This is a genomic window from Microbacterium sp. S1037 (assembly GCF_048381605.1).
In the GTDB taxonomy this organism is placed as follows: Bacteria; Actinomycetota; Actinomycetes; order Actinomycetales; family Microbacteriaceae; genus Microbacterium; species Microbacterium testaceum_B.
In genome coordinates, this window is record NZ_JBLWIG010000002.1 from 120,768 (window position 1) to 176,882 (window position 56,115).

The window sequence follows — 56,115 nt, forward strand, 5'->3', positions numbered from 1 at the left end:
GCCGGACCCGACGACACCCCCGGCGGCCGCTTCCGGTTGGTCGGCTTCCGCGACGAGATGGGCTCCGACTTCGACCCCGCCCTCGTCGAGAGGGGCGACTACTCGTCGGACTCCGGGGCCGCCGCGATGGCACGCCTGCTCGAGAAGGCCCCTGACATCGACGCCGTCTTCGCCGCGTCCGACTCGATGGCGGCGGGCGCGGTGCAGACGCTCCGGCGTGCCGGACGTCGCGTGCCCGAGGACGTCGCTGTCGCAGGTTTCGACGACTCCGGCCTGGCGGCCACGCACGAGCCCGCGCTCACCACGATGCGCCAGCCCTGGGAGCAGCTCAGCGAGCGCATGGTGACCCTGCTGCTGGATGCCATCGCCGGACGGCCCGCCGCCCCGGTCGTCCTCGCGACCACTCTCGTCCCGCGCGACTCCGCGTGAGCGGCCCGTCGTCACGCGACCGCCGGGGTCGAGCGCGCCCCCGTAGAATCCTGGGGTGACTTCCGGCCGATCCTTCTACATCACGACGCCGATCTACTACCCGAGCGACGTCCCCCACATCGGCCACGGCTATACGACCGTGGCTGTGGACACGCTCGCGCGCTGGCACCGCCAGGCCGGTGACGACACCTGGATGCTGACCGGCACCGACGAGCACGGCCAGAAGATGATGCGTGCCGCGGCCGCGAACAACCACACCCCGCAGGGGTGGGTCGACAAGCTCGTGGGCGAGTCGTGGTTCCCCCTGCTGAAGACGCTCGACGTCGCCAACGACGACTTCATCCGCACGAGCCAGCCGCGCCACGAGGAGCGCGTGGCCAAGTTCGTGCAGGCGCTCTACGACCGGGGGTACATCTACGCCGGCGAGTTCGAGGCGCTGTACTGCGTCGGGTGCGAGGAGTTCAAGACCGAGGCCGAGATCGTCGACGGCGAGGGCCCCTTCGAGGGACTCAAGGTCTGCGCGATCCACTCGAAGCCGCTCGAACTGCTGCAGGAGAAGAACTACTTCTTCAAGCTCAGCGAGTTCCAGGAGCCCCTGCTCGAGCTCTACAAGACGGTGCCCGACTTCGTGCGCCCGGAGTCGGCGCGCAACGAGGTCGTATCGTTCGTGAAGAACGGCCTGAAAGACCTGTCGATCTCGCGGTCGACCTTCGACTGGGGCATCCAGGTGCCGTGGGACGACTCTCACGTCATCTACGTGTGGGTCGACGCTCTGCTGAACTACGCCACGGCGATCGGCTACGGCACCGACCCCGAGGAGTTCGCGCGCCGCTGGCCCGCGTACCACGTGGTGGGCAAGGACATCCTGCGCTTCCACGCGGTCATCTGGCCCGCGATGCTGATGGCAGCAGGCCTCGAGGTGCCCCGCGGCGTCTTCGCGCACGGCTGGCTGCTCGTCGGCGGCGAGAAGATGTCGAAGTCCAAGCTCACCGGCATCGCCCCGACGGAGATCACCGACGTCTTCGGCTCCGACGCCTACCGGTTCTACTTCCTCTCCGCGATCGCGTTCGGTCAGGACGGGTCGTTCTCCTGGGAAGATCTCTCGGCCCGTTACCAGGCCGAACTCGCCAACGGCTTCGGCAACCTGGCATCCCGCACGATCGCGATGATCGAGCGGTACTTCGAAGGGATCGTGCCGCCCTCGGGCGCGCTCACCGAGATCGATCGCGCGATCCAGCAGACGGTGGCGGATGCCGCGACGAACGCGGACGCGGCCATCGAGAAGTTCCGTATCGACGAGGCGATCGCCGCGATCTGGACGATCGTCGACGCGCTCAACGGGTACATCACCGACAACGAGCCATGGGCTCTGGCGAAGGACCCCGAGAAGCGCGAGCGCCTCGGCACGGTGCTGTACACGGCCGCCGAGGGACTCCGCGCGCTCGCCGTGCTGCTGTCGCCGGTCATGCCGATCGCGACCGAGAAGCTGTGGATCGCGCTGGGTGCCGCCGAGAGCATCGGCCGTCTGCACGAGCAGCCGCTGCGCGACGCCGGTCAGTGGGGCGTGCTGCGTCCCGGATCGTCGGTGAACGGGCTCTCGCCGCTGTTCCCGCGCGTCGAGCAGGCATGAGCACCCCCGTCGAGCGGCCCCGCGGCACCATTGAGGGCGGCGACCCGAGCCAGTACGTGCGGGAGCGTTCGACGGACGGCCGTCGCGACGTGAGCTACCCGCCCGCGCCCGAGCCGCTCGGCGTGCCCGTCTACGACAACCACACGCACCTCGAGATCGAGGACGGCGAGACAGGACTGTCGCTCGACGAGCAGCTCGAGCGTGCCCTGGCCGTGGGAGTGCACGGCGTCGTCCAGGCCGGCGGCGACGTCGACTCGTCGCGCTGGTCGGCATGGGCGGCCGACACGCACCCTCGGGTGCTGGCCGCCGTGGCCATCCACCCGAACGAGGCTCCCGTCTACGAGCGCGCGGGTGAGCTGGATTCCGCGATCGCGGTCATCGACGAGCTCGCCGCCGCTCCCCGGGTGCGAGCGATCGGTGAGACGGGCCTCGACTTCTTCCGAACCGACGCCGATGGCATCCCGGCTCAGATCCGCTCGTTCGAGGCGCACATCGCGCTCGCGAAGAAGCACGGGATCGCCATGCAGATCCACGACCGCGACGCCCACGACGCCGTGCTCGAGACCCTCGAGCGCGTCGGCGCACCCGAGAAGACCGTGTTCCACTGCTTCTCCGGTGATGCCGAGATGGCGCGGATCGCCGCCGACCGCGGCTACTACCTCTCGTTCGCCGGCAACGTGACCTTCAAGAACGCGCAGAACCTGCGCGACGCCCTCGCGGTGACGCCGCTCGAGCGCATCCTCGTCGAGACCGACGCGCCGTTCCTGACGCCCGCGCCCTACCGTGGCCGCCCGAACGCGCCGTACCTCATCCCGGTCACGCTCCGCTTCCTCGCGGCCGAGCGGGGGATGGATGCCGACGAGCTCGGTGCCCATGTCGCCGCGAACACCCTCGAGGTGTACGGACCGTTCTGACCCCGGCACCGCGAAGGCCGGCACCCCGCGGGGAGCCGGCCTTCGTCATTCGGGTCGAGATCAGCGCTTCTCGTCGTCGAGACGGGCTTCTTCGGCGCGCTCCAGGCGATCCTTCTCCTTCTGGGCTGCCTCGCGCTCTTCGCGGATCTCTTCGTGCGACTTCGAGTTGTTGGTCATGTTCCGGTCCTCTCAGGCGGTCTTCTTCGGTTTGCGGACGAAAAGGGTCTCGGTCTGCTCGAGTTCCATGCCCTTGGTCTCGGGGATCTTCCACAGGACGAAGACGAACGACAGGGCGGCGAAGAACGCGTACCCGCCGTAGGTGATCGCGAGCGACCAGTCGGCCAGCTGCGGGAAGGTCCACGACACGAGGAAGTTGGCGAGCCACTGCGCACCGGCGGCGACGCCGAGCGCCTTTCCGCGGATGCGGCTGGGGAAGATCTCGCCGAGGAGCACCCACACCAGCGGGCCCCACGAGGCGCCGAAGCCGACGACGAACAGGTTCGCCGCGACGAGGGCGACCGGCGCCCAGATGCCCGGGAGTGAGACGTCCTGGCCCGAGCCGGTGGCGAACGAGAACGCCAGCGCCATCGCACCGAGCGACAGCGTCATCAGGGCCGAGCCGACGAGCAGCAGGGGCTTACGACCGACCCGGTCCACCAGCCAGATGGCGATGAGGGTCACGAGCACGTTCGTGACCGAGGTGATCACGCCGATGAGCAGCGAGTCACTCTCGTCGAAGCCCACCGCCCGCCAGAGGCTCGTGGAGTAGTAGAAGATCACGTTGATGCCGACGAACTGCTGGAACACCGACAGGATGATGCCGATCCAGACGATCGGCTGAAGGCCCAGCGCCTTGCCGGCGATCGATGCGCCCTTGTTCTTGCGGTCGGTCTCGATCGCGCTGGTCAGTTCGTTGATGGTCTTGTCGAGGTCGGCCGGCGGCACCAGGCGCGCGAAGATCGCGCGGGCCTCGTCGGCGCGGCCGCGTGCGAGGAGGAAGCGCGGAGACTCGGGCATCGTGAACGCCAGAAGACCGTAGACGGCGGCGGGGACGACGCCGACGAGGAACATCCACCGCCAGGCCTCGAGCCCCCACCAGAGCTGGTTGTCGGCCGTGCCGCCCGCGGCACCCACGAGGAGGGCGTTGCTGAGCAGGGCGGCGAAGATGCCGAGGGTGATCGCGAGCTGCTGCAGCGATGCGAGGCTGCCGCGGATCTGCCGGGGCGCAACCTCGGCGATGTAGGCGGGTGCGACCACCGAGGCGATGCCGATGCCGAGACCGCCGATGACGCGCCAGATCGTGAGGTCCAGGACGCTGAACGTCAGTGCCGATCCGATCGACGACGCCAGGAAGAGCACGGCGCCGACCATCATGACCTTGAGGCGACCGAAACGGTCCGACAGGGCACCGGCGGCGATCGCGCCGATCGCGCACCCGATGAGGGCGATCGCGACGACGAAGCCGGTGAGGGTCGGCACCTTCGTGTACTCGCTCTCGATCGACTGGACCGCGCCGTTGATGACGGAGGAGTCGAAGCCGAAGAGGAACCCGCCCACCGCGGCGGCGACCGAGAGCACGATGGCTCTTCGACCGAAGGGGCTCCGCATGGTGAAAGCGTTGGCGGGTATCGACTGCGTCTGACTCACCCGCTCAACGTACTCCTGTCACCCGGCGGGTGGCGGGAGGCTGACTACAGTGGAACAATGCCCGTTTCCCTCCTCGGTGCCGCCGAGATCCGCCGACTCGCCACCGAGCTCGACGTCACCCCGACCAAGAAGCTCGGGCAGAACTTCGTGGTCGACGCGAACACGGTGCGCAAGATCGTCCAGGTCGCCGGGGTCTCGGCATCCGACCGTGTCGTCGAGATCGGGCCGGGTCTCGGTTCGCTCACGCTCGCGATCCTCGAGACGGGCGCCTCGGTGGTCGCGGTCGAGATCGACCACCGGCTCGCGGAGCGGCTGCCCGTCACCGCCGCGGCCCACGACGTCCCCGCGGACCGTCTCACGGTGATCGATGCCGATGCTCTCCGCGTCGACGACCTCCCGGGCGAGCCGAGCGTGCTGGTGGCGAACCTGCCGTACAACGTCTCGGTGCCCGTGCTGCTGCACTTCCTCGAGACGTTCCCGTACCTGCGCAGCGGTGTCGTCATGGTCCAGGCCGAGGTGGGGGAGCGCCTCGCCGCCCCTCCCGGCTCCAAGGTCTACGGCGCCCCGAGCGTCAAGGCCGCCTGGTACGGCGCGTGGCGGCTGGCGGGCACGGTCTCGCGTCAGGTGTTCTGGCCCGTCCCGAACGTCGACAGCGTGCTGGTCGCTTTCGAGCGGGATGCCGAACCCCGCGGCACCGAGGAGCACCGGCGACGCACGTTCCAGATCGTGGATGCCGCGTTCCAGCAGCGGCGCAAGATGCTCCGCCAGGCGCTGTCCGGCGTTCTCGGTGGAACCGCGGCCGAGGCCTCGCTCCAGCTCGAGCGGGCCGACGTCGACCCCACTCTCCGCGGCGAGCAGCTCACGGTCGACGACTACGCGCGTATCGCCGCCCTCTGACACACCCGCGGCGCCTGGACGCCCCCAAGCCTTCGCCGCCGTCCCGCGGTGCCGCCGTCCCGCGGTGCTGGTTCATCTGCATGATCGATGGGGCGCGTGAAGCCTCCTGAGGCGACTGGGCGTCGCGCGAAGCGATCGCTCCTGCATCCTGACCAGGGCAGCCGCGCCGCGCCCCGGGCGCAACGAAACCGGGCGAAATTCTCACCGTGTTCATCGCGCGTTCCTGAAACATGCCTGTAACATTCCAGGGCAAGCCGGGAGCATCACGCCGGTCACGAGGTCGTACCCGACGACCCGAGAGGAACGAGATGCGTTACGCCGAGTACCCCCGAGCCGAGAGGGTGCTGCTGCACCTGAGCGACACCCACCTGCGCGCCGGCGGAGCGCCGCTGTACGACCGGGTCGACTCCGAGGCGTACCTCGCCCGGGCGGTCGCCGCGATCGAGGCATCCGGGGTCCGTCCCGATGCCCTGGTGTTCACCGGAGACCTGGCCGACTTCGGCGAGGGCGACGCCTACGACCGCGTCCGCACGCTCGTCGAACCGCTCGCGGAGCGTCTCGACACGCGCGTGGTCTGGGTCATGGGAAACCACGACGATCGCGCCACCTTCCGCTCTCACCTGCTCCCCGACGACGACGCGGCGCCGACCGCTCCCGTCGATCGCGTCGACGAGTTCGACGGGCTGCGCATCATCACGCTCGACACGTCGGTCCCGGGCTTCCACCACGGCGAGGTGACGCCCGCCCAGCTCGAGTGGCTCGCCGACGTCCTCGCGACGCCCGCGCCGCTGGGCACGATCCTCGCTCTCCACCACCCGCCCGTGCCGAGTGTGCTCGATCTGGCCGCGTCGGTCGAACTGCGCGACCAGCGCAGCCTCGCGGCCGTGCTGCGGGGAACCGATGTCCGAGCGATCCTGGCCGGGCACCTGCACTACTCGACCTTCGCGACGTTCGCGGGCATCCCGGTCTCGGTCGCCTCCGCCACCTGCTACACGCAGGACCTCATGGTCCCCGTGGGCGGCACGCGCCCGCAGGACGGTGCGCAGGGCTTCAACCTCGTGCACATCTACGACGAGACGATCGTCCACTCGGTGGTGCCGCTCGGCGGTGCCGAGGAGCTGCAGTACGTCGATGCCGCCGAGTCGCAGGAACGCCTGCGCGCGGCGGGCATCGAGGTCCCGGCGAACCGCGGACTCAGTGGGCGGGTGTCGCCGCCGACGACGCCGTTGCCGGTTCTGCGCTGACGCTCGTCTTCTCCCACGGCGCCGCGATCGGGAAGTAACGCTCGAGGCACGCGCGGAGCGCGGGCACCCGCACCTCCTCGGGGATCTCGGGCACGCTTCCGTCGTTGAGGCAGAACATGTCGGTGTCGCGGCGCGAGACGAGTCGCTCCATCGTGCGCAGGGAATCGAGCTGCGTCGTCTGGACGTAGCGCGTGCGCGGCTCGGTCGTGACGACCGCCCGGCCCGTGGCCAGCGCGTAGTAGTGGTAGAGGCTGTTCGTGACCGAGATGTCGGTGGCCGAACGGAAACGACTCGCGGCCGTCCGGGCGTAGTCCTCGGCGAACTCCTGCTCGAGCTCGAACGCCACGGAGCGCCGCAGCGGCGTCGCGCAGTGCTCGAGGTCGAGCGTGATCACTCGGCCGAAGCGCTCCTTCAGCAGCGCCCGGTTCACGCGCAGACCGTTGTCGTGACCCGAGCGATCCACGTGCGGGGCACCGCTTCCGATCCGGATGCCGCTCTCGACGAAGCGGCTCACGCCCCCGCCGCTGAAGAACAGTTCCGGGGTCACGGGGCGACCGAAGAACATGTCGTCGTTGCTGTAGAGGAAGTGCTCGGCGAGGCCGGGGATGCGGTGCAGCTGCGCCTCGACGGCGTGCGAGTTGTGGGTCGGGAGCACGGAGGGGTCCGCGAAGAACTCCTCGCTGCGCACGATCGTGACCTTGGGGTGGTCGGCGAGCCACTCCGGGGTCGGGGAGTCGGTCGCGATGAAGATGCGGCGCACCCACGGCGCGTACATGTGCACGCTGCGCAGCGCGTACCGCAGCTCGTCGACCTGTCGGTAGCGGGCGGCGTTGTCGTCGCCGTCGCCCACGACATAGCCCTGCATGCGCGCGGCTCGCTGCCGCTGGAACTCGCTCGACGAGCCGTCGACCCACGAGAACACCATGTCGATGTCGCCGACGAACTCTTTCGGGTGCGGGTCGAACATGCCCGCGACCGTCTGCCACCGGCGGCCGTAGCGTTCCACCTCGACGAGGTCGAGATCGGCGCGGCCGAAGCGGCGACGGGTGAGGGCGCTGGGGCGAGGGGCCTCGATGGTCTTCTCGCCGAATCTCCAAAACTCCAGCCGCGGAGCGAGGGCCGCCCCGTACCGGTACGAGCCCTCGGTCGAGGTGCGCGGACGGAAGACGGCGTAGGCCTCGATCGAACCGGGGGAGGGGGCGACGCTGTGAGCGGGGACCGGGTCCTCGCCGCGCGCCTTGAGGTAGATCGGGCCCAGCTCGGGGTCGCGCAGAGCGGCGAGAGCGGCATCCGCGTCGACCGTGTCGACGACGAGCTTCGGTCGCCGGTTGGCGTCGCGAACGAGCATCACCGAGACGCCGGCGGCCTCGACGGCCTCGGCGACGGTCAGCAGGTCGTCGCGCTCGGCATCCGAGGGGGTGGACGCGTCGTCGATGACGTGCAGGATGCCGTCCAGCATCCGGATGTCGGACCGGGAGAGGAGTGTCCGCCAGGGATCCGTATCGATCGGAAGGGGAACGATCGAGCGCATATGCGGCCTCCTCGGGGTCGATGGTGAATCCGTACACCGTAGATACTCGGCGTTACGGGAGCGTTTCGGCATCGGGGCCGAAGCAGGGGGATGGGCGCGCTACTGTCGAAGAGTGACTGATCCCGCTCGATTCGGCCCGGACGTACCCGACCTTCACCGGCCTTACAGCGCGCGGGAAGCGCGATATTCCAGTGTCGCATACCGCCAAGTCGGTCGGAGCGGCCTCTTCCTCCCCCCGATCTCGCTCGGATTGTGGTGGAACTTCGGCGACAACGTCCCGTTCGACCGCCAGCGCGAGGTGCTCCGCCACGCGTTCGATCGCGGGATCACGCACTTCGATCTCGCGAACAACTACGGCCCGCCCTACGGCTCGGCCGAGACGAACTTCGGCCGCATGATGCGCGAAGACTTCGGCCGGTACCGCGACGAGCTCATCATCTCGTCGAAGGCCGGCTACGACATGTGGCCCGGGCCCTACGGCAACTGGGGATCGCGCAAGTACCTCCTGGCCAGCGCCGAGCAGTCGCTGACGCGCATGAGCGTCGACTACGTCGACATCTTCTACTCGCACCGCGTCGACCCGGTGACCCCCATCGAAGAGACGATCGGCGCCCTCGACACGCTCGTCCGGCAGGGCAAGGCGCTCTACGTCGGCATCTCGTCGTACAGCGCCGAGCGCACCGCCGAGGCCGCCGCCGTGGCCCGATCGCTCGGCACGCCGCTGGTGATCCACCAGCCGTCGTACTCGATCCTCAATCGCTGGGTCGAGGACGGGCTCACCTCCACGCTCCGGCAGGAGGGCATGGGGGCGATCGCGTTCACGCCCCTGGCTCAGGGACTCCTCACCGACAAGTACCTCGGCGACGGCCAGGCCGACCGCTCCCAGAAGCGTTCTTCCCTGCCCGACCGGATGCTGACGGATGCCGCCCTCTCGGCGCTGCGCAGCCTGGACGTCATCGCGAAGGAGCGCGGGCAGACCCTGGCGCAGATGGCGCTTCAGTGGGTGCTGCGCGATGAGACCGTGGCATCCGCCCTCATCGGCGCCTCGCGGACGCAGCAGCTCGACGAGAACCTCGCCGCGCTCGACGGACCGGCGTTCGACACCGAGGAGCTGGAGCGCATCGACGCGCTGTCCGAGGCCGCCGATGTCGACCTCTGGCGGGCGTCGTCGTCATCATGAGCTCCGCTGAATCGGTCCGCGTTCGCGCACCGGGCAAGATCAACGTCTTCCTCGAGGTCGGCGACGTCAAGGACGACGGCTATCACGATGTGGCCACGGCGTACCAGGCCGTCTCGCTCTACGAGGAGATGACCGCCACCGCGGCCGACGACATCACGCTCGAGGTGTCCGCGCGGGGTCCCGTCGACATCGACGGGGTGCCCACCGACGACCGCAATCTGGCGGTGCGGGCGGCGCGTCTGCTGGCCGAGACCGCGGGCATCGACCGTGGGGTGCACCTCTCGATCGTCAAGGCCGTGCCCGTGGCCGGCGGGATGGGGGGCGGCTCCGCAGACGCGGCGGCGGCGCTCGTCGCGTGCGACGCTCTGTGGGGGCTCGGGATGCCGACCTCGGAGCTCGTGCGCCTCGCGGCCCAGCTCGGAGCCGACGTACCGTTCGCCCTGCTCGGCGGGACGGCGGTCGGAACCGGGCGCGGCGACGAGCTCAGCCCCGCCCTGGCCCGTGGCCGTTTCGACTGGGTCCTGGTGCCGAACGAGATCGGCATGTCGACCCCCGTCGTCTACGGCGAGCTCGACGCTCACCGCGAGCGCCATGCCGTCGACATCGGACCGGCACCCCGGATACCGGCGGTGGCGCCGGAGGTCCTGCACGCGCTGCGCCAGGGCGACGCCGAGATGCTGGCCGCTTCGCTGCGCAACGACCTGCAGGCGCCCGCCCTCCATCTCCGCCCCGACCTCGCGCGCGTGCTCGAGCGCGGCGAGAGCTCCGGAGCCCTCGCCGGCCTCGTGTCCGGGTCGGGGCCGACCCTCGCTTTCCTCGCGGCCGACGAGGAGTCGGCGATCGATCTGCAGGTCACGTTGAGCGCTGCCGGACTCGTTGCCCTCCACGTCCACGGACCGGTCGGCGGCGCCCGCGTGCTCTGAGCGGCTTGCACCCTAGACCAGCCCGTCACACGGGGCAATGTTCGTTTTGCGCAGCATCCACTTGGTTAGCCTCTCGGAAGGTGGCTGGTCCACCGCTGGGCGCCGTGCCCGCGGGACGCCACGAGAGGGGTTTCGTCATGAAGGCAGTGCTCGACGGCGTCGTGATCGCTGAAGCCGACCGCGACGACGTGGTGTCGATCGAGGGCAACTGGTACTTCCCGCCGCGCGCCGTGCGCGAGGGCGCCCTGAACGAGAGCCCCACCCCCTACACCTGCCCGTGGAAGGGCGAGGTGCAGTACTGGAACGTCTCGCTCGACGGAGCGGAGCTCGCCGACGGCGCCTGGTCGTACCCCGACCTCCGCCCCGGTGCGGTGGAGCGTGTGGGCACGGACTTCGCCGGGTACGTGGCCTTCGACCGCAAGGTCGTGGTCTCCGACTGAGGTCGGGCACAGCATGATCGAGTTCTCGACCGTCTCGAAGGTCTTCCCCGACGGCACACGCGCCGTCGATGACTTCAGCCTCGTCATCCCCTCGCGGAAGACGACCGTTTTCGTGGGATCGTCCGGCTGCGGAAAGACCACTCTGCTCCGGATGATCAACCGGATGGTCGAGCCCTCCGCGGGCACGATCTCGATCGACGGCGACGACATCGGCGGCAAGCCCGCGGTCCACCTGCGCCGGAGCATCGGCTACGTCATGCAGAACTCGGGCCTGCTTCCGCACTTCACCGTCGCCGACAACATCGCCACCGTGCCCGTGCTGCAGGGGCAGAACCGCAAGACCGCTCGCGCCCGCGCGCTCGAGCTGATGAAGACCGTCGGCCTGGACACGGCGATGGCCGACCGATACCCCAGCCAGCTGTCGGGCGGCCAGCAGCAGCGCGTGGGCGTCGCCCGCGGGCTCGCGGCCGACCCGAACATCCTCCTCATGGACGAGCCGTTCGGCGCCGTCGACCCGATCGTGCGCGACGAACTGCAGCAGGAGCTCCTGCGCCTCCAGAGCGAGATCGGCAAGACCATCGTCTTCGTCACGCACGACATCGACGAGGCCTTCCTGCTCGGCGATCAGGTCGTGATCCTCGAGAAGGGCGCGCACATCGCGCAGGTCGGCTCGCCCAGCGAGATCGTCGAGAACCCGGCATCCGACTTCGTGGCGAGCTTCATCGGCGCCGTCAAAGGCAAGCGCGCCCTGCACCTCAAGCAGACGCCACGCGGGACCGTCGTCGTCGACGCCGAGGGGCGGACCCAGGGCGCTCTTGTGGAGGATTCCCGCCCGTGAACTGGGTAGGCAACAATCTCGAGCTGATCGGGGAGCTGGCTCTGGTGCACCTGCGCCAGAGTCTCATCGCGCTGATCGCGGGCTTCATCGTCAGCATCCCCCTGGGGTGGTTCGCGTGGCGGTATCGCCTGGTGCGGAGCAGTGTCATCACGATCACGGGCCTGCTCTACACGATCCCCTCGCTCGCCCTTCTGATCCTCGTCCCGGTCGTCACCGGCTGGTACAGCATCGTCAGCGAGAACAACCTGATCGTCGCGCTCGCGGTCTACGCCGTGGCGATCCTCGTGCGCGCGGTCGCCGACGGACTCGACTCGGTGGACGCCGGAGTGCGCCAGGCCTCGACGGCGATCGGCTACGGCTCGTTCCGGCGGTTCTGGGCGGTCGAGTTCCCGCTGGCCGGGCCGGTGGTTCTCGCGGGGCTCCGCGTCACGTCGGCCAGCACGATCGCTCTGGCGACGGTCGGCATCCTCGTCGGCATCCAGAACCTCGGATACCTGTTCACCAACGGCCTGCAGCGCCGCATCATCCCCGAGGTGTTCGCGGGGGTCATCGCGGTCGTCGTCCTCGCCCTCGTGATCGACCTGCTCCTGGTCTTCGCCGGGCGGCTCCTCATGCCGTGGACGCGCGGGACCCGGACCGTGTCGCGCATCTCCAACCGGACGTTGGTGAAGGCGTGAACCTCATCGGCGAGGCGTTCGCCTGGATCTTCTCGGGCGATCAGAGCCCATTCGACCCGCTCGGCCTGGCCCTGGGCGTGCAGCTGCTATACACGTTCGTCTCGGTCGTCATCGCGGGACTCATCGCGATTCCGCTGGGATGGTTCATCGGGCACACGGGCAAGGGGCGCGAGACCGCCGTCGCGATCTCCGGGGCCGCTCGAGCGATCCCGTCCTTCGGTCTGCTCATCCTGCTGACCCTGCTCCTCGGGGTGCTGCACAAGCCCGAGGCGGCCGTCATCTCGTTCGTCATCCTGGCGATCCCGTCGCTCCTCGCCGGCGCCTACACGGGCCTCGAGGCGATCGACCGTCGCGTGATCGACGCGGGGCGGTCGATGGGCATGACCGAGATGCAGATCTTCTGGCGCATCGAGGTTCCGCTCGGGCTGCCGCTGCTGGTCGGCGGCATCCGCGCGGCGACCCTGCAGGTGCTGGCGACGGTCACGATCGCCGCGTACATCGGCCTCGGCGGACTCGGGCAGTACATCATCGCCGCGATCCCACTGCGGCGTTTCGACATGCTCATCGGCGGCGCCATCCTCGTCGCGGTGCTCGCGCTCGTCATCGACGGGCTCTTCGCCCTCCTCCAGCACCTCGTCGTGCCCCGCGGCATCCGTGTCGCCGGTGCCGCGCAGCCGCAGCGGCGCTCCGCCCGCCGTCGTCGCGCCGAGGCCCTCGCCGTGGGGGCGCCCGCCGCACCCCCGGCGACTTCCTGACCCACCCGAATCCCGAATCACCAGAAAAGAGAGCACCCATGTTCACAGCACGAACCCGGAAGGGGCTCGGCCTCGTCGCCGGCCTCGCGGTCGCTTCCCTCGCCTTCGCCGGTTGCAGCGGTGGGTCGAGCGACCCGCTCAGCAACGGCGGCGGTGACGCTTCGGCGTCGTCCGACACCATCGTCGTCGGCTCGCAGGCGTACTACTCGAACGAGATCATCGCCGAGATCTACGCGCAGGCCCTCGAAAACGCCGGCAAGACCGTCACGCGCCAGTTCCAGATCGGCCAGCGCGACGCGTACATCCCGCTGCTCGAGGACGGCACGGTCTCGGTGTTCCCCGAGTACACCGGCAACCTCCTGCAGTTCTTCGAGGCGGACACCACCGCTCGCAGCTCGGATGACGTCTACAAGGCCCTGCCGGCCGCGCTCCCCGAGGGTCTCGAGGTCCTCGACCAGTCGTCCGCGACCGACCAGGACTCGATCACGGTCACCAAGGCCTTCGCCGACGCGAACGGCCTCACCTCGATCGCCGACCTCGCGAAGGTGACCTCGGGTCTCACCCTCGGCGGGAACTCGGAGCTCGCCGATCGCCCCTACGGCCCGAAGGGCCTGCAGTCGACCTACGGCGTGAGCGTGCAGTTCTCGGCCACCGGTGAGACCACGGTCGACGACCTCATCGCCGGCACGATCCAGGTCGCGAACGTCTACACGGCCGACCCCCGCGTCAAGACCGACAACCTCGTCAACCTGACGGACCCCAAGGACCTGTTCCTGGCGTCGAACGTCGTGCCGGTCGTCAACTCGAACGTCGCGTCCGAGGTCTCCGACGTGCTGAACAAGGTCAGCGCGAAGCTGACCACCGAGGGCCTCATCCAGATGAACGTCGAGTCGACGGTCGACCAGAAGTCGTCCGCCGACATCGCGAAGGAATGGCTCTCGGCCAACGGCCTCTGAGCCTCTCCGCTCCGACGGGGTCGTCCGGTTCGCCGGGCGGCCCCGTCGTCGTTTCCGAATGCCGGCACCCGGGCGCCACTGCCGGGATGCCGCGTCCGGCCTCCGGTGTCGCCACACCTCGCGAGACTGCACCGAGCTGACAACGTCGTTGCGCCGTGCAGTGGGTTTGTCAGCAGCGTGCAGTCTCGGGCATCAACGGGACTGCGGAGCGGCGGAGGCGCGGAGAAGCCGGCGCGCTGCCGTGCCGAGCACCGCGTAGCCTGGGACGGATATGGCACATCTGCTCGGGGGCGAAGCCCTGCACCTGGAATACCCGACCAAGGTCGTCTTCGACTCCGTTTCGCTCGGCGTGAACGAGGGCGATCGCATCGGCATCGTCGGTCGTAACGGCGACGGCAAGTCGAGCCTGCTCGGCATGCTCGCCGGCATCCGCGAGCCCGACGGCGGGCGTGTCACCGTGCGCGGCGGAGTGACCGTTGGCGTGCTCGACCAGCAGGACACGCTCGACGACGACGACACGATCGGCCACGCGGTCGTCGGTGACCGCCCCGAGCACGAGTGGGCGGGCGACGCCCGCACGCGCGACGTGATCGCCGGCCTCCTCGGCGACCTGCCGTGGGACGCGCGTCTGGGCGATCTCTCCGGCGGTCAGCGCCGCCGCGTCGCTCTGGCGAAGCTGCTCTCGGGCGACTGGGACGTGCTGTTCCTCGACGAGCCGACGAACCACCTCGACGTCGAGGCCATCACCTGGCTCGCCGGGCACCTCAAGAAGCGCTGGGCGCCCTCGGCGGGCGGCCTGCTCGTCGTGACGCACGACAGGTGGTTCCTCGACGAGATCTGCAACACGACGTGGGAGGTGCACGACCGCATCGTCGAGCCCTTCGAGGGCGGATACGCGGCGTACATCCTCCAGCGTGTCGAGCGCGACCGCCAGGCGGCATCCATCGAACAGCGTCGTCAGAATCTCGCGCGCAAAGAGCTCGCGTGGCTGCGCCGCGGCGCCCCGGCCCGCACGTCGAAGCCGAAGTTCCGCATCGACGCGGCGAACGAGCTCATCGCCGACGTTCCCGAGATCCGCGACAAGGTCGCGCTGCAGTCGCTCGCGGTCGCACGCCTGGGCAAGGACGTCGTGGATCTGCTCGACGCGGGGGTGTCCTACGGCGACAAGACCGTCCTGAAGGACGTCGAGTGGCGCATCGCGCCGGGGGAGCGCACCGGCATTCTGGGCGTCAACGGTGCGGGGAAGTCGACGCTGCTGAACCTCGTGACCGGGACGCTCGAACCCACGTCGGGGCGGGTCAAGCGCGGCAAGACCGTCAAGGTCGCCACGCTGACCCAGCGGTTGGACGAACTCGACCCGCACCTGAACGACCCGGTGCGCGTGGTCATCTCGAATCTCCGCACCACGTACGCCTTCGGCACCGGATCGAAGACCCAGGAGCTGACGCCGGGTCAGCTGCTGGAGCGTCTCGGGTTCTCGAGCGCCCAGCTCTCGACGCCGGTGAAGGATCTCTCGGGCGGACAGAAGCGCCGTCTGCAGCTGCTGCTCGTCATCCTCGACCAGCCCAACGTGCTGATCCTCGACGAGCCGACGAACGACCTCGACACCGACATGCTCGCGGCGATGGAAGACCTGCTCGACTCGTGGTCGGGCACCCTCATCGTCGTCTCGCACGACCGGTATTTCCTCGAGCGGGTCACCGACCAGCAGTACGCGATCCTCGACGCCAAGCTGCGCCACCTCCCCGGTGGAGTGGACGAGTACCTGAGGCTCCGGGCGCTCCAGGATGCCGAGCCCTCGCGCTCGACGGCGGCCGAGGCAACGGCATCCACGGGTCTGCAGGGTGCCGATCTTCGCGCCGCGCAGAAGGAGGCGTCGGCCACGGAGCGCAAGATCGAGAAGCTGCAGCAGCAGATCGACCGGGCCAAGGCGGCGCTCGCCGAGCACGATCAGGGTGACTACGTCGGTCTCGGCAAAGAGATGCAGCGCATCTCGGGTCTCGAGGCCGAGCGCGACGAGCTCGAGATGCGGTGGTTCGAGCTCACCGAGGCGATCGGCTGACCCGCGACGCGGAGGGCGCGCGTCAGTGCACCAGCGTCTCGAGGACGATGATGAACACTCCGAGCACGGCGGTCGACAGGGCTCCTACGAGACGAACCACGAGCCGGGACCCGCGGCGGCGGTAGGCGTTGTAGCCGAGGACCGCGAGCACGATCGTCGTGGCCAGGGCGGTCCAGTCGGAGGCGTCGTCGACCGAGGCGTTCGAGATCCCGCCCCATACGAGGCACAGTGCGGCGGGCAGCGACGCGTAGAGCATTCCGGCGGCGTGCCGCATCGCTTCGCGCGTCGAGTGGCGCAGGCCGTGCGTACCGTGCTCGGTCAGCGTGTGAGCGAAGACGTGGGCGATGTAGAAGACCAGCAGGGGGAAGACCGATGCCCCGAGCAGTTCCCAGGGTGAGTCGGCGTGGTCGTCGGCGATCGTGATGAACGACGCGTAGACGATGAGGCCGTAGATGGCGGCGGGGGAGCGGAAGCGCACGTCGAGCCAGGCTTTGAACCCATCCCACGCGGTGCGGGTCTCAGCGGTATCGGTCACGCGTCGAATCCCATGCTCAGCTTGCGCAGCAGGGTGGCCAACCGGTCGCGATCGCTGCGCGACAGGCCGTCGAGAAGCAGCGCTTCGGCGTCGACCAAGCGGGTGATCGCGGCGTCGACACGTACACGCCCGTCGTCGGTCAGGGTCACGAGGATGCTCCGTCCATCGCCGGGGTCGGATTCGCGCCGCACGAACCGGCGGGCGACGAGCCGGTCGATGCGGTTGGTCATCGTGCCGCTCGAGACGAGCGTCTGCTGCAGGAGCTGCTTCGGGCTGAGCTGGTACGGCTCGCCCGCGCGCCGCAGCGCCGAGAGGACATCCCACTCCCACGACTCGATGTCGCTGCGGCGGAAGGCTTCCTTCCGCGCGATGTCGAGGTGACGCGAGAGGCGCGCGACGCGCGAGAGCACCTCGAGAGGCGAGAAGTCAAGGTCGGGGCGCTGACGCATCCAGGCGTCGACGATGCGGTCGACCTCGTCGCTGTCCCCGTTCGTGCTCACGGTCTCATTATGGCGAGAGCGTGCGCCGCGCCGACACGCGGCTGGCAGGTCTGGCAGACTTGACCGGTGCCCGCGGGCACGGTCCGCCGTGGTGTAACGGCAGCACGACAGCCTTTGGAGCTGTTAGGTCTAGGTTCGAATCCTGGCGGCGGAGCATGACCTCAACGACCGAGCTCGCCGTCGTCGTCCTCGCTGCGGGCCAGGGTACGCGCATGCGATCCCGCCTTCCGAAGGTGCTGCACCCCGTCGGCGGGCGCCCGCTGGTCGGGCACGTGCTCGACACGGCGGCATCCCTCGATCCCGCACGGATCGTCGTCGTCGTCCGCCACGAACGCGAGCAGGTCGCCGCGACCGTCGCCGAGCTCGCCCCGGGCGTCGTGGTGGTCGACCAGGACGAGGTTCCCGGCACCGGCCGCGCGGTCGAGGCGGCCCTCGGGGTGCTCGACGGCTTCGACGGCGATGTGCTCGTGCTCAGCGCCGACGTGCCGCTGCTCGAGACCGGCACGCTCACCGAGCTGCTCGCCACCCACCGCTCGGGTGGCACCGCCGTCACGCTCCTCAGCGCCCGCGTCGACGAGCCCTACGGCTACGGCCGCATCCTGCGCGACGAGACCGACGGAGTGCGCCGGATCGTCGAGCAGAAGGACGCGACGGCCGACGAAGCCGCGGTCACCGAGATCAACGTCGGCGTCTACGTCTTCCAGGCGTCGCCGCTGCGTACCCAGCTCGCGCTGGTCGGGACCGACAATGCCCAGGGCGAGAAGTACCTCACCGACGTGGTCGGGCTGCTCCGGGATGCTCAGCTCGGGGTCGCGGCATCCGTCACCTCCGATGCCGCCGCGGCGCTCGGGGTGAACGACCGTGTCCAGCTGTCGGAGGCGGGGCGCACGCTCAACGCCCGCACCGTCCGGCGTTGGCAGCTCGAGGGCGTCACGGTCGTCGACCCCGCGACCACGTGGATCGACGTGACCGCGACCCTGGCGCCGGACGTCACGATCCTGCCCAACACGCACGTGCGCGGGGCCACCGTCATCGCGTCGGGGGCGACGATCGGCCCCGACACCACGCTCACTGACTGCGAGGTGGGCGAGGATGCCACGATCACCCGCACCGACGGCACCCTCGCCGTCGTCGAGGCGGGAGCGACCGTCGGCCCCTTCGCCTACCTGCGCGCGAACGCCCGGGTCGGCGTGAACGGCAAGGTCGGCACGTTCGTGGAGGTGAAGAACTCGTCGATCGGAGAGGGCAGCAAGGTGCCGCACCTGTCGTACATCGGTGACACCGACATCGGTCGCGGCGTCAACCTCGGTGCCGGCGCGATCACCGCGAACTACGACGACCTCACCAAGCACCGCACGGTCATCGGCGACGAGGTGCACAGCGGCTCGCACAACGTGTTCGTCGCGCCGGTTACGATTGGAGACGGCGCCAAGACGGGTGCCGGCGCGGTCATCCGCAAGGACGTCCCGCCCGGCGCTTTGGCACTCAGCGTGTCACCCCAGCGCAACATCGAGGGGTGGGTCGAGAAGAACCGACCGGGCACCGCAGCGGCCGATGTGGCCGCGCGAGCTCGGGCTGAACAGGAAGCGGCCGATGGCTCGTAAGAAGAATCGTGTAGACCTCGACCGCGACAACGGCATCGCCCCCGGGCTCGTCGCCAAGACCAAGAAGCGCCTCGTCGTCGCCTCGGGCCGCTCGCACCCCGAGTTGGCGAAGCAGGTGGCCGAACACCTCGGCACGGAGCTCGCCCCCACCGAGCACCGCACCTTCGCGTCGGGTGAGATCTACACCCGCTTCGAGGTGTCGATCCGCGGCTGCGACGTCTTCGTCGTGCAGTCGTTCGGGCCGCCGGTCAACGAGTGGCTCATGGAGCTGCTGATCATGCTCGACGCCCTCAAGCGCGCGTCGGCCAAGCGCATCACCGTCGTCGCGCCGTACTACCCGTACTCGCGGCAGGACAAGAAGGGCCGCGGCCGCGAGCCCATCAGCGCCCGTCTCGTCGCCGACCTGCTCAAGACCGCCGGCGCCGACCGCATCATGAGCGTCGACCTCCACGCCGCGCAGATCCAGGGCTTCTTCGACGGCCCCGTCGACCACCTCTTCGCCAAGCCGGTGCTGCTCGAGCACTTCGAGCAGGGGCTCACGGGTGAGGATCGCGAGACCCTCACCGTCGTGTCGCCCGACATGGGCCGCGTCCGCGTGGCCGACACGTGGTCCGACAGCCTCGGCGCGCCCCTGGCGATCATCCACAAGCGTCGCGACCCGAAGGTCGCCAACCAGGTCTCGGTGCACGAGATCGTCGGCGACGTGAAGGGGCGCACGTGCCTCCTCGTCGACGACATGATCGACACCGGCGGCACGATCCAGAAGGCCGCACAGGCCCTCAAGGCCAACGGCGCGCGCAAGGTCATCGTCGCCGCCACGCACGCGATCTTCAGCGATCCCGCGAGCGAGCGCCTGCAGGATCCCGCGATCGACGAGGTGGTCGTCACCGACACCGTGCCGCTGCCCGCGGAGCGCCGCTTCCCCGGTCTCACGGTGCTGCCGATCGCGCCGCTGCTCGCGCGCGCGATCCACGAGGTCTTCGAGGACGGCTCGGTCACGAGCATGTTCGGCGGCGACGCGTAAGCGTTCCTCCGTCGCTCAGCCGTCTCCCTCCGGGAGGCGGCTGAGTCCGTTTTCCCTCGCGGGCTGTACCGTCAGGCGGAGTCCGGGACCGACACGCCGATTCCGGATGCCGTGACCCGGCGTGTCGTCCGAAATTTCCGCGCGACGGTACGGGGTTCTCCACCCACCCCGCCGCGGGGTTTCTCATAGGTTGCACAAAGTATTGAACCGAGGCGCCGCCAAGGTCGTGTTCCTACGGTGAGCACGAACGCGCCGCGAGGCACGACAGAAGGAGGACCCTCATGATCCGCACCACCGCCGTACCCCGTCCCGTCCGCATCGGCACCGCCCTCCTGGGCGTCGCCGGCATCGTCACCCTGGCCGGCTGCTCGGGTGGCGCGACCACTGACGCCGCTGGCCCCGCCGAATCGGCTCCCGCGGCGACCGCGGCTCCGACCGCGAGCGCGACCACCGACAGCTCGACGACCGACAGCTCGACGACCTCGAGCACGTACAAGGACGGCACCTACGAGGCGACGGGCCAGTACGCCACGCCCGAGAGCGTCGAGACCGTCGACGTCACCCTCACGATCGCCGACGACACGATCACCGCCGTCGAGGTGACCGGCGACCCGCAGGCCGCGGAGTCCAAGCGCTACCAGAGCGAGTTCATCGGCGGCATCCAGGCCGAGGTCGTGGGCAAGAAGATCGACGACATCTCGGTGAGCAAGGTCGCCGGGTCGTCGCTCACCAGCGGCGGCTTCAACAAGGCGGTCGACACCATCAAGACCGAGGCCAAGGCCTGACCGTCATGACCATCCCGACCGCGACGGGTTCGACCTGGACCTTCGACGCGATCGGCACGTCGTGGGCGATCGAGACGGCGGCGCCGCTGCCCCCGGTCGCCCGCGACGCGGTGTCGGCCGTTATCGAGCGCTTCGACCGGGAGTGGTCGCGGTTCCGCGACGACTCGCTCGTCGCCGCTCTTGCGGAAGGACGCACGGCATCCGTCCCCGCCCCCGACGACGCGGATGCCATGCTCTCGCTGTACGACGAGCTCGACACCGCGACGGCCGGCGCCGTCAATCCGCTCATCGGCGACGCGCTCGCGCGCCTGGGTTACGACGCGCGGCTGACGCTCGCCCCGTGGGGAGAACCGCAGCCGGCCCCGGCGTGGCGCGACACCCTCTCGTGGAGCGACGGGCGGCTCGCCGTCGCGCGGCCCGCCACGATCGACGTGGGCGCGCTCGGCAAGGGCCGTCTCGTCGACCTCGTGCTCGACACGGTGCGCGCGCACGTCGACGGTGACATCGTCGTCGACGCATCCGGAGACCTCGCCGTTCGCGGCGAGCCGATCCGCGTCGGCCTCGAGCACCCGTACGACCCGACCCTCGCGATCGGCGTGATCACCGTCGCCGACGGCGCCCTGTGCGCGTCGGCGATCAACCGGCGGACATGGGGTGACAACCTTCACCACGTCCTCGACGCCCGCACGGGTGTTCCCGTCCGGGCCTACGCGGCGACCTGGGCGGCAGCCGACACCGCGATGCGCGCCGACGCCCTCGCCACGGCGCTGTTCTTCGACGGGGGACCCGAACTCGCGGCGTCCTGGAACGCGCACTGGGTGCGCATGCACACCGACGGTCGCGTGGAGTGGTCGCCCGGTTTCACCGGCGAGATCTTCTCGTGACCTCAACGCCACAGCTTCCGAAGGGAACACCATGAGCGCCACGCTCACCGCGGGCTCGACCCGCGTGCTCGGACTCATCGGCCGGGTGTCGATGTACCGCCTCGTCCTGTCGTCGCTCGGCCTGCTGGCCGTCTATGCCCTCGTACTCTCGTTCGCCGGACAGATCGGGCCCCAGCCGCTCGAGATCGTCGCGAGCGCCGTGGTGCTCGCCGTCGCGTGCGGCGCGACTGACCTCGTTGCGCAGGGCATACTCCGGATGCCGCGCCGCCTCGAGTCCTCGCTGATCACCGCCGCGATCCTGCTGTTCGTCCTCCGGCCGAGCCTCGAGCCGCTCGCGCTGGCCGGTTTCGCCCTCGCCGGGATTGTGGCATCCGCATCGAAGTACCTCCTCGTCTGGCGCGGTCGTCACGTCTTCAACCCGGCAGCCACGGGGGCGGCGGTGCTGACCATCGTGAGCATCTGGGCACCGGATCTCGGTGGCTCGGCCTGGTGGGTCGGAACGCCGCTGATGGCGATCGGCGTGCTGGTGCTCGGCGTGCTGCTGCTCGTGCGCACCGACAAGCTCCCCATCGTGGTGACGTTCTGGCTCGTGGCGATGGCGGTCGCGTTCGTGCGCACCAGCATCCAGTTCCAGACGGCGGGCTTCCCGGTCGACGTGCCGGCGCTGCTCCTGCAGGTCGCGTTCTCGTCGCCGTTCCTGTTCCTCGGTGCGTTCATGCTGTCGGAGCCGCTCACCCTGCCGCCGCGCCGCCTGCAGCAGTACGCCGTCGCGATCGTCGTGGGCGTCTTGGCCGGCTGGCCGATCGCCGTCGGGGCGATCACGCTCGGACAGGAGCGCGCTCTGCTGATCGGCAACCTCGTGGCGTTCGCGTTCTGCCTGCGCGCGGCGGTGCGTCTCCGCGTCGAACGCCGTCGCGACCTGACCCCGACCGTCCGCGAACTGACCTTCCACGCGGCGCGTCCCTTCGCGTTCTCGCCGGGCCAGTACCTCGAGCTCGACGTCCCGCACCGTCGGCCCGACGCGCGCGGCACGCGACGGGAGTTCTCGATCGTGTCCGCCCCGGAAGACCTGCCCGAGGTGCGCATCGCTTACAAGGACGGCTCGCAGTCCTCGTACAAGAAGGCACTCGCGGCCGTCGAGCCGGGCTCGACTCTCGCGGTCACGGGCGTGTGGGGGGACTTCGTCCTTCCCTCTCGACCGACCGCGCCCGTGCTGCTGGTCGCCGCGGGGATCGGCGTGACGCCGTTCGTCTCGCAGCTGCGGCACCTCCGGGCCACCGGGCAGCGGCGCGACGCCGTTCTCGTCTACGTGGTGTCCGACCCGAGCGAGCTCGCTTTCCAGGACGAGATCGCGGCGAGCGGCGTCCCGGTCGTCGTCTTCTCGCGTGAGGAACCGCGGGAGCTCCCCGCGGAATGGTCGTGGGCGGGGCCCGACCGGGTCGACGCCGACGCCCTGCTGCGCACGGTTCCCGACATCGCGCAGCGCGTGGCCTACGTGTCGGGTCCGCCGCGGCTCATCTCGGACCTCGCGCCGGCGCTCGCCAAGGCCAAATCGCTCACGACCGACGCCTTCGCGGGGTACTGACCCGCGGACGGACGCAGACGGGGGCGCGCCCCGCAAGCGGCCGGGAGGGGCATGCTCGACCCGATAGCGTCGCGACATGCTCCTCCTGGCTTTCGCCGCGCTGCTGCTCGTCGTCTTCGCGGTGGCGCGTGCCCGCCAGCGGGCCCAGCTGCGCGAGGGGACCCTGCTCGTCGCCGCGGTCGTCTTCGCCGCGCTGGGCGTGCTGCAGCTGCTCGTGCAGACGGATCCGGATGCCGCGCGCGCGGCGATCCTCTTCGTCGCCGTCGCGGTGCCCGTGGTCGTGGCGGTGCTCGCGGTGTTCCTCATCACCAACGGCATCACCATGCTGCGACTCGAGGGGCGGAGTCTGGCGAACCTGTTGTCGCTGATCGCCGGGATCGGTCTCGTGGCCTTCCCGTTCGTCCTGCTCGCGCTCCTGGCGTGGGGAGGACTGGGTGGCTTCCTCGTGGCGGCTCTGGTGGTCCTTGTCGCGGGGTACGCGGCGGCCGCGTTCGTCGCGTTCCTCGTGTCGTCTCTGCTGTACGCCGCGCTGCCCGTCCCGCGCACCCCGACCGCGATCGTCGTCCTGGGCTCCGGGCTGATCGACGGGCGGGTGCCGCCGTTGCTCCGGGGCCGCCTCGATCGCGCGATCGTCGCGTGGCAGCGGGCGGGCCGGGCCGGGGGAGTCGCGCCCTTCGTCATCCCGTCCGGCGGACAGGGGCCCGATGAGCCGCGTGCGGAGGCCGAGGCCATGGCGGACTATCTGCGCGAGCACGGCATTCCCGCAAACCTCGTCCATCCCGAGACGCGCTCTCTGAACACGCGGGAGAACCTCGCCTTCTCGCGTGCGATCGTCGAGGAGGTCGGCGCGACGAAGCCGCTGCTGGTCGTCACGAGCGACTACCACGTCCTGCGTGCGGGACTCCTGGCGCGTCGGGAGTTGCCCGGAGCGCGCGTGGTGGGCGCTCGCACGGCGGCGTACTTCGTGCCGAGTGCGTTCCTCCGCGAGTACGTCGCTCTGCTGAACCGGCAGAGGTGGATGCACGTCGTCTTCGCTGCGGTGTTCGGCGTCGCGCTGGTGAGCGTCTACGCCGTCGTCTTCCTCAGGTGAACCCCGCCTCGCCGTCAGGCGTCGGCGGGCGGGCCCGGATCGGCGGGCTTTGCGGGAAGGCGAACCTCGAATGTCGTGTCTCCGGGCGTGCTCTGCACGCTGATCGTGCCGCGGTGCGCTTCGACGATCGCCCGGGCGATCGACAGCCCCAGTCCCGTGCCACCGGTCTTCCGATCGCGAGAGCGGTCGGCGCGGGCGAAGCGTTCGAACAGCTGGGCCGCGACCGCGGGGTCGACACCGGGACCGTTGTCGTGCACGCGCAGCACGGCGTCGTCGCCCTCGCGGCTCACCGAGACGGCCACCTCGCTCCCGGCGGGGGTGTGCGTGCGTGCATTGGCGAGCAGGTTGGCCACGACCTGGTGGAGGCGAGAGGCGTCGCCGGCGAGCTCGACGGGCTCGTCTCCGACGTCGATGGTCCACGAGTGATCGGGTCCTGCCGGACGCGCGTCCCCGACCGCCTCGACCGCGAGACGCGTGAGGTCGACCGTGCCGAAGACGAGTTCCTGGCCCTCATCGAGCCGCGCGAGCAGCAGGAGATCCTCGACCAGCGTCGTCATGCGGATCGACTGAGCGAGGATCCGCTCGAGCGACTGCTCGGTCGTCTCGACGGCCATCGCGGTGCGCTGACGCGACTCGTCGTCGTGGGCCTGGCGCATGGCGCGCAGCGAGAGCTCCGAGAACCCGCGGATCGATGCCAACGGCGTGCGCAGCTCGTGACTGGCATCCGCGACGAATCGGCGCATCAGTTCTTCATTGCGTTGACGCGCCGAGAGCGAGGCGTCGACGCGGTCGAGGAGGGTGTTGAGAGCCGCCCCGACCTGCCCGATCTCGGTGTGATCGTCGACCTGCTCGGCGGGCACGCGTTCGGTGATCGAGACGTCGCCCTGGTCCATGCGGATCGAGGCGACGCGCGTCGCCGTCTCGGACACCGCCTTGAGGGGCCGGAGTCCCAGACGGATCACGAGCGCGATGACGGCGGCGAGGAGCAGCAGTCCACCGGTCGTGACGAGGGCGACCGTCGTGAGGATGGCGCCGATCGTGCCGGTGACCTGCGACAGGGGAAGCCCGACGAGGAAGACCTCGCTGCTGTCGGGCGAGCCGTACGGGCGCACCAGGTACTCGCCGAGGTTGGGGAGGTCCACCGTGCGCGCGTTCGGGTTCGACGATGCCAGGCTCTCGACGATCTGCGAGAGCTCGTCCGCCGTCAGCGCGCGGGAATTGCCGTTGTCGACGACAGCGCCGGTCGTCCCGCCGAGACGGGTCTTCATGACCATGAGGGTGCCGTTGTCGAACGGACCCGAGTCGAGCACGTCCTCGGCCGTGCTCTGCAACGAGATCCGGGGCTGCGCGACGGAGGCGACGTCGGTCACCTGGGCATCGAGGTTGTTCAGCAGCACCTGGCTGAGGATCGCGCTGGTGGACACCCCGATCATGATGAGGATGAACGCGACCATACCGATGACCGCCGTCATCAGGCGTGCCTGCAGGCTCCACGGCCGACCGAGCCGCCGAGAGCGGGCGGGCGGGGGAGACACCGGTGGCTCCGGCCGCGGGGAAGTCGTCACTGCGGCGCTTTGATCATGTAGCCGACGCCGCGGACCGTGTGGATGAGCGGCTCGTGACCCGCGTCGATCTTCTTGCGCAGGTACGAGATGTACAGCTCGACGACGCTCGAGCGGCCGCCGAAGTCGTAGTTCCACACCCGGTCGAGGATCTGCGCCTTCGACACGACACGGCGCTGGTTCCGCATGAGGAACCGCAGGAGCTCGAACTCGGTCGCCGTCAGCTCGATCTCCTGACCCGCGCGCACGACCTCGTGGCTGTCCTCGTTGAGCGACAGGTCGCCCACGCGCAGGATGGGCTCCGCGTCGCGCGTCAGAGCGGTACCGGCGCGGCGCATCAGGCCACGCAGACGCGCCACGACCTCCTCGAGGCTGAAGGGCTTCGTGACGTAGTCGTCACCACCCGCGGTGAGACCGGCGACGCGGTCCGCGACGGCGTCCTTCGCGGTCAGGAAGAGGACCGGCACGTCGTTGCCGGAGTGACGCAGCCGCTGCAGGACCGCCATGCCGTCGAGGTCGGGCATCATGATGTCGAGCACCATGGCATCCGGAGCGAAATCACGCGCCGCCTGCAGCGCGTCGAAGCCGGAGCCCGCGGTGCGGACGTCCCACCCCTCCATGCGCAGAGCCATCGAGAGGAGGTCGGTGAGCATCTGCTCGTCGTCGACGACGAGGACGCGCAGGGCGCTCCCGTCGGGGCGGGTGAAGGCGGGAGCGGTGGCGGTCACGGTCATGGAACTCATTGTGCGCTCGTATCTATGAGCTTTCTATGGCGTGGCTTATGGGAATCCTGAGAGCGAGCTGCGCGCCAGCCGACAACGACCATCAGGACGACGCCGATCGCCGCTCCCGAGGTGTTCGCGATCACGTCACGCACGTCGGCGACGCGGGTGGGGAGGAACAGCAGCTGCGTCGTCTCGATCGCGGAGCTCGTGAGCAATCCTGCCGCTATTCCGTGCCACCACCGTCCGCCCCACAGCAGCACGAGCACTCCGAGGGGGACGAACATCACCACGTTGGCGGTGAACTCGACCCCGTTGAAGGTGATCCACGCGGTCGGCGGCCAGCCGCGGGCGGCGCGGAGGATCGCGTGCAGGATGCCGCCGACGTTCTCGTCGTAGATCGTCGGGCGCAGCGTCATCCACCAGACTCCCGAGGCGTACAACGCCGAAGCGGCGACGAGCAGAGCCCGCCGCCGCTTCGTGGACCGCACCGTCAGTGCGTGTCCTCTGCCTCGATCTCGGTGCGGTCGCCCGACCAGAGGGTGTGGAACGTGCCCTCCTTGTCGACGCGACGGTAGGTGTGCGCACCGAAGAAGTCGCGCTGGCCCTGGATGAGCGCCGCGGGCAGGCGCTCGGCGCGCAGGCCGTCGTAGTAGGCCAGCGACGAGCTGAACGCCGGAGCGGGGATGCCGCTCGCCGCGGACAGGGCGACGATGTGGCGCCAGGCGTCCTGGGCGCGACCGAGAGCCTCGACGAAGTACGGGGCCGTCAGCAGCACGGGAAGGGTCGACTCGGCGTCGTACGCTTCGGCGATGCGGTTGAGGAACTGCGCGCGGATGATGCAGCCGCCGCGCCAGATCTTCGACACCGCGCCCAGGTCGATGTTCCAGTCGTACTGGGCCGCGCCGGCGCGGATCTCGTCGAAGCCCTGGCTGTAGGCGACGATCTTCGAGGCGTACAGCGCGAGGCGCACCTGCTCGATGAACGCGTCGGCATCCTCGCCCGAGAGCAGGTCGGTGCCGGAGGGGCCGGGGAGCTCGCGCGAGACCTCGCGCTGCTCGGGGTGGCTCGACAGCGACCGCGCGAAGGTGGCCTCCGCGATACCCGAGACGGGGACGCCCAGGTCGAGGGCCGTCTGCACGGTCCACGCGCCGGTGCCCTTGGCGCCGGCCTGGTCGAGGATGACGTCGACGAGGGGCTTGCCGGTGTCGGCATCCGTCTGACGCAGGACCTCGGCGGTGATCTCGATGAGGTAGGACTCCAGTTCGCCGCGGTTCCACTCGGCGAACACGTCGGCGATCTCGGCGGGGGTCTTGCCGGTCGCGCGGCGGATGAGGTCGTAGGCCTCGGCGATGAGCTGCATGTCGGCGTACTCGATGCCGTTGTGCACCATCTTCACGAAGTGGCCGGCGCCGTCGTGGCCCACGTGGGTCACGCACGCCTCGCCCTCGGCGACCGCGGCGATGGAGGTGAGGATCGGGCCGAGCGTCTGCCACGACTCGTCCGAGCCGCCGGGCATGAGCGAGGGGCCGAGGAGGGCACCCTCCTCACCGCCCGAGACACCCATGCCGACGTAGTTGATCCCCGTCTCGCGGACGGCCTTCTCGCGGCGGATCGTGTCGGTGAACAGGGCGTTGCCGCCGTCGACGATGATGTCGCCGGGCTCGAACACCTTGACCAGCTCGTCGATGACGAAGTCGGTGGGGCGGCCGGCCTTGACCATGATGATCGCGGTGCGCGGCTTCGACAGCGACGCGGCGAAGTCCTCGTACGAGAACGACGCGACGAAGTTCGCCTCGGGGTGCGCCTCGAGCAGCTCGTCGGTCTTCGAACGCGAGCGGTTGAACACCGCGACGGTGTTGCCCTCGCGGCTGGCGAGGTTGCGGGCCAGGTTCGACCCCATCACGGCCAGGCCGACGACGCCGATGTTGGCGGTGCCGGCGCCCTCGCCCGCGGGACGCGAATCCGCGTCGGCGGTGGGGCGGTCCACCTCTTCGATGCCGGGGGCACCCTCGTGAACCTGGGCGGCCTGGTGAGGGGCCTGATCCTGGTCGGTCGAAGGTCCGGTCGGGGGAGTGGTCGACGTCATGCGTTGCTCCGTATTCAGGTGCGAAGGGGGTGGGCGGGTTCACGCGGGCCGCCTCCGTCACTTTATCGGCTCGGCCCGCGTGTGTTTCAGGACGGGGTATGCGTGAGCTGGAGGCGGTCGACGACCTCCTGCACCTGCTCGCCCGGTGTGAGATCGAGGTCGACCCGGATCGCTCGCTCATCGGCATCCGGCATCTCCAGCGTTTCGAACTGGGATGTCAGCAGCGACGGGGGCATGTAGTGACCCTGGCGGCGCAGCAGACGCTCGAGCACGAGCTTGGGGTCGCCCATGAGCAGGACGAAGGTCACGTCGTCGCGGCGCAGCACATCGCGGTAGCTGCGCTTGAGGGCGGAGCACGTGATGATGCCCGGGCGGCCCGCGGCGATCTGCCCGTCGATCCACGCGGCGACCCGGTCGAGCCACGGCCAGCGGTCGCCGTCGTTGAGGGCATGACCGGATGCCATTTTGGCGACGTTCTCGGCGGGGTGAAGGTCGTCGCCCTCTTGGAAGTCCCACCCCAGACGGCCGGCGAGCATGCCGGCGACGGTGGACTTGCCGGTGCCGGCGGGGCCCATGAACACGAGGACGGGGACGGGGACGGTCATGGCTTCTCTCTTCGTCGGGGGAAGGGGGTCAGATGGTGAGGCGGACTTCGGAGAGCACCGCGGCGACGTATCGGCGCGTGTGCTCCTCGGCGGCGTCGGCGTCGGCCCGGCCGATCGCGGCGGCCGTCGCCACGTGGTTGTCGAGCGCGTCGGGGTTCGGGATGCCGGGGGTCAGGCCGTGCATCGCGCGTCCCTCGATCGCGGCGGCGATGGGGGCGCGTGCCGCCGCGAGCATGAGGTTCCCGCTGGACAGGAGGATCAGGTCGTGGAAGGCGATGTCGGCCGCGAGGTACTCGGGGGAGTTGCCGAGGCCCGCGGCGCCGAGCCGCTCGAGCTGCTCGGCCAGTCGGAGGAGCTCTCCGCGCTGCAGGTCGGTCGCGCGGCGGGCGCTGAGGCGCGCGGCGACGGGCTCGATCGCTGCGCGCAGCTCGGTGGTGTTCACGATCAACTGGTCGCGGCGGCGCCCGGCCAACTGCCACCCGATGAGGCGCGTGTCCAGCGCGCTCCAGTGAGCGGCGGGGCGCACGGTGATGCCGACGCGGCGGCGCTGTTCGAGCATGCCCATCGCCTCGAGGACGCGCACGGCTTCGCGCACCACGGTCCGCGAGACGGCGTACTCCTCCTCGAGGGCCGCGAGGGTCAGCACGTGACCGGCCGGAAGGTCGCCATCGACGACCCGCATGCCGATGGCATCCACCAGCGATCCGTGTGAGGCGCGGGCCATGACCCCTCCTTAGGTCGTTTGGTACGACCTTATCTTGTCAAAAATATGATCATTGTGTGAAGATGCCCTGACCGCCCCGGCGGACGCACGGCGTCTCACAGCATGCCCGACCCCGCGCCCGACCGGCTGAATCAACGGAGATCTCTTGGACGACTGGACACAGACACTCGGCACCACGCCGTTGCTCCTCATCGCGGCGGGCGCGATCGCGCTCATCCTGGTGCTCATCATCTGGTTGAAGGTGCACGCCTTCCTCGCGCTCATCATCGTGTCGCTCGTGACGGCGTTCGCCGCCGGCATCCCGGTCTCGGCCGTCGTGAAGACGTTGACGGACGGGTTCGGCGGAACGCTCGGCACGGTCGCCCTCCTCGTCGCGCTCGGCGCGATGCTCGGCAGGCTCATCGAGCACTCCGGTGGGGCGCAGGCGCTCGCGGACGCGTTCGTGCGCATCTTCGGCGAGAAGCGCGCGCCCTTCGCCCTCGGCATCGTGTCGCTGATCCTCGGCTTCCCGATGTTCTTCGACGCCGGTCTGGTGATGATGCTCCCCATCATCTTCGCCATCGCGCGTCGCGTGTCGGGCAACAACGTGCTGCTGTTCGGTCTGCCGGCGGCCGCCGCCTTCTCGGTCATGCACGTGTTCCTGCCCCCGCACCCGGGGCCGGTCACCGCGAGCGAGCTCTACGGCGCGAACCTCGGCATCGTCCTCATCGTCGGCCTGATCATCGCCTTCCCCATCTGGTACCTCTCGGGTTACCTCTGGGGGAAGTTCGTCGCGAAGCGCATCGTGCTCCCCGTGCCGGCACTCTTCGGCGACGTGGACGCCGACCAGCCCGTGAACCCCCCGAAGCCCGCCACGGTCATCGCCGTGCTGCTCCTGCCGATGCTGCTGATCTTCCTCAACACCGGTCTCACCACCCTCGGCGCCGCCGGAGCGGTCGACAGCGACAACATCGTCGTCCAGGTGCTCGTCCTGCTCGGCAACTCGCCCGTCGCGCTGCTCATCACCGTGCTGGTCGCAACCGTGGTCTTCGGATTCCGCCGTGGAGAGAACGGGACCGCGCTCGAGAAGGTCGTGGACTCGGCGCTCGGGCCCGTGGCATCCGTCATCCTCATCACCGGCGCCGGCGGCATGTTCGGTGCCGTGCTGCGCGCCTCGGGCATCGGCGACGCGCTCGCCGACAGCCTGAGCGACCTCGGTCTCCCGGTCATCGTCGCGGCCTACATCATCGCGGTCATCCTGCGGCTCGCTCAGGGCTCGGCGACCGTCGCCCTCGTCACCGCCGCGGGCCTCGCCGCCCCGGCCGTCATGGCCGGCGGCTTCTCGCCGCTGCAGGTCGCCGCGATCACGCTGGCCACCGCCGCCGGCTCCGTCTTCGCCGGTCACGTCAACGACTCGGGTTTCTGGCTCGTGGGCCGCCTTATGGGCATGGACGTCAAGACCACGCTGAAGACCTGGACCGTTCAGCAGACGATCGAGTCGGTGCTCGGCTTCCTCGCCGCGCTGCTCGTCTTCGGCATCGGAGCCCTCCTGTGACGGCCTCGAACGCCGACCTCTTCGACGTCTCCGACCGCCTCGCTCTCGTCACGGGATCGTCGCGGGGCCTGGGCCGCGCGCTGGCGTTGACGCTGGCGCGCGGCGGGGCTCGGGTCGTCGTGCACGGTCGTGACGCCGACGCGGTCGAGCAGACCCGTGCCGAGGCCGAGGAGCTGTCCGGACGCCCCGCCCACGCGGCGGTGTTCGACGTCACCGACGCCGCCGCGGTGGAACGCGCCGTGGCTGACCTGCTCGAGAGCGTCGGGGTGCCCGACATCCTCGTCAACAACGCCGGCGTGCAGCGCCGGGCGCCCATCCACGAGTTCGCGGTCTCCGACTGGGACGACATCGTCGCGGCGAACCTCTCGGGCGTCTTCTACGTCTCGCGCTTCGTCACGCCCGCGATGGTCGCGCGGGGCTCGGGCAAGGTCGTCAACGTCGCCTCGGTCCAGTCGCGCCTCGCGCGCCAGACGATCGCGCCGTACTCGGCGACGAAGGGCGGTGTCGCGCAGCTGACCGCCGGCATGGCCGCCGACCTCGCCCGGTTCGGCATCCAGGTCAATGCGCTCAGCCCTGGTTACTTCGCGACCGAGATGAACCGCGACCTCGTCGACGACCCCGAGTTCACGCGCTGGCTGACCCAGCGCACGCCCGCCGCGCGGTGGGGCGATTTCGACGAGCTGCGGGGGGCGCTGCTGTTCCTCGCGTCCGACGCGTCGAGCTTCGTCTCGGGGCAGAACATCTTCGTCGACGGCGGGATGACGGCGGTCGTCTGACCGCGGAGAGGGATCACCGATGAAGTCTCTGCTGATCGAGAAGGCGCTCACCGCCGAGGTGCGCGACGTGGACGTGCCCGAGCCCGGAGAGGGGCAGGTGCGCTTGCGTGTCGAGTACGTCGGTATCTGCGGGTCGGACCTGCACTACTACTACGAGGGCGCGAACGGGGCGTTCGTGGTTCGGGAACCGTTGGTCCCCGGTCACGAGCTCTCCGGCCGGGTCGACCTGGACCCCTCCGGTGCCCTGGCGCCGGGGACGCCGGTCACCGTCCACCCCGCGCGCTTCGGTACGCCGCGGGAGGGCATCGAAGATGCTCCGCACCTGTGGCCGGGAGGCTCCTACCTCGGCAGTGCGTCGACCTGGCCGCACACGCAGGGCGCGGCATCCGAGTACCTGATCGTCGAGGCCGGCATGGTCCGTGTCCTTCCCGACGCTCTACCCGTGCGCCGTGCGGTTCTCGCCGAGCCGCTCGCCGTCGCGCTCCACGCGCTCGGAAAGGCCGGTCCTGTCGAGGGGCTCGACGTGCTCGTCACCGGTTCCGGCCCCATCGGCCTCATGGCCGTGGCGGCTGCCGTCGCTGCCGGTGCACGCGTCACCGCCACCGACGTGCTCGCGGGACCGCTCGAGCGGGCGGCGGCGCTCGGCGCGTCGGCGACCATCGATGTCTCGACCGACGCGGTCGAGTCGGGTGCGTACGCCGTGGTCCTGGAGTGCTCGGGCGTACCGGTGTCGATCTCGACGGCGTTGAAGGCCGTCCGTCCCGGCGGCACAGTCGTGCAGGTCGGCATGCTCCCCGACGATCCGCGGCCGGTGAACCTCGCCCCCTTCATCTCGAAAGAGGTGCGCTACCTCGGCGCGTTCCGCTTCCGCGACGAGATCGATCAGGCGGTCGCGCTCCTCGCCGCGAACCCCGGCATCGAGAGCGCCCTCACGCACGAGTTCGCGGTGACGGATGCCGCCGAGGCCTTCGCCACGGCGCGGGACTCGCAGCGCTCGGGCAAGGTCGTCTTCGCGCTCTGAACGACGACGAATGCCCCGGTGGCCTCGACCACCGGGGCATTCTCGTTCGTGCGTCAGTCGTCGCTGCGGACCGCCGTGAACCGGCGCGTGACGGCGATGTCGCGCTCGCCGAGTCCGCGCTCGACGATCTCGTCGAAGGCGGCGCGGAGGGCGGGGAGCAGGGCGGGACGCGTGTCGGTCGCGGCGGCGATGTCGGCGGCGAAGCGCAGATCCTTGACCATGTAGCCCGCGACGCCACTCGGGGAGTCGTCGCCGGTCACGAGCTTGTCGCGGCGGCTGGCGAGCAGGTTCGACCCCGCGTACCCGCCGCCGAGCAGTTCCCAGAGCGCGGCGGGGTCGACGTCGGACCGGGCGGCGAGCTCGGTCGCTTCACCGAGGGCGAGGATGGTCGCCGCCACGACCATCTGGTTGCAGGCCTTGGCCACCTCTCCCGCGCCGAGGGGGCCGAGACGGACGGGGGTGCCGCAGGGCGCGAGGAGCTCCGCGGCGAGATCGGCGACGGCGCTGTCGCCGCCGAGCATGATCGACAGGGTCCCGGCCTTCGCGCCGTCCTCGCCGCCCGAGACGGGGCAGTCGACGACGCGGATGCCGGCGGGCAGCCGTTCCGCCAGCTCGCGCACGCCGACGGGGGAGGATGTCGATCCGATCATCAGGAGAAAGGGGCGCCCGTCGGTGCCCGCGAGCAGCCCGTCGGGGCCGTCGAGGTGCTCCTCGAGCTGCGGGAGGTCGGGGAGCATGACGAGGACCGCGTCGGTGGCCGCCGCGAGTTCTCGCGCCGTCGACGCCCACGCGGCTCCTGCCGCCGTCAGTGCGTCGCGCTCTCGGCGGGCGTGGACGGTCAGGGCCCCGCGCGCGGACAGCAGATGCTGCGCCATGGGCTCGCCCATCGCGCCGAGGCCCCAGACGCCGAGGCGCACCTCGGGAGCGGGGGGAAGCGTGCCGGTCTCTTCATCGAGCGAGGTCATGGACACATCGTAGCGGCTGGACAATATGTTGGACAGGGTTCAGTATGGTGAACGACGAACGACGGGCAGATCACGGTGCCGGTGAGCCGTGACGAGAGGAGACGACGACGATGTCGACAGGTAAGAGCCTACGCGCGGTGGTGGCGGTGCCCTTGAAAGAGGAGCTGTGCGAGCTGATCGAGCGCCTCGAGCCGCGCGTCGAGCTGGTCCGCGACGCCTCGCTCACGCACCCGATGCGCGGGCCCGCCGACTGGTCGGGTGACCCGGCGCACGAGCGCTCGGCTGACGAGCAGCGCGCATTCGACGAGATGATCGACTCGGCGGACGCGCTCTTCGGCATCCCGGACGTCGATCCCGCCGCCCTCGCGCGGACCGTCGCCGCCAACCCGAAGCTGCGGTGGGTCATGACGACAGCCGCCGGCGGAGGAGGGCAGGTGAAGGCGGCCGATCTCGACCGCGCGGCGCTGGATCGCATCGTCTTCACCACCAGCGCCGGCGTCCACGGGGGGCCGCTCGCCGAGTTCGCCGTCTTCGGTGTCCTCGCCGGCGCGAAGGACCTGCCGCGGCTCGCGCAGCAGCAGGCCGATCGGCGCTGGACCGATCGCTGGGAGATGCGCCAGGTCGACGAGATGACCGTGCTCGTCGTCGGTCTCGGGGGAATCGGGGCCGAGTGCGCGCGCCGCTTCCATGCGCTGGGCGCCGAGGTGTGGGGGACGACGCGCTCCGGAACCCCCGTGGACGGGGTCGACCGCCTCGTCTCGCTTGACGAGCTGGCCACGGCGGTGAGCGAGGTGGATGCCATCGTCGTCACGTTGCCGGGAACAGATCAGACGCATCACCTGATCGGCGCGGAGGTTCTCTCCGCGGTGAAGCCGGGGGTGATCGTCGCGAGCGTCGGTCGCGGGACCGTGATCGACGAGACGGAGCTCCTCGCGGCTCTCGACGACGGACGCGTGTCGTTCGCCGCCCTCGACGTGTTCGAAGTGGAGCCCCTCCCGGATGAGTCGCCGCTGTGGCGGCATCCGCGAGTCCTGGTCAGCCCGCACACGGCCGCGCTCAACAGTAAAGAGGAGGAGCGCATCGCGCGTCGGTTCGCCGAGAACGCCACGCGCCTGCTCGACGGCGAGCCGATGCGCGCGGTTGTCGATACGGTCGAGTTCTATTGACCTGTCGCGCCCCTCGCGACACCGGTTCGACGGGAGGACGCCGTGAGCGATGACGAAGCGGGCGCGATCGCGCGCGATCCGGCCCCGGCCGTCGGGCGCAGCATCCGTCTTCTCGGCCTGCTCGCCGAAGCGGGCCGCGCGCTGACGCTCACGGAGCTTGCGGCGGGCCTGGGGCTCGCGAAATCGTCGACCGCCAACCTGTGTCTCTCGCTCGAGGCGGGGCGCATGATCGAGCGCGTGCCCCTCGGCTACCGTCTCGGGATCCGCACGGCGGAGCTCGGGGGAGCGTTCGCCGCGCAGTTCAACCAGGTGCGCGAGTTCTACGCCGTGTGCGAGACCTCTCCGGACCTCTCGTCCGAGCTCGTCCAGGTCGCGGTCCTCGACGACACCGATGCCCTCTATCTGGCCCGGTACGAGGGGTCGCGCTCCGTGCGGCTCGGGACCCCCCTGGGCTCGCGCCTGCCCGCCGCCCTGTCGGCGACCGGGCGTGCGCTGCTCATGACGCGCAGCGACGACGACGTCCGTGCGCTCTTGATGCGTGGTCCGCTGCCCCGACTCACCGAGCACAGCACGGTCGACGTCGAGGCCGTGCTGGCCAAGCTCGCCGCCGCTCGCGAACGCGGGTGGTCGGTCGACGAAGAGGAGTCGTTCCGCGGCATCGTCGGCGTCGCTGTCCCGCTCGAGGGCTGGGCGCCCGGCGATCCGCAGCTCGCGCTGGGTGTCGGCATCCCCGTCGCGGATGCCACGCCCGAACGCGTCGCCCGCGTCGGTGCCGCGCTGCGCGAGGCGGCGGCTGCGCTGACGAACCCGTTCAGCGCGTCGCGCTCGCGCTGAGTCGCCCTTTCCTCCGCCCTGGCAAGGGCGGTGATCGTCGTGTCTGCGGCACGGGGACGGAAATCGCGTGTCCAACATATTGAACTGTGTCCACAGGGTTGGTACAGTCGCGGAAGTCGCAAGACCCCAGCCGATCGAAGGAGATGGCCGTGACCACTGCATCCACACCGACGCCGCAGCCGCAGGATGATCCCGAATACGCCGCGAACCTGCGCCGCGCGACGCTCGCCTCGAGCATCGGCAGCGCGCTGGAGTACTTCGACTTCGCGCTCTACGGCCTGTCGACGGCGCTGATCTTCAACGTCCTCTTCTTCTCGCAGGACAACCCGGCCCTCGCCACGGTCGCCGCCTTCGCGACCTACGGCGTGGGATTCCTCGCCCGCCCCTTCGGCGGACTGTTCTTCGGCGTCCTGGGTGACAAGCTCGGCCGCAAGTGGGTGCTGGTCATCACGATCCTGCTGATGGGCGGGGCGTCCACGGCGATCGGTCTGTTGCCCACCTACGAGGCCGTCGGCATCCTCGCGCCGATCCTGCTCGTGATCATGCGCCTGCTGCAGGGCTTCGGTGCCGGCGCCGAACAGGCTGGTGCGACCGTGCTCATGGCGGAGTACGCCCCGGTCAAGCGCCGCGGTTTCTTCTCGGCGCTGCCGTTCATCGGCATCCAGGCGGGCACGCTGCTCGCGGCCGTCGTCTTCAGCCTCATCTCGCTGCTGCCCGAGGATCAACTGCTCAGCTGGGGATGGCGCGTGCCGTTCCTCGCGTCGTTCGCGCTCATCCTGCTCGCGCTGTTCATCCGTATGCGTCTGCGCGAGACGCCCACCTTCATCGAGCTCGAGAAGAGCGAGCAGATCGCCGAGCGCCCGATCCGCGACATCTTCACGCGGGGCCTGCCGGGCATCATCGTCGGCATCGGCCTGCGCATGGCCGAGAACGGCGGCTCGTACATGTTCAACACCCTCGCGCTGACGTTCTTCGTCGCCTCCGTGGGCGGCCAGGCGGACCGCAGTCTTCTGACCTGGGGCGTCACGCTCGGTTCGCTCATTGGCATCTTCTCGGTGCCGCTCACGGGAGCCCTGTCCGACCGCATGGGCCGCCGCACCGTCTACCGCCTGGGCGCGCTGTTCATGCTCGTCTTCACGTTCCCCGCCTGGTGGCTGATCTCGCTCGGGAGCTACCCGATCACGATCGCCGTGATCGCGATCGGCATCGGCGTCGCCGTCAACTCGATGCTCGGACCCCAGTGCGCCATGCTCCCCGAACTGTTCGGCAACCGTCACCGCTACCTCGGCGTGGCCATGGCGCGCGAGATCTCGGCCGTCCTCGCCGGTGGCCTCGCGGGAGTCCTGGGCGCGTACATCATCGCCGTGAGCGGGGCGAACTGGCTCCTCCTGGCCATCTACATGGGAACCCTCGCGCTCATCACGACCGCCTCGACGTTCCTCGTCCCCGAGACCCTCCGCCGCGACCTCACGCGCACCGACGACGCCATCAAGGTGTCGCGCGACGAGGCGGGCGAGGGTGTGGACGCCACGACCGTGACCGTGCGGACCATCCGATGACGCGCATCGCCCGCGTGCGGACGCCGGAGGGCGTCCGCACGGTCCGGCTCGACGGTGACCGGCTCGTGCCGATCGCCGACCCGTATCTCGCCTTCGCGGCGGGGGAGCAGATCACGGATGCCGGGACCCCGGTGGAGGGGACTTTCGAAGCGCCCTGCATCCCGACGGTCGTCGTGGGGATCGCCCAGAACGGGCCCGGTCACGCCTCGCCCGTCCAGGCGTGGTTGAAGAGCCCCCGCACCGTGACGGGTCCCGATCGCCCGGTCGTCCTGCGCCGAGACGCCGGCACCACGGTCGCGGAGGCGGAGGTGGCGGTCGTCATCGGTCGCGACACGACGGGTCTCACCGCCGAGAACGCTCACGAGTACGTGCTCGGCATCACCGCGGTGAACGACCTGTCGAGTCCCGATCGGTCGGAGTTCGACCCCCGCAACTTCGAGTCGAAGTCGGGGGAGGGGTACACCCCGCTCGGCCCGTGGATCGACACCGGAATCGGCCTCGACGACGATGTGGTGCTCCAGCTCGTCGTCGACGGGGAGCCCGCATGCGACACGTCGGCGGGCCGCTACCCGATGTCGATGCGCGAATGTCTCGCGTACGTCGCGGGATGGACGACCTTGGGCCCCGGGGACGTGATCATGATGGGAGCGCCGTTCTCGGCATCCCCGATTCGTCCGGGAGTCACGGTCGAGGTCGTCGTGGGCGAGCTGCGCCTGCGGACCCCGACGGACTGATGCGCGTCAGTGCTTCTTGTACCCCGCGTTGCGGCCCATCGAGAAGAGGGCGCCGATCGCGCCGATGCCGCCGACCAGGGCGACACCGCCGATGACCCAGAGCACGACGTGGGAGAAGAAGCCGCTGTCCATGATGATCCTTCGGGTCGGTGGCCTTCGATTCTACCGGGGCGCTCCGGTACTCCTCGACACGCGCGGGTCGTGCGCCGGCGATCGCGCTGCTAGACTTCCGGGGTACTTCGGCGAGGGACTGTCGCACACCGGTTGGTGAACGCGGCATCCGTGATCGACGCGGTGATGCAGGCTCCCGGCTTTCCTCACGCGCTCGCGTTCGAGTCGAATCCAGACCACCGGTGCGGGCCGTGTTCCGCCCCTGAGCTGCGGGCCGCACGCCCGCGAGGAGAACATCATGTCGGAAGACAACAAGGTCGTCGCGGAGCTCCGCGAGAACTTCGGCAAGGGCTTCGCCCGTCGCCTCCGCGCCGCGGGCAAGATCCCGGCCGTCATCTACGGCCACGGCACCGAGCCGCAGCACGTCGCGCTGCCCGGTCACCAGACCGCGCTGCTCATCCGTCGCGCGAACGCCCTGCTCGACCTCGACATCGCGGGCAAGAGCCAGCTCGTCCTGGTCAAGGACGTCCAGAAGGACCCCGTGCGCCAGATCATCGAGCACATCGACCTCATCGTCGTGAAGAAGGGCGAGAAGGTCCAGGTCGACGTCCCCGTCGTCGTCGTCGGTGAGCCCTTCTCCGGCACCATCGCGATGCTCGACACCGCGACCGTGTCGCTCGAGGTCGAGGCCACCCACATCCCGCAGAACGTCGAGGTCGATGTCGAGGGCGCCGAGGACGGCACGCAGATCACCGCCGCCGACCTGAAGCTCCCCGCCGGCGCGAGCCTCGTGACCGAGCCCGAGACCCTCATCGTGGGCGTCTCGGTGCCGCTCGACACGCTGGCCGCCGAGGAAGAGATCGCCGAGGCTGACGCCGAGGTCGCCGAGGAGCAGTCCGAAGAGGCCGAGGCCGGCGACAACTGACATCCGGCGGCTGCTACTCGCAGTTCGTCGACGAGGGGGCGCGTTCTCGCGCCCCCTCGTTTCGTTTGCGGCTGGACTTTCGTTTCCGGCTGAACCGGGAGAATGGATGCCATGGCAGACACGTGGGTGATCGTGGGACTCGGCAACCCGGGCCCGCGCTACGAGGCGACGCGGCACAACATCGGCCAGATGGTCGTCGACGAGCTCGCCGCGCGGCGCCGCGAAGCCTTCCGCGCGCACAAGGCGAACGCCCGCGTCGCCGAGACCTGGCTTCGCCCCGGTGGTGCCAAGCTCGTGCTCGCGAAGCCCAACAGCTTCATGAACGTTTCTGGGGGGCCGGCCGCTGGCCTTGCGCGTTTCTACGACGTCGCCCCGGAGCGCGTCGTCGTCGTCCACGATGAACTCGACATCCCGTACGACACCGTGAAGCTCAAGACCGGTGGCGGCCACGGCGGCCATAACGGTGTGCGCGACGTTGCGAAAGCACTCGGCACTCCGGAGTTCCCGCGCGTGCGTGTGGGCATCGGCCGCCCGGTGGGTCGGCAAGACCCCGCGGATTGGGTGCTCGATCCGTTCGGCGCGACCGAGCGTCAGACCCTGCCCATCCTGATCGGTGACGCCGCCGACGCGGTCGAGATGCTCATCGACGAGGGTCTGGTCGCCGCGCAGCAGCGCTTCCACGCGCCGCGCGCCTGACGAGCGCGCACACGAAGAGAGCCCCGGCCAACCGGCCGGGGCTCTCTTCGTGTCGCTGAGGGGCTCAGCCGATGGTGTTGACGTACGGTGCCGCTCCGGCGGTCGCGCCGATGCCGAAGACCACCGCGACGACGATGCCGCCGAGCACCGCGAGGATGATCGCGGTGATGCCGTAGCCGCGACCGCGGTTCTTGACGGCCGCGATGATGCCCTGGATGAAGCCCCAGAGGCCCAGCGCGCCGAAGACGAGGAAGCCGGCCACCGCGAGCAGACCCGCGACGGCAGCGGCCTGCTGCGCGCTCTCAGGGAGCGTCGCCGCGTCGATCTGCGTGCCGTTCGCGCCGGTCGTCGCGTACTGCACGAGCGCACCGCTCTGCATGCCGCCGATGAAGGCGAGGATCGAGCCGATCACGATCGCGGCCAGCGACACCACGAAGGCGATGAGGCCGAGACGGTTCGACGGCTTCGCGGCCGCCGCGGTCGGGGGCTGGTAGCTCGGGGACGCGGGGTAGCCCGCCTGAGCGGCGTCGGCGCGCGTGGCGGGAGGAGGGTTGTACGGCTCGGGGGGCGGCGGCGTGCTGCTCACGGGGTACTCCTTCGATCGCGGGACGGTTTCATCCCATGGCCGCGAGTATAGGGAGACCGATCGATTTCTGAGAAGAAGCTGGACGCGCGTCCGCAAACGCGGTAACGGCGCCGAGTCAGACGAGCGCTCCTCCCGTGCCCGTGGTGGTTCCGGCGCCCGCGACAAGCGCGACGGCCAGGAGGGCGCCGAACACGAGGGGGCCCAGGGCGGCGAGGACGATGGCGACGATGCCCATCGGTCGGCCCCGGTCCCGAGCGGTCGCGACGATCCCGACGACGAGCGCGGCGATCCCGAGTGCGGTGCCGCTCCAGAAAGCGATCTCGACGACGAGGACGAGGTCGCGGACGGGGGTCAGGACCCGCAGGTCGAGGTTCTGTCCGCCCTGAGCGACGATCTGCGCGCCGGCTCCGCGGCCGACGCGGAACGCGGCGAACCCGGCGACCGCGGGAGCGACGAGCATGCTCAGGATGCCGGCCACGAGGGCGAACGCCCCGAGAGGGCGCCGCTTTCTCGTCTTCGGTGGGGGAGCTAGAAGCGTTCCCGTCGCGGGAGCGACGTAGGGGGCGGCGAAGGGCGACGACATGTCAGCACTCTACGAGACGGGTTCCGTCGAGACTTCGTCGACGGGCTCCGCCGAGACGTCACGCGACGGGCTCGACAGAGCCGATGTCGGCGGCCCCGCGTAGACTTTCCCGAGTGACAGTTCCCGGGATCGTGCGCGCCCTCGAGCAGGCTGAGTCGTACCGTGAGGCCGCGTCCGCGGCATCCGCCGACCTGTCTCTCTCCCTCGTCGACGGGCTCGACGCCCCCGTCATCGCGGGTCTCATCGAACGCCGGCGAGCGGCGGGTGGACCGGGGGCTGTTCTGGTCATCGCCCCGACCGGACGTCGCGCCGAGTCCCTGGGGCCGGCGCTGGATGCCGTCCTGCCCGGCGCGCAGGTGCTGCACTTCCCCGCGTGGGAGACGCTCCCGCATGAGCGTCTCAGCCCGAGCCCCGAGACGGTCGGACGACGTCTCGACGTGCTGCGCCGGATCGCCGCGTGGAACGGTGAGGCGCCCCTCGTGGTCACCGCGTCCGTCCGCAGCGCTCTGCAGCCGCTCGCACCGGGACTCGGCGACGTCGCTCCGGTCGAGCTGGCCGTCGGCGGCCGCGGCCACGAGCTCGAAGCGGTCACGACGCGACTCGTCGAGCTGGCGTACCACCGCGTCGACATGGTCTCGCGCCGCGGCGAGTTCGCCGTGCGCGGCGGCATCCTCGACGTGTTCCCGCCCGTGGCCGACCACCCGTACCGCGTCGAGTTCTTCGGTGACGAGGTCGACCAGATCCGCGCCTTCTCGGTCGCCGACCAGCGCTCGCTTCCGGGCGACGTGACGACCGTCACGCTGGTCCCCAGCCGCGAGCTGCTGCTCACGCCCGCGGTGCGTGCGCGCGCGGCGGCGCTTCGCGACGCCTACCCGGGCCTGCGCCAGCTGCTCGAGAAGATGGCCGAGGGCATCCCGGCCGAGGGGATGGAGTCGCTCATCCCCGTGCTGATCGACGACCTCACGACCCTTGTCGACTACCTGCCCGGTGGCAGCGCGGTCGCGCTCGTCGACCCGGAACGCTCGCTCGCGCGCGCGACGACGCTCGGCGACACCAACCGTGAATTCCTCGAGGCCGCGTGGTCGGCGGCGACGGCGGGAGCCGACACCCCCGTCGATCTCGACTCCGGCGACTTCGTGACCCTCGACGACCTCCACGAGCGCGCCAGCGGTCGCGGGGGAGTCTGGTGGCAGCTCAGCGCCTTCGACTCGGGCGCAGCGGATGCCGAGGACGAGGGGCTCGTGACGGGCGACGACTCCGCGCACCGCATCAAAGCCGACGCCGTTCCCTCGTTCCAGGGCAACGTCGACGGGGCCACCGCACACGTGGGCCAGTTGCTCGGCGACGGGTGGTCGGTGATCGTCACGGCATCCGGACCCGGCCTGGTCGACCGCGCGCGCGACGTGCTCGCGGAGCGCGGGATCGCGGCGCGGCGCGTGGACGACGTGCTCACGCCTCCCGAGCCGGGTGTCGCCCACGTCGTGTGCGCGCCGCTCGAGCGCGGCTTCGAACTCGGCGAGGCACGGTTCGCCGTCATCACCGAGACCGAGTTCTACGGTCGCTCGGTGGGCGGCGACAACCGCGGCGCGAAGAAGCTCGCCTCGCGCCGCCGCAACGTCGTCGATCCGCTGCAGCTGAAGCCCGGCGACGTCGTGGTTCACGCGACCCACGGCATCGGCAAGTTCATCGAGCTCACGCAGCGAGAGGTCTCGAGCGGCGGGCGCAACGCCGTGAAGACGACGAAGGAGTATCTCGTCCTCGAGTACGCGCCGTCCAAGCGCGGCTACCCGGGCGACAAGCTGTTCGTGCCCACCGACCAGCTCGACCTGCTGTCGAAGTACGTCGGCGGCGAGGCGCCGACGCTGTCGAAGATGGGCGGCAGCGACTGGGCCGCGGCGAAGGGCCGCGCCCGCAAGGCGGTCCGCGACATCGCGGTGGAGCTCGTGAAGTTGTACTCGGCGCGCATGGCATCCAAGGGATACGCCTTCGGCCCCGACACCCCGTGGCAGCGCGAGCTCGAGGAGGCGTTCCCCTTCGCCGAGACCCAGGATCAGCTGCAGACGATCGACGAGATCAAGGCCGACATGGAGAAGCCGATCCCGATGGACCGGCTGCTCTCCGGCGACGTCGGCTTCGGCAAGACCGAGGTCGCCGTGCGCGCGGCCTTCAAGGCCATCCAAGACGGCAAGCAGGTCGCCATGCTCGTCCCGACGACGCTGCTGGTCAAACAGCACCTCGAGACCTTCGCCGAGCGCTTCGCCGGCTTCCCGGTGACCGTGCGCCCGCTCTCGCGCTTCCAGAGCGACAAGGAAGCGAAGGCGACGCTCGCGGGCCTGACCGACGGCACCGTCGACATGGTCATCGGAACGCACCGCATCCTCACCGAGAAGGTCATCTTCAAAGACCTCGGGCTCATGATCATCGACGAGGAGCAGCGGTTCGGCGTCGAGCACAAGGACGCCCTGAAGAAGCTCAAGACCAACGTCGACATTCTCGCCATGAGCGCGACGCCCATCCCGCGCACGCTCGAGATGGCGGTCACCGGCATCCGCGAGATGTCGACCCTGGCCACGCCGCCCGAGGATCGGCATCCGATCCTCTCCTACGTCGGTCCGCGCAACGACAAGCAGATTGCCGCGGCGATCCGCCGCGAGCTGCTGCGCGAGGGCCAGGTGTTCTACGTGCACAACCGCGTGTCGTCAATCCAGCGCGTCGCGGCGCACCTCGCCGAGCTGGTGCCCGAGGCACGCATCGTGGTCGCGCACGGCCAGATGGGCGAGCACGCGCTCGAGCAGGTGGTCGACGACTTCTGGGAGCGTCGGGCCGACGTGCTCGTGTCGACGACGATCATCGAGACGGGTCTCGACATCTCGAACGCGAACACGATCATCATCGACCGCGCCGACAAGTACGGCCTGTCGCAGCTGCACCAGCTGCGCGGCCGCGTGGGTCGCGGGCGCGACCGCGCGTACGCCTACTTCCTCTACGACGAGATGAAGCCGCTGTCCGAGACGGCGGCCGACCGCCTCGAGACCATCGCCGTCAACAACGACCTCGGCTCCGGTATGCAGGTCGCGCTGAAGGACCTCGAGCTGCGCGGGGCGGGAAACCTCCTCGGCGCCGAGCAGGCCGGTCACATCGCCGGTGTCGGCTTCGACCTCTACCTGCGCATGATCGGCGAGGCCGTGTCGACCTTCCGCGGCGAAGACGTCGACGGCCCCACCGAGCTGCGCCTCGAGCTGCCGGTCGACGCGCGCCTGCCCGAGTTCTACATCGACAGCGAGCGGCTGCGCCTCGAGGCGTACCAAAAGCTGTCGGCCGCGGCATCCGCCACCGCGAAGGACGACGCGATCGACCTCGTCGTCGAGGAGCTCCGCGACCGCTACGGCGAGCCGCCCGCCGAGGTCGAGGGTCTCATCGCCGTGGCGCGCCTCCGTCGCCGCGCGGCGCAGGCCGGGCTCGCCGACGTCGTCGCGATGGGATCGAACCTCCGCATCGCCCCCGCAAACCTCGCGGAGTCGATGCGAGTACGCCTGCAGCGGCTGTACCCGAAGGCGAAGCTCGTCGCGGGCGGAGACGCGATGGTCGTCCCGCTCCCGCAGGACGCCGACGACACGAACCTCATCGCCTGGGTGCGCCAGCTGCTCGACGCGCTCTGGCCGTTGCCGGTCGAGACGGCGTCGGTCTGAGGGATGCCATGATCGGCGCACTCGTGACCAGCACCGTGGCGATGGTCGCGGTGGCCGCGCTCGCGTTCTGGACCGCGCGGCGCGGGGCGGCGGGCACGCTGCCGCGGAACGACTTCATCGGCATCCGCACCGGGACGACCCGGGCATCCGACGAGGCGTGGATCGCCGCGCATCGCGCGGGCGCAGCCGACTTGCGTCGCTCCGGCATCGGTGCGGCGGCGACCGCCGTGCTGCCCTGGGCGGCGTTGGCGCTGCCCGCAGCGGCGCGCGAGCCCGCGATCGCCGTCGTGGTCCTCGCCGGGATCGCCGCGCTGATCGGCTTCTCGGTGCGCGCAGGCATCGTGGGGCAGCGAGCGGCGCGCGCCGTCAGCGAACCGCTCTGAGACACGTTCCCTCCGCGGTCGGCACCGCGTCGGGGTCTGCCGCCGGCGGGTGAATCCGCCACCTCGCGCGCCACTGCCAGAATGAGCGCATGACCGACGTCGCGCCCCGCCACCCGGACGCCCTCCGCCCGACGGTCGGCGCCCGAGCGTTCGATGCGCTCGACATCGCGGCGACGGCGCTGTTCGGTCTGGAGGGTGCCGCGGCCGCCGCGCACGCGGGTTTCGATCTGTTGGGCGTCGTCGTGGTGGGTCTCATCGTGGCGCTCGCGGGCGGAGTGCTCCGGGACGTCCTCCTCGGCGACCTTCCGCCCGCCGCGCTGCGTACTCCCAGTCGCATCGTCGCGGGCCTGACCGGTGCGCTGGTCGCGTTCGTGTTCATCGAGGTCGTCGACGCGTTCCCGGTCCTGCCCCTGCAGATCCTGGATGCCATCGGCCTCGCGCTCTTCGCCGTCACCGGGGCGCAGAAGGCCTCGGCATCCGGAGCGAACCTCTGGGTCGTGACGATCCTCGGAACCCTCGCGGCGACCGGTGGGGGCGTCATCCGCGACGTGCTCCTGGCGCGGACCCCGTACGTTCTGTCGGAGAGCATCTACGGCACCGCCGCCGCCGCGGGCGCCGTCGTCACCGGCATCCTGCTCAGGGCGACCCGACGTCCCCCGCTCTCGCTGGCGATCGGCTTCGCGGTGGCTCTCGCGCTCCGGCTGGGCGCGGTCATCTGGGGCTGGTCCCTCCCGAGGATCACGTGACGTCGGTTCGCCCCCTTTCCGGACGGCCCTCGCTCGGTGCCCGAGCGTTCGCGACTCTCGACCTCCTCGCGACGGCCGTGCGCGGCGTCGAGGGGGCCGCTCTCGCCGCGCACGCGGGTTTCGACCTTCTCGGCGTGCTCGTCGTCGGTTTCGTGACCGCGGTGGTCGGTGGCATCCTGCGCGACGTGCTCCTCGGGGATCTTCCGCCGGCCGCCCTTCGATCGTCGAGCCGCATCGTCGTCGCTCTCGGCGCGTCCGTCGCCACCTTCGTGCTTCTGGCGCTCGTCGACGAAGTCCCGTCGACGGTGATCCTCACCCTCGACGGCGTCGGCCTCGCCCTGTTCGCCGTGATCGGGGCGCAGAAGGCCTCGGCTCACGGGGCGAGCCTCTGGGTGGTCGTAGCGGTCGGAGTGGTCGCGGCGACCGGCGGCGGGGTCGTGCGTGACGTGCTCCTCGGGCACACGCCCGTGCTTCTCACCCAGAGCGTGTACGGCGGCGCCGCCGCGCTCGGGGCCCTGGCCACCGGCATCCTGCTCCTCGCGACGCGCCGCGCGCACCTGTCGATCGTGGTCGGGTTCCTCCTCGCGTTCGGTCTCCGGGAGGCCGTCCTGCTGATCGGCTGACGTCCACCGCTCGCGGGTCTACGCTGACCGCATGCGCTTCGCTCACCTCGGGGCCGAGCCCCGCATCCATCCCGACGCGGTGGTCGCGCCCACGGCCGTCATCAGCGGTGACGTCACGATCGGCGCCGGATGCCAGGTGCTCCACGGCGCTGTTCTCACGTCCGAGGGCAGTCCCATCGTGCTGGGCGAGAACGTCATCGTGATGGAGAACGCCCTCGTGCGGGCCAGTTCGACCCACCCCGTGCACGTGGGGGCGCACTCCCTGGTCGGCCCGATGGCGAGCGTCGCCGGCGCCGATGTGGGCGAGGAGGTGTTCCTCGCGACGGGGACGCGCGTGTTCAACGGTGCGGAGATCGGCGACCGCAGTGAGGTGCGCATCAACGCGGTGGTCCACCTGCGCACCGTCCTCCCCGCCGAGACGGTGGTGCCGATCGGATGGGTCGCCGTCGGCGATCCGCTCCAGATCCTGTCGCCGGACCGGCACGACGAGATCTGGGCGGCGCAGAAAGAGCTCGACTTCCCCGGCTACGTCTTCGGCCTCGACCGCGAGACCCCCGACCTGATGGTGCAACTGACCGAGCGGTACGGCCGCAGCCTCGCGCGCCACCTCGGCGACCGTCGCCTCGACTGAGGCCGCCCTGCCCGGGTGTGCCGTCGTGCGGAGTTGGCGGGCGACACGCCGGTGCGGGCATGGTCGGGGCGGTGTGTCGGGGCTGATCTCCGCCTGACGGTACGGGGACCCCGGGCGTGCCGTCGCACGGAGTTGGCGGGCGACACACCGGTACGGGGGTGGTCGTGGCGGCGTGTCGGGGCCGTGGTCCGCGTGACGGTACAGGGACGCCGGGGTGTGCCGTCGTGCGGAGTTCGCGGGCGACACGCCGGTTCGGCGGTGGTCGGGGCGGCGTGTCGGGGCCGACCTCCGCTTGACGGCACGATGCCCACCCCCGCACAGCGGCGCGCCGACCCCCGCGAGGGGAGCCGGCGCGCCGAGGATCGGGCGGATGCCGCTCAGCCGGTGTTCTGCAGACCCGCCGCCACACCGCTCACCGACAGCAGCAGGAGGCGCTGGTGCTCGGCATCCGGGGTCCCGGACTCGGTCGAGGCGTCGCGGAGCGCGCGCAGCGCGCGCAACTGCAGCAGAGACAGGGCGTCGACGTAGGGGCTGCGCATCTTCACCGCGCGCTGTAGCACGGGCTTGTTGCCGAGCAGACCACCGCCGGTGATGCGCTCGACCCACGAGCGGGTGAGGAGCATCTCGTCCATCACGAGCTGCGCGAGGTCGTCGCGGTCGCCGAGCGCGAGGTAGCGGCGGGCGATGCGCTCGTCGGCCTTCGCGAGGCTCATCGCGACGTTGTCGATCATCGTGCGGAACAGGGGCCACTGCTCGTACGCATCGCGGAGGCGCTGCTCGTCACCGACGGCGTCGAGCGCCGTGCCCAGGCCGAACCACCCGGCGAGGTTGATGCGGGCCTGCGTCCACGAGAAGACCCACGGGATCGCGCGAAGGTCCTCGAGCGACTCGACCGACAGGCCCCGACGCGCGGGGCGGGAGCCGAGCGCGAGGTGACCCAGCTCTTCCATCGGGGTGACCGTGGCGAACCACGGCGCGAAGCCCGGCGCCTTCACGAGCGCGAAGAAGCGCTCCCGCGAGGCGACGTCCATGGTCTTCGCGACATCGGCGAACGCCTCGGCGGCCCCGCGGTTGCGGCGCTCGATCGAGGGAGAGGATGCCGTGAGCACGGCCGCCGCGACCTGGTCGATGTGGCGCATCGCGATGTCGGGATCGCCGTAGCGGGCGAAGATGACCTCGCCCTGCTCGGTGAGCTTGAAGCGGCCGTCGACCGAGTGCGGCGGCTGCGCGAGGATCGCCGAGTTGGCGGGTCCGCCGCCGCGACCGAGCGCGCCACCGCGGCCGTGGAAGAGCGTGAGCTCGATGCCCTCGGCCTCGGCCCACGTCGAGATCTTCGCCTGCGCCTCGTACAGGGCGAGGTTCGCGGCGACCGGCCCGACGTCCTTCGACGAGTCGGAGTAGCCCAGCATGACCTCGAGGCGTCGGCCGGTGGCATCCAGTCGGCTGACGAAGGAGGGGTGCGTGACGATCTCGGCGAGGATGCCGCGCGCCGCCTGCAGGTCGGCGAACGTCTCGAACAGCGGGATGACGTCGAGCACGGGCAGCGCCTCGCCCGGGCCCATCGCGTAGGAGGCCAGCTCGTGGACGTTCGCGAGATCTTCGGCCGACTGTGTGAACGACACGATGTAGCGGCCGGCCGCGCGGGAGCCGAAGCGCTCCTGCACGTAGGCGATCGAGCGGAAGACCTCGAGCACCTCGTCGGTCTGCTCGCTGCGCTCGCCGCCCGCACGCAGTTCGTCGAGCACCTTGCGGTGAACGGCGGAGTGCTGGCGCACCTCGAGCTCGGTCAGGTGGAAGCCGTACGTCTCGACCTGCCAGACCAGACGCTGCAGCGCGCCGTACGCCTGACGTGCGGCGCCCGCGGCGACGAGCGAGTCCTGCACGACGCGCAGGTCGGCGAGGAGGTGCTCGGGGTCGCGGTACGCGAGGTCGGCGTTGCGCGTACGGGTCGCGGCGATCTTGCGCGCCAGGAGCAGCATGATGCGCCGGTGCGGCTCGTCCGGCGACCGCTCGGCGATCTCCTTCGCCGCGTCCTCGTCGGCAGCGCGCAGACGGTGCCATAGGGCTAGCAGTGCGTCGCTGGGCGGGGTGGTCTCGGCATCCAGGGTCAGACCGCGCCCCACGCGCTGCGTCGTGCGCTCGAGGCCGAGGAGCACGTGCTCGCTCGCGATCGCGGCAGCTTTGCGGGTGACGGATGCCGTGACGAACGGGTTGCCGTCACGGTCGCCGCCGACCCACGATCCGACGCGCACGAACGGCTTCACGATCGGCGCGCGCGATCCGGCGTTCTCGCCCTGGAGGATGTCGTCGATGCGGCGGTACACGCGCGGGACCGCGGTGTAGAGGGTCTCGTCGAACACCGACATGACAGAGCGGACCTCATCGACCGGTGACGGTTTCTCGCGGCGCAGGGGAGCGGTGCGCCAGAGCGTGTCGATCTCTTCGAGCATGCGCCGCTCGGCACGGCGGCTCTCGGAGCCGCCCTCGGCGGCGGCGTCGTGCTCGGACAGCAGCTCCGAGAGGCGACGGATGCTGGTCGAGATCGCGCGGCGGCGGGCCTCGGTGGGGTGCGCCGTGAAGACCGGGTGGAAGCGCAGGGCCTGCAGGCGAGCGAGTGCGGTGTCAGCGCCGACCTCTTCCGACAGGCGTTCGAACGCTGTCGCGATCGTGTCGGGCGTGCCCGAGCGCGAGGGACGGTCGCCGCGCTCGCGCAGGATGCGCACGCGCTGGTGTTCCTCGACGAGGTTGACGAGGTGGAAGTACGCCGTGAAGGCACGGGCCACCTCGTCGGCCCGCTCGATCGAGAAGCCGTCGGCGATCGCCGCGGCCCGCTCGAACGCCTCGGGCGTCTCGTCCGTGTAGGCCTGGATCGTCGCCGTGCGCAGCCGCTCGACGTCGTCGTACAGTCCGGGGGAGCCGCTCTCCTGAAGCACACGGCCCAAGAGCGATCCGAGCAGGCGCACGTCGGCGCGCATCTGTTCGGGCAGCTCCTGGCCGGCTTCGAAGCGGCCCACGAGGTCGATGGCCTCGGTCGGGGTCAGTTCTCGCACACGCCCCAGATTATCGGCGTCCCGTGTCGAGCAGATGACGAGCGGACACAGTGGTACACGTCCGGTTGATCGCCGCCGTGCCGAACTCCGGACTTTTCGCCGTTCGACGCACGGATGCCGCGGGTTTTTGCGGTCGCCGTCGTGTGGCATCCGAGATCTTCCGGAGTTCGGTCCGTTGTCGGTCCGCCGCATGCTCGAGCGGGGCATACTCGGGACAGCGGCGTTCTCGCCGCCGGGGAGGGAGATGCCGTGACCGACGACGCGCTGCGACAGGCCGCCGACACCATGCGAACCGTGCGCGAGCGCTGCGCGTGGACGCAGACGATCGACCACCGCGATCTCGTCCCGTATCTCGTGGAGGAGAGCGCCGAGGTCATCGACGCCGTCGAGTCGGGCACGCGCGCCGACCTGCGTGAGGAGCTCGGCGATCTGCTCTGGCAGGTGCTCTTCCACGCCGAGATCGCCGCGGGCGACCCCGACGATCCGTTCGACATCGACGACGTCGCGCGGGGGCTGACCGAGAAGATGGTGCGACGGCATCCTCACGTGTTCGCGGATGCCGTGGCCTCCACCCCCGAAGAAGTGCTCGTGCACTGGAACGCGGCGAAGGCCGCCGAGAAGAGCGACCGCACCAGCGTGCTGGACGGTGTCAGCGACCACATGCCGTCGCTCGCCCTGGCGCAGAAGATGATGGGCAAGGCGGAGCAGGTGGGCGTGTCCGCTCCGCACCACCGTCTCGCCGATCCGGCCTCCGAAGCCGAGCTGGGTGATGCCCTGCTGGCTCTGGTGCAGCTCGGGCGTGAGCGCGGGTGGGATGCCGAGCGTGCCCTGCGCGAACGTCTGCGCGCGCTGCGCGCCGAGGTGCGCGCCGCCGAGTAGCCCTGATCGCCCCCGCGTGGACGAGCCTGAGGTGGACCACCGGCGGGAGCCTGGAACAATGGACCCGTGGCATCCGTGAACCCGCCGCGCGGCATGCGCGACTTCCTCCCCGCCGACAAGGCCCGTCGCGAGCGCGTGCTCGCCGTCATCCGTGAGCGTTACCGCGCCCACGGCTTCGACGAGATCGAGACCCCCGTCATGGAGGAGTACTCGCGTTTGCACGCGGGGCTCGGCGGCGACAACGAGAAGCTGTCGTTCAGCATCCTCAAACGGGGAATGGATGCCGAGGCGATCCGCGCCGCGGCCGACGACCCCGCAGCCCTCGCCGACCTCGGCCTGCGCTACGACCTGACCGTCCCGCTCGCGCGGTTCTACGCCACGAACCGCGCCCAGCTGCCGACGGTGTTCCGCGCGATCCAGATGGCGCCCGTCTGGCGGGCCGAGAGGCCGCAGAAGGGGCGCTACCGCCAGTTCATGCAGTGCGACATCGACATCATCGGCGACGCTTCCGCACGCGCCGAAGCCGAGCTGATGACCGCGAGCCTCGACGTGCTCGACCACCTGGGCCTCGAGGGCGGGTCGATCCGCGTGAACGACCGCCGCGTGCTCGACGCGATGCTCGACGTGTTCGGCTTCGTCGTCGAGGAGCGGCCGGGTGTGCTCATCACGATCGACAAGCTCGACAAGATTGGGCCGTCGGGCGTCGTCGCCGAGCTGCGCGATCGCGGTGCGACCGCGGACGCCGTCGATGCTCTCGCTGCCTACCTCGACCGCCCTTCGGGCACCCCGTCATTCGACGAGGCCGGCATCCGCGCGGCCCTGCCGACGGGCATCCCGGACGAGGTCATCGCGCACCTCGTCGCCCTCGGCGAGACGGTTGCTGCCGCCCGGGGCGCCGACGCCCCTCTCGTGTTCGACCCCTTCCTCGTGCGTGGCATGGGCTACTACACCGGCACGATCTTCGAGCTCGCCCACCCGAGCGTCGACTACTCGCTCGGCGGCGGCGGTCGCTATGACGGCATGATCGGGCGCTTCCTCGGTCAGGACGTCCCGGCGGTCGGGTTCTCGATCGGCTTCGAGCGCATCGTCGATCTGCTTCAGGATGCCGCTGACACCGGCGAGCGATCCGTCGTCCTCGTGCACGACCGAGACGTGCCGCTCGCCACCCTGCTCTCGCTCAAGACGGCGCTGATCGCCCAGGGCGTGCGCGTGCGCGTCGAACAACGGGCGAAGAACATGAAGGCGCTGCTGGAGCGCTCCGCGGCCGACGGATACGCGTCGTTCGCGAGCGTCGGGGCGGACACCACGGCCGAGTCCCTGGAGCTTCGCCCGCTGAACTGAGTGCGCGCGGGGACGCGGCTAAGCCACCGCGCTGATCAGCGCCTCCGTCGGGTTCTCGGCCGCGAGGCGTTCCAGACGCGCCGCGGTGTCGGCATCCCGGGGCGAGAACCAGACCACGCGAGAGCCGAGGCCGTCGTCGATCCACAGGCTCGACATCTCGAGGTTCAGTTCGCCGACGCGCGCGTGCACGAGGTGCTTGACGGCATTGCGCTCGCCGCCCACGTCGCCCAGACGCCAGAGCTCGGCGAACCGTGGCGACTCCTCTTCGAGCTCGGCGACGAAGCGCTGCCAGGACGGCTCCTCGTGGTGCCGCCCGTACGCTGCACGCAGGCGTGCGGCGATCCGCCGTTGGGCGTGGTCGAGGTCGACGTGCGCGCGTTGCCACACGGAGTCGGTGAACAGGAGCACGGCGCAATTGCGTCGATCGGCGGGCATCTCGTCGAGGTCGTCGAACAGGTAGCGGTACGAGCGGTTGTACGCGCGGATGTCGAAGCGAGCGGTCTGGACCGCCGCGGGGTAGGGGAGCAGCTTCTCGAGCAGGTCGAGATGCGCCGCCTCCACGCAGAGGCGCGCCCCTCGATCGGGCACGGGGAGGTCGGCGAGGGCGAACAGGTGATCGCGCTCGTCGTCGCTCAGGCGGAGTGCCCGCGCGATGGCTGCGACGACCTGGCTGGATGCCGCGATCGGCCGGCCCTGCTCGAGCCAGGTGTACCAGGTCAGCCCGACACCGGCGAGCTGGGCGACCTCCTCACGGCGGAGCCCTGCGACACGGCGTCGCGTGCCCTCGGGCAGCCCCACGTCTGCGGGGCGAAGACGCGCGCGCCTACTGCGCAGGAACCCCGCGAACTCGGCACGGGCGTCATCGGATCGGGTCACGGCATCCTCCTTCTCCGGTGATCATAGGGCGGTCCGCCGACGCCGAATCGCCGCAGGGGAGTGGTGCCAGTACCAGGATGAGTGCACTCCTGGTACCAGGATGCCGGGGTCTCCATGCTGGCACCATGACCACTTCCGCACACCCCGCCACCGGCACGGCTCCCGTGCCGATCCGTCCGGGAGCCTTCGCCGACGTTCCCACCTGGCGCTACCTCGGGTTCCTCCTCGGGCCGGGCGTGGGAACGTTCGCCTTCAACGCGGTCACCGTGATCCTGCCGACGCTGCGCGAGCGCTTCGGGGCGGGCGACGTCGCTCTCGAGCTCGTCATCGCGGGATACGGCATCCCTTTCGCGGTGCTCCTCATCCTCGGGGGCCGGCTCGGCGACCGATTCGGGCGCCACCGCCTGTACGTCGTCGGCATGGGACTCTTCCTCGTCTCGGCGATCGCGTGCGCCCTCGCGCCCTCGATCGAGACGCTCATCGCTGCCCGCATCGTGCAGGGTGTGGGCGCGGCCCTGTGCACACCCCAGGTGCTCGCCACGATCCAGGCCACGTCGCAAGGACCCGCCCGAACCCGCGCGATCGCCGCGTTCGGGGCGAGCGGCGGAATTGGTGCCGCCGTCGGCCAGGTCGCCGGTGGGGCGCTCGCCGCGCTCTCCTTCGGCCCGGTCGAGGGGTGGCGCGCGGTGTTCGTCGTCGTCGCGCTCATCGCCGTCGCGGCGATCGCGTTCGCGCCGCTGGCGCCGCAGTCCCGCGCACACGAGGTCGTCGCGATCGACCTGGTCGGCACCGCGGCGCTGGGGCTCGGCATCCTGGCCGCCTCCCTCGCCCTGACCTTCGGTCCGGCGTGGAACTGGTCGTGGCCGGTCGGTGTCGCCCTCGTCATCGCGGCGGTGTCGCTCGTGGCGATGTGGAAGCACCAGAACGCGATCGAACGATCCGGGCGGGTGCCGTTGCTTCCACCGAGCGTGCTGCGCCTCCGGCCCCTGCAGCTCGGCCTGATCGCGGCCGGCCTCTTCTTCGCCGGATACTCCGCCCTGCTCTACGTCTTCCCGCGCGCGGTCGAGGCGGGCGGACTGACTTCCCTCCAGGCCGGCCTGGCGCTGCTGCCGTTCGCCGTCGTCTTCGCGGGCGTCTCGCTGGCCGTCGCGCGTATCCAGAGCCGACTCGGCGACTCCACGCTGATCCTCGGCGTCTCGCTGCAGATCGTCGCCCTGGTGGCGATGGCCGTGACCCTCGCGCTCGCGTGGGGCAGTGAGATCGGGCTGTGGCTGCAGCCCGCGCTGCTCGTGCTCGGCGCTGGTCAAGCGCTCATCTTCTCGCCCCTCACGCAGCTCGTGGTGCGCGAGGTCCCCGTCGAGGCCGCGGGGCTGTCGGGCGGAATGTTCAGCACCGCCCAGCAACTGGCCCTGTCGTTCGGCGTCATCGTGATCGGGGGTGTCATCACCCTGACCGGGGTCGCCGGCAGGGCTGAGCTGCTCGCGGGCCTCGCCCTCGACATCGCGCTCGCCGTGGCGGTCCTCGCCCTGGCGGTCGCCCTCCGTGCGCGGAGCCGCCGCGCGGAGGTGTGAGCCGTCCGGATGCCGGGAGCCCGTCCGTCACGGTGGGGCATCCGGCGTCCGGCCGCCGCAGCACGGCGGTGCGAGCTTCGCGGATGCCGGGAGCCCGTTCGTCACGGCGCCGCCGCACGGGCCCGAGCCCCGCGGATGCCGAGAGTCCACCGTCGCCCTCCCGTCACGGCGCGGCCACCCGCCGTTCACCGCGGGCCGGTGTCATCGGAGGATGCGCACGCGTCGACCGGTGACCCTGGCCGCGGCCTCCGTCGTGGCGCTCGCCGGGGCGGGTGCCGTCGGTCTGCGGACGCTCCTCATCCGCCAGGCGGCGGTCGCCCGCCGCCGCATCGGCAAACCGCTCGGTGAGCAGGCTCTCGATGCCGATCGCGTGTGGCGCCGGAAGAAGCACCCCGGCGAGCCGGTCGAGCTGTTGCTGCTCGGCGACTCGATCGCCGCGGGTCTCGGAGCCGCCCACCGGCGCGACACGCTCGGTGCGCGCCTCGCGAAGGGGATCGCGCGGCAGGCGGGTCGACCGGTGCGGCTGCGCACGGCGGCGGTGGTGGGGTCGGAGACGTCCGCCCTCGCCGCCCAGGTCGCGTCGCTCCCCGCTGAGTACGTGCCGGACGCGGCGGTCATCGTTGTCGGCGGCAACGACGTCACCCACCGCATTCCCGCGGCACGCTCGGCAGATCAGCTGGCCGACATCGTCCGCGAGCTGCGCGAGCGCGGCGTGCCCGTGATCGTCGGTACGTGCCCCGACCTGGGGACGCTGCGAGCGATCCCGCAACCCCTGCGTGCGCTCGCCGCGCGCTCGTCGAGACAGTTGGCGTCGGCGCAGGCGGCGGCGGTCCACGGCGCCGGAGGGCGCGTCGTCGCGCTCGCGCAGGCCGTGGGGCCGATGTTCGCCGAGCGCCCCGACGAGATGTTCAGCATCGACCGTTTCCATCCCAGCGCGCTCGGCTACCGCCGCACGGCCGACGCGTTGCTCCCCGCCGTGCTCGCCGCGCTCGCCGAACCGGCGC

Annotated in this window: 53 protein-coding genes and 1 tRNA gene (1 of these 54 cut by a window edge); 38 read left to right on the forward strand and 16 right to left on the reverse strand. The window is 70.4% G+C overall.

Going from position 1 to position 56,115, the window contains the following annotated elements; genetic code table 11:
• The 3 genes from ACMW4R_RS11255 to ACMW4R_RS11265 all read left to right on the forward strand — a co-directional run.
• Window positions 1-429: LacI family DNA-binding transcriptional regulator (locus ACMW4R_RS11255; protein ID WP_418299971.1), on the forward strand; the 429-nt coding region annotated here is incomplete at its 5' end.
• Window positions 430-484: 55 nt separating this feature from the next.
• On the forward strand, window positions 485-2,059 hold the full coding sequence (metG, locus tag ACMW4R_RS11260) for a methionine--tRNA ligase (protein ID WP_418299972.1): 1,575 nt from the start codon (window positions 485-487) through the stop codon (window positions 2,057-2,059).
• On the forward strand, window positions 2,056-2,973 hold the full coding sequence (locus tag ACMW4R_RS11265) for a TatD family hydrolase (protein WP_418299973.1): 918 nt from the start codon (window positions 2,056-2,058) through the stop codon (window positions 2,971-2,973). The genes metG and ACMW4R_RS11265 overlap by 4 nt, the downstream gene beginning before the upstream one ends.
• A gap of 189 nt (window positions 2,974-3,162) precedes the next feature.
• Here the strand turns inward: ACMW4R_RS11265 and ACMW4R_RS11270 are convergent, their stop codons facing one another.
• Window positions 3,163-4,581: a sugar porter family MFS transporter gene (locus tag ACMW4R_RS11270; RefSeq protein ID WP_418300264.1), complete on the reverse strand. Its 1,419-nt coding sequence runs from the start codon at window positions 4,579-4,581 to the stop codon at window positions 3,163-3,165.
• Window positions 4,582-4,677: 96 nt separating this feature from the next.
• Between ACMW4R_RS11270 and rsmA the strand changes: the two genes are divergently transcribed.
• Window positions 4,678-5,517 carry a 16S rRNA (adenine(1518)-N(6)/adenine(1519)-N(6))-dimethyltransferase RsmA gene (rsmA, locus tag ACMW4R_RS11275; protein WP_058597471.1) on the forward strand — a complete coding sequence of 280 codons (840 nt, stop codon included), beginning with the start codon at window positions 4,678-4,680 and terminating at the stop codon, window positions 5,515-5,517.
• 308 nt (window positions 5,518-5,825) lie between these two features.
• Complete coding sequence (locus ACMW4R_RS11280) at window positions 5,826-6,761, forward strand: phosphodiesterase (RefSeq protein WP_058597470.1); 936 nt, start codon at window positions 5,826-5,828, stop codon at window positions 6,759-6,761.
• On the opposite strand, the gene ACMW4R_RS11285 is transcribed toward ACMW4R_RS11280, so the two are convergent.
• A complete protein-coding gene (locus tag ACMW4R_RS11285; protein WP_418299974.1) occupies window positions 6,712-8,292 on the reverse strand; it encodes a stealth family protein in 1,581 nt (526 codons plus the stop codon). The genes ACMW4R_RS11280 and ACMW4R_RS11285 overlap by 50 nt on opposite strands.
• A 112-nt stretch (window positions 8,293-8,404) precedes the next feature.
• On the opposite strand from ACMW4R_RS11285, the gene mgrA reads away from it, so the two are divergent.
• The 8 genes from mgrA to ACMW4R_RS11325 all read left to right on the forward strand — a co-directional run bounded on the left by mgrA (window position 8,405) and on the right by ACMW4R_RS11325 (window position 16,123).
• Window positions 8,405-9,472: an L-glyceraldehyde 3-phosphate reductase gene (gene mgrA, locus ACMW4R_RS11290; RefSeq protein ID WP_058597468.1), complete on the forward strand. Its 1,068-nt coding sequence runs from the start codon at window positions 8,405-8,407 to the stop codon at window positions 9,470-9,472.
• On the forward strand, window positions 9,469-10,395 hold the full coding sequence (locus ACMW4R_RS11295) for a 4-(cytidine 5'-diphospho)-2-C-methyl-D-erythritol kinase (protein ID WP_058614489.1): 927 nt from the start codon (window positions 9,469-9,471) through the stop codon (window positions 10,393-10,395). Before mgrA ends, ACMW4R_RS11295 begins: the two co-directional genes overlap by 4 nt.
• A gap of 137 nt (window positions 10,396-10,532) precedes the next feature.
• A complete protein-coding gene (locus ACMW4R_RS11300; RefSeq protein ID WP_013586035.1) occupies window positions 10,533-10,835 on the forward strand; it encodes a DUF427 domain-containing protein in 303 nt (100 codons plus the stop codon).
• A gap of 13 nt (window positions 10,836-10,848) precedes the next feature.
• The gene (locus ACMW4R_RS11305) at window positions 10,849-11,673 is read left to right on the forward strand and encodes an ABC transporter ATP-binding protein (protein WP_058614487.1); all 825 of its coding nucleotides are present in this window, start codon (window positions 10,849-10,851) and stop codon (window positions 11,671-11,673) included.
• Window positions 11,670-12,350 carry an ABC transporter permease gene (locus tag ACMW4R_RS11310; protein ID WP_058597465.1) on the forward strand — a complete coding sequence of 227 codons (681 nt, stop codon included), beginning with the start codon at window positions 11,670-11,672 and terminating at the stop codon, window positions 12,348-12,350. Before ACMW4R_RS11305 ends, ACMW4R_RS11310 begins: the two co-directional genes overlap by 4 nt.
• Window positions 12,347-13,105: an ABC transporter permease gene (locus ACMW4R_RS11315; protein WP_058614485.1), complete on the forward strand. Its 759-nt coding sequence runs from the start codon at window positions 12,347-12,349 to the stop codon at window positions 13,103-13,105. Before ACMW4R_RS11310 ends, ACMW4R_RS11315 begins: the two co-directional genes overlap by 4 nt.
• A 38-nt stretch (window positions 13,106-13,143) precedes the next feature.
• Complete coding sequence (locus tag ACMW4R_RS11320; protein WP_418299975.1) at window positions 13,144-14,061, forward strand: ABC transporter substrate-binding protein; 918 nt, start codon at window positions 13,144-13,146, stop codon at window positions 14,059-14,061.
• 271 nt (window positions 14,062-14,332) lie between these two features.
• Window positions 14,333-16,123, forward strand: coding sequence for an ABC-F family ATP-binding cassette domain-containing protein (locus ACMW4R_RS11325; RefSeq protein WP_058614483.1), 1,791 nt, complete (start codon window positions 14,333-14,335; stop codon window positions 16,121-16,123).
• A 22-nt stretch (window positions 16,124-16,145) separates the two neighbouring features.
• Here ACMW4R_RS11325 and ACMW4R_RS11330 read toward each other — a convergent pair whose 3' ends face one another.
• Both ACMW4R_RS11330 and ACMW4R_RS11335 read right to left on the reverse strand, forming a co-directional pair.
• Window positions 16,146-16,658: a hypothetical protein gene (locus ACMW4R_RS11330; RefSeq protein ID WP_058597461.1), complete on the reverse strand. Its 513-nt coding sequence runs from the start codon at window positions 16,656-16,658 to the stop codon at window positions 16,146-16,148.
• A complete protein-coding gene (locus ACMW4R_RS11335; RefSeq protein WP_050901880.1) occupies window positions 16,655-17,107 on the reverse strand; it encodes a MarR family winged helix-turn-helix transcriptional regulator in 453 nt (150 codons plus the stop codon). The genes ACMW4R_RS11330 and ACMW4R_RS11335 overlap by 4 nt, the downstream gene beginning before the upstream one ends.
• 133 nt (window positions 17,108-17,240) lie before the next feature.
• Here ACMW4R_RS11335 and ACMW4R_RS11340 point away from each other — a divergent pair.
• From ACMW4R_RS11340 to ACMW4R_RS11370, 7 genes are all read left to right on the forward strand, one after another.
• Window positions 17,241-17,312 (forward strand) — tRNA-Gln (locus ACMW4R_RS11340).
• A gap of 1 nt (window position 17,313) precedes the next feature.
• Entirely contained in the window at window positions 17,314-18,762 is a 1,449-nt protein-coding gene (gene glmU, locus ACMW4R_RS11345) for a bifunctional UDP-N-acetylglucosamine diphosphorylase/glucosamine-1-phosphate N-acetyltransferase GlmU (RefSeq protein WP_058597478.1), read from the forward strand.
• Entirely contained in the window at window positions 18,752-19,786 is a 1,035-nt protein-coding gene (locus tag ACMW4R_RS11350) for a ribose-phosphate diphosphokinase (protein WP_058597460.1), read from the forward strand. Before glmU ends, ACMW4R_RS11350 begins: the two co-directional genes overlap by 11 nt.
• A gap of 281 nt (window positions 19,787-20,067) precedes the next feature.
• Complete coding sequence (locus ACMW4R_RS11355; RefSeq protein ID WP_058614480.1) at window positions 20,068-20,571, forward strand: FMN-binding protein; 504 nt, start codon at window positions 20,068-20,070, stop codon at window positions 20,569-20,571.
• 5 nt (window positions 20,572-20,576) lie between these two features.
• Window positions 20,577-21,455 (forward strand): FAD:protein FMN transferase, encoded by an 879-nt coding sequence (locus tag ACMW4R_RS11360; protein WP_418299976.1) that lies wholly within the window; start codon window positions 20,577-20,579, stop codon window positions 21,453-21,455.
• A gap of 31 nt (window positions 21,456-21,486) precedes the next feature.
• Complete coding sequence (locus ACMW4R_RS11365; protein WP_418299977.1) at window positions 21,487-23,040, forward strand: FAD-dependent oxidoreductase; 1,554 nt, start codon at window positions 21,487-21,489, stop codon at window positions 23,038-23,040.
• A gap of 76 nt (window positions 23,041-23,116) precedes the next feature.
• Window positions 23,117-24,130, forward strand: coding sequence for a YdcF family protein (locus ACMW4R_RS11370; RefSeq protein WP_418299978.1), 1,014 nt, complete (start codon window positions 23,117-23,119; stop codon window positions 24,128-24,130).
• A 14-nt stretch (window positions 24,131-24,144) separates the two neighbouring features.
• On the opposite strand, the gene ACMW4R_RS11375 is transcribed toward ACMW4R_RS11370, so the two are convergent.
• From ACMW4R_RS11375 to ACMW4R_RS11400, 6 genes are all read right to left on the reverse strand, one after another.
• Window positions 24,145-25,602, reverse strand: coding sequence for a sensor histidine kinase (locus tag ACMW4R_RS11375; protein WP_058597455.1), 1,458 nt, complete (start codon window positions 25,600-25,602; stop codon window positions 24,145-24,147).
• A gap of 89 nt (window positions 25,603-25,691) precedes the next feature.
• Window positions 25,692-26,426 (reverse strand): response regulator transcription factor, encoded by a 735-nt coding sequence (locus tag ACMW4R_RS11380; protein WP_058597454.1) that lies wholly within the window; start codon window positions 26,424-26,426, stop codon window positions 25,692-25,694.
• 5 nt (window positions 26,427-26,431) lie between these two features.
• Window positions 26,432-26,905: a VanZ family protein gene (locus ACMW4R_RS11385; protein ID WP_418299979.1), complete on the reverse strand. Its 474-nt coding sequence runs from the start codon at window positions 26,903-26,905 to the stop codon at window positions 26,432-26,434.
• A 2-nt stretch (window positions 26,906-26,907) separates the two neighbouring features.
• The gene (gene gndA / locus ACMW4R_RS11390; protein ID WP_363334365.1) at window positions 26,908-28,503 is read right to left on the reverse strand and encodes an NADP-dependent phosphogluconate dehydrogenase; all 1,596 of its coding nucleotides are present in this window, start codon (window positions 28,501-28,503) and stop codon (window positions 26,908-26,910) included.
• Window positions 28,504-28,589: 86 nt separating this feature from the next.
• Window positions 28,590-29,108, reverse strand: a complete 519-nt coding sequence (locus ACMW4R_RS11395; protein ID WP_363334363.1) for a gluconokinase — start codon at window positions 29,106-29,108, stop codon at window positions 28,590-28,592.
• Between the two features lie 28 nt (window positions 29,109-29,136).
• Window positions 29,137-29,832, reverse strand: coding sequence for a FadR/GntR family transcriptional regulator (locus tag ACMW4R_RS11400; RefSeq protein WP_058598120.1), 696 nt, complete (start codon window positions 29,830-29,832; stop codon window positions 29,137-29,139).
• 145 nt (window positions 29,833-29,977) lie between these two features.
• Between ACMW4R_RS11400 and ACMW4R_RS11405 the strand changes: the two genes are divergently transcribed.
• From ACMW4R_RS11405 to ACMW4R_RS11415, 3 genes are read left to right on the forward strand one after another with little or no spacing between them, the layout of a single operon-like run.
• A complete protein-coding gene (locus ACMW4R_RS11405; RefSeq protein ID WP_418299980.1) occupies window positions 29,978-31,366 on the forward strand; it encodes a GntP family permease in 1,389 nt (462 codons plus the stop codon).
• Window positions 31,363-32,142 carry an SDR family oxidoreductase gene (locus tag ACMW4R_RS11410; protein ID WP_418299981.1) on the forward strand — a complete coding sequence of 260 codons (780 nt, stop codon included), beginning with the start codon at window positions 31,363-31,365 and terminating at the stop codon, window positions 32,140-32,142. Before ACMW4R_RS11405 ends, ACMW4R_RS11410 begins: the two co-directional genes overlap by 4 nt.
• A gap of 19 nt (window positions 32,143-32,161) precedes the next feature.
• Entirely contained in the window at window positions 32,162-33,163 is a 1,002-nt protein-coding gene (locus ACMW4R_RS11415; protein ID WP_418299982.1) for a zinc-binding dehydrogenase, read from the forward strand.
• 53 nt (window positions 33,164-33,216) lie between these two features.
• Here ACMW4R_RS11415 and ACMW4R_RS11420 read toward each other — a convergent pair whose 3' ends face one another.
• Complete coding sequence (locus ACMW4R_RS11420) at window positions 33,217-34,128, reverse strand: NAD(P)-dependent oxidoreductase (protein WP_058630125.1); 912 nt, start codon at window positions 34,126-34,128, stop codon at window positions 33,217-33,219.
• Window positions 34,129-34,238: 110 nt separating this feature from the next.
• Here ACMW4R_RS11420 and ACMW4R_RS11425 point away from each other — a divergent pair, with 110 nt between their 5' ends.
• From ACMW4R_RS11425 to ACMW4R_RS11440, 4 genes are all read left to right on the forward strand, one after another.
• Window positions 34,239-35,294, forward strand: coding sequence for a D-2-hydroxyacid dehydrogenase (locus ACMW4R_RS11425; RefSeq protein ID WP_418299983.1), 1,056 nt, complete (start codon window positions 34,239-34,241; stop codon window positions 35,292-35,294).
• A gap of 42 nt (window positions 35,295-35,336) precedes the next feature.
• The gene (locus ACMW4R_RS11430; protein WP_058626538.1) at window positions 35,337-36,128 is read left to right on the forward strand and encodes an IclR family transcriptional regulator; all 792 of its coding nucleotides are present in this window, start codon (window positions 35,337-35,339) and stop codon (window positions 36,126-36,128) included.
• Between the two features lie 143 nt (window positions 36,129-36,271).
• Complete coding sequence (locus ACMW4R_RS11435; protein ID WP_058598126.1) at window positions 36,272-37,687, forward strand: MFS transporter; 1,416 nt, start codon at window positions 36,272-36,274, stop codon at window positions 37,685-37,687.
• The gene (locus tag ACMW4R_RS11440) at window positions 37,684-38,421 is read left to right on the forward strand and encodes a fumarylacetoacetate hydrolase family protein (RefSeq protein ID WP_418299984.1); all 738 of its coding nucleotides are present in this window, start codon (window positions 37,684-37,686) and stop codon (window positions 38,419-38,421) included. Before ACMW4R_RS11435 ends, ACMW4R_RS11440 begins: the two co-directional genes overlap by 4 nt.
• Window positions 38,422-38,427: 6 nt before the next feature.
• Here ACMW4R_RS11440 and ACMW4R_RS11445 read toward each other — a convergent pair whose 3' ends face one another.
• The gene (locus ACMW4R_RS11445) at window positions 38,428-38,553 is read right to left on the reverse strand and encodes a hypothetical protein (protein ID WP_275044496.1); all 126 of its coding nucleotides are present in this window, start codon (window positions 38,551-38,553) and stop codon (window positions 38,428-38,430) included.
• A gap of 277 nt (window positions 38,554-38,830) precedes the next feature.
• Here ACMW4R_RS11445 and ACMW4R_RS11450 point away from each other — a divergent pair, with 277 nt between their 5' ends.
• Entirely contained in the window at window positions 38,831-39,457 is a 627-nt protein-coding gene (locus ACMW4R_RS11450) for a 50S ribosomal protein L25/general stress protein Ctc (protein WP_058598128.1), read from the forward strand.
• 111 nt (window positions 39,458-39,568) lie between these two features.
• Window positions 39,569-40,153 (forward strand): aminoacyl-tRNA hydrolase, encoded by a 585-nt coding sequence (pth, locus tag ACMW4R_RS11455; protein WP_058630128.1) that lies wholly within the window; start codon window positions 39,569-39,571, stop codon window positions 40,151-40,153.
• A 64-nt stretch (window positions 40,154-40,217) separates the two neighbouring features.
• On the opposite strand, the gene ACMW4R_RS11460 is transcribed toward pth, so the two are convergent.
• Window positions 40,218-40,739, reverse strand: coding sequence for a hypothetical protein (locus ACMW4R_RS11460; RefSeq protein ID WP_058626541.1), 522 nt, complete (start codon window positions 40,737-40,739; stop codon window positions 40,218-40,220).
• Between the two features lie 115 nt (window positions 40,740-40,854).
• Window positions 40,855-41,322 (reverse strand): hypothetical protein, encoded by a 468-nt coding sequence (locus ACMW4R_RS11465; protein WP_418299985.1) that lies wholly within the window; start codon window positions 41,320-41,322, stop codon window positions 40,855-40,857.
• Between the two features lie 113 nt (window positions 41,323-41,435).
• Here ACMW4R_RS11465 and mfd point away from each other — a divergent pair, with 113 nt between their 5' ends.
• The 5 genes from mfd (at window position 41,436) to ACMW4R_RS11490 (ending at window position 47,394) form a co-directional block, all read left to right on the forward strand.
• Window positions 41,436-45,011 (forward strand): transcription-repair coupling factor, encoded by a 3,576-nt coding sequence (gene mfd / locus ACMW4R_RS11470; protein ID WP_058630130.1) that lies wholly within the window; start codon window positions 41,436-41,438, stop codon window positions 45,009-45,011.
• Between the two features lie 8 nt (window positions 45,012-45,019).
• Window positions 45,020-45,394, forward strand: coding sequence for an SdpI family protein (locus tag ACMW4R_RS11475; RefSeq protein ID WP_418299986.1), 375 nt, complete (start codon window positions 45,020-45,022; stop codon window positions 45,392-45,394).
• Between the two features lie 89 nt (window positions 45,395-45,483).
• Complete coding sequence (locus ACMW4R_RS11480) at window positions 45,484-46,140, forward strand: trimeric intracellular cation channel family protein (RefSeq protein ID WP_418299987.1); 657 nt, start codon at window positions 45,484-45,486, stop codon at window positions 46,138-46,140.
• Window positions 46,137-46,763 (forward strand): trimeric intracellular cation channel family protein, encoded by a 627-nt coding sequence (locus tag ACMW4R_RS11485; protein ID WP_418299988.1) that lies wholly within the window; start codon window positions 46,137-46,139, stop codon window positions 46,761-46,763. The genes ACMW4R_RS11480 and ACMW4R_RS11485 overlap by 4 nt, the downstream gene beginning before the upstream one ends.
• 31 nt (window positions 46,764-46,794) lie before the next feature.
• Entirely contained in the window at window positions 46,795-47,394 is a 600-nt protein-coding gene (locus tag ACMW4R_RS11490) for a gamma carbonic anhydrase family protein (protein ID WP_058597844.1), read from the forward strand.
• A 377-nt stretch (window positions 47,395-47,771) separates the two neighbouring features.
• On the opposite strand, the gene ACMW4R_RS11495 is transcribed toward ACMW4R_RS11490, so the two are convergent.
• Complete coding sequence (locus ACMW4R_RS11495) at window positions 47,772-50,444, reverse strand: phosphoenolpyruvate carboxylase (protein WP_418299989.1); 2,673 nt, start codon at window positions 50,442-50,444, stop codon at window positions 47,772-47,774.
• A gap of 285 nt (window positions 50,445-50,729) precedes the next feature.
• On the opposite strand from ACMW4R_RS11495, the gene ACMW4R_RS11500 reads away from it, so the two are divergent.
• Entirely contained in the window at window positions 50,730-51,323 is a 594-nt protein-coding gene (locus ACMW4R_RS11500; protein ID WP_418300265.1) for a MazG family protein, read from the forward strand.
• A gap of 93 nt (window positions 51,324-51,416) precedes the next feature.
• On the forward strand, window positions 51,417-52,664 hold the full coding sequence (hisS, locus tag ACMW4R_RS11505) for a histidine--tRNA ligase (protein WP_418300266.1): 1,248 nt from the start codon (window positions 51,417-51,419) through the stop codon (window positions 52,662-52,664).
• 18 nt (window positions 52,665-52,682) lie between these two features.
• Here hisS and ACMW4R_RS11510 read toward each other — a convergent pair whose 3' ends face one another.
• Window positions 52,683-53,540, reverse strand: coding sequence for a helix-turn-helix transcriptional regulator (locus tag ACMW4R_RS11510; RefSeq protein ID WP_363334327.1), 858 nt, complete (start codon window positions 53,538-53,540; stop codon window positions 52,683-52,685).
• Window positions 53,541-53,665: 125 nt separating this feature from the next.
• Between ACMW4R_RS11510 and ACMW4R_RS11515 the strand changes: the two genes are divergently transcribed.
• Window positions 53,666-55,111 (forward strand): MFS transporter, encoded by a 1,446-nt coding sequence (locus ACMW4R_RS11515; protein WP_418299990.1) that lies wholly within the window; start codon window positions 53,666-53,668, stop codon window positions 55,109-55,111.
• 211 nt (window positions 55,112-55,322) lie between these two features.
• Window positions 55,323-56,115 carry the 5' portion of an SGNH/GDSL hydrolase family protein gene (locus ACMW4R_RS11520; protein ID WP_058613956.1) on the forward strand. The gene runs 20 nt beyond the window's last position, so only the first 793 of its 813 coding nucleotides appear in the window; it begins with the start codon at window positions 55,323-55,325; its stop codon lies off the right edge, out of view.

Excerpts from the sequence above, each read along its gene's own strand:
- ACMW4R_RS11265 (WP_418299973.1), top strand. The coding sequence starts at position 2,056 with ATGAGCACCCCCGTCGAGCGGCCCCGCGGCACCATTGAGGGCGGCGAC.
- ACMW4R_RS11270 (WP_418300264.1), bottom strand. The coding sequence starts at position 4,581 with ATGCGGAGCCCCTTCGGTCGAAGAGCCATCGTGCTCTCGGTCGCCGCC.
- rsmA (WP_058597471.1), top strand. The coding sequence starts at position 4,678 with ATGCCCGTTTCCCTCCTCGGTGCCGCCGAGATCCGCCGACTCGCCACC.
- ACMW4R_RS11280 (WP_058597470.1), top strand. The coding sequence starts at position 5,826 with ATGCGTTACGCCGAGTACCCCCGAGCCGAGAGGGTGCTGCTGCACCTG.
- ACMW4R_RS11285 (WP_418299974.1), bottom strand. The coding sequence starts at position 8,292 with ATGCGCTCGATCGTTCCCCTTCCGATCGATACGGATCCCTGGCGGACA.
- ACMW4R_RS11295 (WP_058614489.1), top strand. The coding sequence starts at position 9,469 with ATGAGCTCCGCTGAATCGGTCCGCGTTCGCGCACCGGGCAAGATCAAC.
- ACMW4R_RS11300 (WP_013586035.1), top strand. The coding sequence starts at position 10,533 with ATGAAGGCAGTGCTCGACGGCGTCGTGATCGCTGAAGCCGACCGCGAC.
- ACMW4R_RS11305 (WP_058614487.1), top strand. The coding sequence starts at position 10,849 with ATGATCGAGTTCTCGACCGTCTCGAAGGTCTTCCCCGACGGCACACGC.
- ACMW4R_RS11320 (WP_418299975.1), top strand. The coding sequence starts at position 13,144 with ATGTTCACAGCACGAACCCGGAAGGGGCTCGGCCTCGTCGCCGGCCTC.
- ACMW4R_RS11325 (WP_058614483.1), top strand. The coding sequence starts at position 14,333 with ATGGCACATCTGCTCGGGGGCGAAGCCCTGCACCTGGAATACCCGACC.
- ACMW4R_RS11335 (WP_050901880.1), bottom strand. The coding sequence starts at position 17,107 with ATGCGTCAGCGCCCCGACCTTGACTTCTCGCCTCTCGAGGTGCTCTCG.
- glmU (WP_058597478.1), top strand. The coding sequence starts at position 17,314 with ATGACCTCAACGACCGAGCTCGCCGTCGTCGTCCTCGCTGCGGGCCAG.
- ACMW4R_RS11350 (WP_058597460.1), top strand. The coding sequence starts at position 18,752 with ATGGCTCGTAAGAAGAATCGTGTAGACCTCGACCGCGACAACGGCATC.
- ACMW4R_RS11355 (WP_058614480.1), top strand. The coding sequence starts at position 20,068 with ATGATCCGCACCACCGCCGTACCCCGTCCCGTCCGCATCGGCACCGCC.
- ACMW4R_RS11360 (WP_418299976.1), top strand. The coding sequence starts at position 20,577 with ATGACCATCCCGACCGCGACGGGTTCGACCTGGACCTTCGACGCGATC.
- ACMW4R_RS11365 (WP_418299977.1), top strand. The coding sequence starts at position 21,487 with ATGAGCGCCACGCTCACCGCGGGCTCGACCCGCGTGCTCGGACTCATC.
- ACMW4R_RS11370 (WP_418299978.1), top strand. The coding sequence starts at position 23,117 with ATGCTCCTCCTGGCTTTCGCCGCGCTGCTGCTCGTCGTCTTCGCGGTG.
- ACMW4R_RS11375 (WP_058597455.1), bottom strand. The coding sequence starts at position 25,602 with ATGACGGCGGTCATCGGTATGGTCGCGTTCATCCTCATCATGATCGGG.
- ACMW4R_RS11380 (WP_058597454.1), bottom strand. The coding sequence starts at position 26,426 with ATGACCGTGACCGCCACCGCTCCCGCCTTCACCCGCCCCGACGGGAGC.
- gndA (WP_363334365.1), bottom strand. The coding sequence starts at position 28,503 with ATGACGTCGACCACTCCCCCGACCGGACCTTCGACCGACCAGGATCAG.
- ACMW4R_RS11395 (WP_363334363.1), bottom strand. The coding sequence starts at position 29,108 with ATGACCGTCCCCGTCCCCGTCCTCGTGTTCATGGGCCCCGCCGGCACC.
- ACMW4R_RS11400 (WP_058598120.1), bottom strand. The coding sequence starts at position 29,832 with ATGGCCCGCGCCTCACACGGATCGCTGGTGGATGCCATCGGCATGCGG.
- ACMW4R_RS11415 (WP_418299982.1), top strand. The coding sequence starts at position 32,162 with ATGAAGTCTCTGCTGATCGAGAAGGCGCTCACCGCCGAGGTGCGCGAC.
- ACMW4R_RS11420 (WP_058630125.1), bottom strand. The coding sequence starts at position 34,128 with ATGACCTCGCTCGATGAAGAGACCGGCACGCTTCCCCCCGCTCCCGAG.
- ACMW4R_RS11425 (WP_418299983.1), top strand. The coding sequence starts at position 34,239 with ATGTCGACAGGTAAGAGCCTACGCGCGGTGGTGGCGGTGCCCTTGAAA.
- ACMW4R_RS11435 (WP_058598126.1), top strand. The coding sequence starts at position 36,272 with ATGGCCGTGACCACTGCATCCACACCGACGCCGCAGCCGCAGGATGAT.
- ACMW4R_RS11440 (WP_418299984.1), top strand. The coding sequence starts at position 37,684 with ATGACGCGCATCGCCCGCGTGCGGACGCCGGAGGGCGTCCGCACGGTC.
- ACMW4R_RS11445 (WP_275044496.1), bottom strand. The coding sequence starts at position 38,553 with ATGGACAGCGGCTTCTTCTCCCACGTCGTGCTCTGGGTCATCGGCGGT.
- ACMW4R_RS11450 (WP_058598128.1), top strand. The coding sequence starts at position 38,831 with ATGTCGGAAGACAACAAGGTCGTCGCGGAGCTCCGCGAGAACTTCGGC.
- pth (WP_058630128.1), top strand. The coding sequence starts at position 39,569 with ATGGCAGACACGTGGGTGATCGTGGGACTCGGCAACCCGGGCCCGCGC.
- ACMW4R_RS11465 (WP_418299985.1), bottom strand. The coding sequence starts at position 41,322 with ATGTCGTCGCCCTTCGCCGCCCCCTACGTCGCTCCCGCGACGGGAACG.
- ACMW4R_RS11475 (WP_418299986.1), top strand. The coding sequence starts at position 45,020 with ATGATCGGCGCACTCGTGACCAGCACCGTGGCGATGGTCGCGGTGGCC.
- ACMW4R_RS11480 (WP_418299987.1), top strand. The coding sequence starts at position 45,484 with ATGACCGACGTCGCGCCCCGCCACCCGGACGCCCTCCGCCCGACGGTC.
- ACMW4R_RS11490 (WP_058597844.1), top strand. The coding sequence starts at position 46,795 with ATGCGCTTCGCTCACCTCGGGGCCGAGCCCCGCATCCATCCCGACGCG.
- ACMW4R_RS11500 (WP_418300265.1), top strand. The coding sequence starts at position 50,730 with ATGCGAACCGTGCGCGAGCGCTGCGCGTGGACGCAGACGATCGACCAC.
- hisS (WP_418300266.1), top strand. The coding sequence starts at position 51,417 with ATGCGCGACTTCCTCCCCGCCGACAAGGCCCGTCGCGAGCGCGTGCTC.
- ACMW4R_RS11515 (WP_418299990.1), top strand. The coding sequence starts at position 53,666 with ATGACCACTTCCGCACACCCCGCCACCGGCACGGCTCCCGTGCCGATC.